Origin of the sequence: Pseudomonas sp. Xaverov 259 (assembly GCF_019352915.1) — a bacterium.
In the GTDB taxonomy this organism is placed as follows: domain Bacteria; phylum Pseudomonadota; class Gammaproteobacteria; order Pseudomonadales; family Pseudomonadaceae; genus Aquipseudomonas.
In genome coordinates, this window is record NZ_JAAAFV010000057.1 from 57,672 (window position 1) to 103,662 (window position 45,991).

Below are 45,991 nucleotides of genomic sequence, written 5' to 3' on the forward strand. Positions count from 1 at the left end.
GTTTTGCAGTTCGTCCAGGGTGTAACCGATCGCCAGCTTGGCAGCGATGCGCGCAATCGGGAAACCGGTCGCTTTCGATGCCAGCGCCGAAGAACGCGATACACGCGGGTTCATCTCGATGACGACCATGCGGCCGGTGTCCGGGCAGATACCGAACTGAACGTTGGAACCGCCGGTTTCAACGCCGATCTCACGCAGTACCGCCAACGAGGCGTTACGCATGATCTGGTATTCCTTGTCCGTCAGGGTCTGCGCCGGAGCAACGGTGATCGAGTCACCGGTGTGCACGCCCATCGGGTCGAAGTTTTCGATGGAGCAGACGATGATGCAGTTGTCCTTTTTGTCGCGGACAACCTCCATCTCGTACTCTTTCCAGCCGATCAGGGATTCGTCGATCAGCAGCTCTTTGGTCGGCGACAGGTCCAGGCCACGGGCGCAGATTTCTTCGAACTCTTCACGGTTGTAAGCGATGCCGCCACCGGTGCCGCCCATGGTGAAGGACGGACGGATAATGCACGGGAAGCCCAGCTTCTCGAGAACCGCGTTGGCCTCTTCCATGCTGTGGGCAATGCCGGAGCGCGGGCAGTCAAGGCCGATGGACTTCATGGCCTTGTCGAAACGCGAACGGTCTTCAGCCTTGTCGATGGTGTCGGCGTTGGCGCCAATCATCTCTACGCCGAACTTTTCCAGAACGCCTTCGCGCTCCAGGTCCAGGGCGCAGTTCAGTGCGGTCTGGCCACCCATGGTCGGCAGCAGGGCGTCCGGACGCTCTTTTTCGATGATCTTGGCAACGGTCTGCCACTTGATCGGTTCGATATAGGTGGCGTCGGCCATGTCCGGGTCGGTCATGATGGTGGCCGGGTTGGAGTTCACCAGGATGACGCGGTAACCCTCTTCGCGCAGGGCTTTACAGGCCTGGGCGCCGGAGTAGTCGAATTCGCAGGCCTGGCCGATCACGATCGGGCCAGCGCCGAGAATCAGGATGCTTTTTATGTCTGTACGTTTTGGCATGGGTTTGTCACTCAAATCCGCAGGTCAGTCGGCAAGCCGTCTTGAACAATCTTCGAAGAGCCTGCGGGGGCCACCGAGGTTCGGGGCCGCCCGCAGGCCGCTCAGTCAGCGTCGCTTGGCCATCTCATTAATGAAACGGTCGAACAGCGGCGCTACGTCGTTCGGGCCCGGACTGGCTTCAGGGTGGCCCTGGAAGCTGAACGCGCTCTTGTCGGTGCGCTCGATGCCTTGCAAGGAGCCGTCGAACAGCGACTTGTGAATGGCGCGAACGTTGTTCGGCAGGGTGGCTTCATCCACCGCAAAACCGTGGTTCTGGCTGGTGATCATCACAACGCCGGTGTCCAGGTCTTGTACCGGGTGGTTGGCACCGTGGTGGCCGTGGCCCATTTTCAGGGTCTTGGCGCCGGACGCCAGGGCCAGCAGCTGGTGACCGAGGCAAATGCCGAATACCGGAATCTCGGTTTCCAGCACGTCCTTGATGGCCTGGATGGCGTAGTCGCAAGGCTCAGGGTCACCCGGACCGTTGGACAGGAACACGCCGTCCGGTTGCAGGGCCAACACGTCGCTCGCTGGGGTTTGCGCCGGCACCACGGTCACGCGGCAGCCGCGCTCAACCAGCATGCGCAGGATGTTGTACTTGACGCCGTAGTCGTAGGCCACAACGTGGTATGGCAGGTCAGCAGCTTCGATGGTCGCGTGGCTGTCGGTCTTCAAGTCCCAGACAGTGGAGCGCCACTCGTACTTCTCTTTCACGCTGACAACTTTTGCCAGGTCCATGCCTTTCAGGCCTGGGAAACCTTGCGCAGCGGCAATCGCCGCCTCTTCGGAGATATTGTCACCGACCATGATGCAGCCGTTCTGCGAGCCTTTTTCACGCAGAATGCGTGTAAGGCGGCGCGTATCGATACCGGCGATCGCCACAACGTTGTTGGCTTTCAGGTAATCGGACAGCGACATCGTGTTACGCCAGTTGCTCGCAACCAGTGGCAGGTCACGAATCACCAGACCGGCCGACCAGACACGATCAGACTCGACGTCTTCCGGTGTAGTACCGGTATTGCCGATGTGCGGATAGGTCAGGGTAACGATCTGCTGGGCGTAGGAAGGATCGGTAAGGATTTCCTGATAGCCGGTCATGGCAGTGTTAAACACTACCTCTCCAACGGTTTGACCGTCGGCTCCAATGGCTTCGCCGCGAAAAATGCTGCCATCAGCAAGGGCGAGTATGGCTGGCTTAGTCAAGAAGACCTCCCGTAAATAAAGCCTGAAAGGGCGATCGCAGGTTGTAAAAAAGCGGAGTGACGTATGGACACGTCACCCCGCTTCTTCACTGAATTATTCTGCGCGCTTTTAGTGGACACACTAAAGCTGTAGCTTACAGAAAAAGGCTTTTTTGGTCCACCGCTATTGAGCCTTAAAGGCAGGGGAATGCGACAGGACGTCGCTTAGCGGGTAAAAACGGGGCCCAAGCATAAGCTTGAGGCCCGGTTTTAGCTACTGATTAGTGCAGATCCAGCACGTCACGCATGTCATACAGACCCGGCTCACGACCTTCCAACCAGAGCGCCGCACGCACCGCACCCTTGGCGAATGTCATGCGGCTGGAGGCCTTGTGCGTGATCTCCAGGCGCTCGCCTTCGCTGGCAAACAACACCGTGTGATCACCCACCACATCACCACCGCGCACGGTGGCAAAGCCGATGGTGTCACGGGCACGCGCACCGGTATGGCCTTCACGCCCGTAAACAGCGACTTTGGACAGGTCACGCCCCAAGGCATCGGCAATCGCCTCGCCCATGCGCAGCGCAGTACCCGACGGCGCATCGATCTTGTGGCGATGATGGGTTTCGATGATCTCGATATCCGCCTCTTCACCCAACACACGCGCCGCCAGGTCCAGCAACTTGAGCGACAGGTTCACGCCGACGCTGAAGTTGGCGGCGAAGACGATCGGAATGTCCTTACCCGCCTCCACCAGCAACTGCTTTTGCTCAGCATTCAAGCCTGTGGTGCCAATCACCATGGCCTTGCCCGCCTTGCGGCAGAACGCCAGGTTTTTCAGCATCACCTCCGGCAGGGTGAAGTCGATCAGCACATCGAATTCGTCAGCCACCTGCTCCAGGTTGCCCGACAGCGAAACGCCGATGCGACCCAACGAGGCCAGCTCACCGGCGTCCGCACCGATCAACGTGCTGCCGGGGCGAACAATCGCCGCCGTCAGCCCGGAGGCCGGCGAGCGCTGCTGCACCGCCTCGACCAACGTCTTGCCCATGCGCCCGGCAGCGCCCATTACGGCTATACGTCGCATATTCACGTCCTTACAAGTCGCCGAAGAAGCGCTTCACGCCATCGAAGAAGCCGGTGGTTTTCGGCGAATGGGAGTCATCGCCCTCCAGCGAGCTGCGGAACTCCTCAAGCAGTTCGCGCTGACGACGACCGAGGTTGACAGGTGTCTCTACCGCCACACGGCACATCAAGTCGCCAGCACCGCCACCGCGCACCGGCGCAACGCCTTTGCCACGAATGCGGAACTGCTTGCCAGTCTGGGTGCCTTCCGGGATCTTGAGCTTGACCCGACCATCGAGGGTCGGAATTTCCAGCTCGCCACCCAATGCCGCATCGACAAAGCTGATCGGCACTTCACAGAACAGGTGCTTGCCATCACGCTGGAAGATCGAGTGCTCGCGCACATTAATCACCACGTACAGGTCGCCCGTCGGGCCGCCCTGGGTGCCCGCCTCGCCTTCGCCCGACAGGCGAATACGGTCGCCAGTATCAACACCCGCCGGCACTTTCACCGAAAGGGTCTTGTACTCTTCGACACGGCCTTCGCCGTGGCAGGAGTCGCACGGATCGGAAATGATCTTGCCCTGGCCATGGCAGCGCGGGCAGGTCTGCTGCACCGAGAAGAAACCCTGCTGCATGCGCACCTGGCCAATACCGCCACAGGTTGGGCAAGTGATCGGCGAGGAACCTTTCTTGGCCCCCGAACCGTCGCACGGTTTGCAATTGACCAACGTCGGCACACGGATATTGACCGTGGTGCCACGCACGGCCTCTTCCAGATTCAGCTCCAGCGTGTAGCGCAAGTCACTGCCACGCTGGGCACCGCCGCGCTGACCGCCACGGCCGCCACCAAAGAAGTCACTGAACACGTCGCCGAAAATATCGGAGAAGTTCTGACCACCAAAACCGGCACCGCCGCCACCCATGCTCGGGTCGACACCGGCATGGCCATACTGGTCGTAGGCCGCACGTTTGTCGGGATCACTCAGGCATTCGTAGGCCTCGTTGGCCTCTTTGAACATCTCTTCGGATTCTTTGCTATCCGGATTACGGTCCGGGTGGTGCTTCATCGCCAGGCGACGGTAAGCCTTTTTCAGGTCCGCCTCGCTGGAGCTGCGCTCCACACCCAACACTTCGTAATAGTCACGCTTTGCCATAAGTCTTTGCACTCTTAAGGACGTTCAGCCGGGCCCTCCTGAGCCTTGCCAAACTCGTTGAGCCCCAATACAGGCCCGGACCCAACTCACGTCAATTCAACGATCCTGGTCATAACTACTTTTTAGCCAGGGACCCGGCCAAAGATGCGGTATTTACTGCTCGGAAAGCAGGAGCATTCCCGATCACACCGCCAGCACCCGAACCTTGTCGCATGCTGTAAAAATTCGTATACCCCAGACACGCCAACGCGGGAGCAAGCTCCCGCGCGGCGACATCCTACCAGTCACCGCTGGATAGCGGTCAACCGGGCGACCAACTTACTTCTGGTCTTTGACTTCTTCGAACTCGGCATCGACAACATCGTCGTGCTTGGCTTCAGGCTCTGCGTGCGGCGCAGCGCCTTCTGCCGGCTGGCCTTGCTCGGCGTACATTTTCTGGGCAACCGGTGCGGAGACTTTCGACAGTTCCTCAACCTTGGCTTCGATGGCAGCCTTGTCGTCGCCTTTAACGGCGGCTTCCAGGGCAACCAAGGCAGCCTCGATCGCGGTTTTCTCTTCGGCGGTCACTTTGTCGCCCGCTTCAGAGATCATTTTGCGTGTCGAGTGAACCAGTGCATCACCCTGGTTACGGGCAGCGGCCAGCTCTTCAAACTTCTTGTCAGCCTCGGCGTTGGTTTCAGCATCACGAATCATCTGTTGAATTTCTTCATCAGACAGACCGGAGTTGGCCTTGATGGTGATCTTCTGCTCTTTGCCGGTCGCCTTGTCTTTGGCACCTACGTGCAGGATACCGTTGGCATCGATGTCGAAGGTCACTTCAATTTGCGGCACGCCACGGGGTGCTGGTGGAATCTCAGCCAGGTCGAACTTGCCCAGGGACTTGTTCTGAGTAGCTTGCTTACGCTCACCTTGCAGCACGTGAATGGTCACAGCGCCCTGGTTGTCGTCGGCAGTCGAGAACACTTGCGATTTTTTGGTAGGAATCGTGGTGTTTTTCTCGATCAGCGCAGTCATCACGCCACCCATGGTTTCGATACCCAGGGTCAGCGGGCTGACGTCCAGCAGCAGTACGTCTTTCACGTCACCGGCCAATACCGCGCCCTGGATAGCAGCACCCATGGCAACCGCTTCGTCCGGGTTCACGTCTTTACGTGCTTCTTTACCGAAGAACTCAGTGACCAGCTTCTGAACCAGTGGCATACGGGTCTGACCGCCAACCAGGATCACGTCGTTGATCGAGCCAACGTCGATACCGGAGTCTTTCAGCGCGATGCGGCAAGGTTCGATGGTGCGTTGAACCAGGTCTTCAACCAGCGCTTCCAGCTTGGAACGCGAGATCTTCACGTTCAAGTGCTTAGGACCGGTGGCGTCTGCAGTGATGTACGGCAGGTTCACGTCGGTCGACTGAGCGGAAGACAGTTCGATCTTGGCTTTTTCAGCGGCTTCTTTCAGGCGCTGCATCGCCAGCGGGTCACCTTTAAGGTTCATGCCGCTTTCTTTCTTGAATTCGTCAACGAGGTAGTCGATCAGACGAATGTCAAAGTCTTCACCACCCAGGAAGGTGTCGCCGTTGGTGGCCAACACTTCGAACTGGTGCTCGCCGTCTACTTCAGCGATCTCGATGACGGAGACGTCGAAAGTACCACCGCCCAGGTCATAAACGATCACGGTGTGGTCGCCCTTGGCCTTGTCCATACCGTAAGCCAGAGCGGCTGCGGTAGGTTCGTTGATGATACGTTTTACGTCCAGGCCCGCGATGCGGCCGGCGTCTTTGGTCGCCTGACGCTGGCTGTCGTTGAAGTAGGCCGGAACGGTGATCACCGCTTCAGTCACGGCTTCACCGAGGTAGTCTTCGGCAGTTTTCTTCATCTTTTTCAAGATTTCAGCCGAGATTTGCGGCGGCGACATTTTCTGGCCGTTTACTTCAACCCAGGCGTCACCGTTGTCAGCCTTGGCGATTTTGTAAGGGACCATCTTGATGTCTTTCTGTACGACTTCTTCGTCGAACTTACGACCGATCAGACGCTTAACCGCGTACAGAGTGTTGTGCGGATTGGTCACAGCCTGACGCTTGGCCGACTGACCTACGAGGATTTCACCGTCGTTGGCGTAAGCAACGATCGACGGCGTGGTACGCGCGCCTTCGGCGTTTTCGATAACTTTAGCAACGCCGTTTTCCAGCACGGAGACGCAGGAGTTGGTAGTCCCCAGGTCGATACCGATAATTTTGCCCATGATTTACTCTCCCGAAACTTTAATTTGGTTGCCGCAGCAGTGGTGGCTAACTGCGGTAGCACTTAAACGCTTGACTTATAGATGGGGCCGTTACGACTGATTTCAAGCCTGCTCATCAATAGAAGGTGCAACGGGTGCAGGAGCCTTGCTCACCACCACCATCGCCGGGCGCAGCAAACGACCGTTGAGCTGATAACCCTTCTGGAACACTTTCAATACGCTGTTCGGCTCCAGGTCATGGCTTTCCTGCATGGCCATGGCTTGGTGATGCTCAGCATTGAACGGCTCACCGCCTTGCGGATCGATGGCTTCCAACTGATAACGCTTCAGGGTGTCCTGGAACATTTTCAGGGTCAGCTCGATCCCTTCACGCATCGGACGGATGTTTTCGTCGTCCGGGTTGGACAACTCAAGGCCACGCTCCAGGCTGTCGATAATCGGCAGCAAGTCGTTGGCGAATTTTTCCAGCGCGAATTTGTGAGCCTTCTCGACATCCTGCTCGGCACGGCGGCGGACGTTCTGCAGATCGGCGGCAACACGCAAAGACTGATCCTGCGCAGCGGCCAATTGCTCTTCGAGCACTTGCACACGAGTCGCCAGTTCATCACCGGCAGCCGAATTGGCGTCTGGAGTTTGCGTATCCTGCGTCTGTTCGTCAGCCATAGATTTCTCCTTTCAAAATCATGCGCGAACTCAACTCGCGCTTCTGTTCCGGTATATGGGGCCACAATTTTCAGGTTCAAGGGCGCAGGCGTTACCAAAAGTCTTTCGCTTGCCCTGAATCAATTCCTGCGCACTCATTCCGCATTGCGCTTAAAAATCCGCTCATTCAAGCAAATTGAGCTAAGCATCAGGATTGTCAGCCCCGAACAAAACACTGTATAAATAACCAGACCTAAAGCCTGGGAGCGGCCGTCATGCTGGTGCACCTGTCCGTACATAACTACGCCATCGTTGAACATCTGGATCTCGAACTGGATCGCGGGATGAGCGTAATCACAGGCGAAACCGGCGCCGGCAAGTCGATCATGCTCGACGCCCTGGGCCTTACGCTGGGCGACCGCGCCGACAGTGGCGTGGTGCGCCCCGGCGCAGACAAGGCCGACATTCTGGCCACTTTCGACCTCGCCGATATTCCCGAAGCCGAGACCTGGCTGGCCGAGCGCGACCTTAATAATGAAGGCCCGTGCATCCTGCGCCGGGTGATCACGGCGGAAGGTCGCTCACGCGGCTACATCAATGGCACACCCTGCCCGCTTGGCGATTTAAAGGCGCTGGGCGAACTGCTGATCGATATCCACAGCCAGCACGAACACCAGTCCCTGCTGAAAACCGACACCCATCGCCGCCTGCTCGACGAATACGCCGGCGCCACCGACCTGGCGCGTCAGGTGCAGCTTGCCGCCCAACGCTGGAGGCAAACCCGCCAGGAACTGGAGCGACTCTCCAATTCCGGCGACGAACAACGCGCTCGCCATCAACTGCTTAGCTATCAGCTTGAAGAACTGGAAAGCCTGGGCCTTGGCGAAACCGAGCTGGAGCAACTGGAACAGGAACACAAGAACCTGACCAACGCCGAAACCCTGCTCGGTATCTGCCGACAGGTGGTAGAGCAATGCAGCGAAAGTGATTCGGGCAATGTACTCAATGCACTGACTGCCAGCCTCAATCGTCTATCGAGCGTGAACAGCGGGTCGGGCTCCTTGAGCGAGGCCACCACCTTGCTGACCAGTGCGCAGATCCAGGTAGAAGAAGCCGTTGGCGAACTGAATCGCTTCCTCGATCACTTCGACGCCGACCCGGCGCGCCTGCAAGAAATCGAAGAGCGCCTGGACACTATCTATACCCTGGCGCGCAAACACCGTATCCAGCCGACCGAAGTGGCGACGATGCAGCAAAAGCTGCTGGATGAGATCGAAACCCTCAACGCCAACGACGAGTCGATTGAACGGCTGGGCGATGAACTCGCCTCCTTCGCCCGCCACTACCAGGAAAAGGCCCGCGAACTCAGCGACCTGCGCCAGCAAGCCGCTACCAGCCTGGCCAGTGCCGTAGAGCAGGAAATTCAACGCCTGGGCATGCCCGGCGGGCGTTTCACCATTGAGCTGCACGCCAACACCAGCAACGAACTGCAACCCCATGGCTTGGAACAAGTGGAGCTGCTGGTCAGCGCCAACCCTGGTCAGCCGCTCAAGGCACTGGCCAAGGTCGCGTCCGGTGGCGAGCTGTCGCGGATCAGCCTGGCGATCCAGGTCATTACCGCCCAGACCTCACGGGTACCCACATTGGTATTCGACGAAGTGGACGTAGGTATTGGTGGGCCAACGGCGGAGATTGTCGGCCAACTGCTGCGCCGCCTCGGGGAGCGTGGCCAGGTGCTCACCGTGACTCACTTGCCGCAAGTGGCCGCCCAAGGGCATCAGCATCTATTTGTGCATAAAGTGCGCGGCAGCGATGCAACACACACCGCCGTGTCCAAACTGAACAAATCGGAACGGGTAGAAGAAGTGGCGCGGATGTTGGGCGGCATCGACCTGACAAAAGAGTCCCTGGCCCACGCGAAAAAGATGGTGGTGGCCGCCAAAGCTTGAATCGAGCATTTTTCGCTCAATTTTCTCTCTTATAGAAAGCACGAAGGCGACCCTGGGGTCGCCTTCTATCGTTTCACAGAGCAAATCTGTGTCGATTTTTACTTTTTCTTACGGATGTACAGGACCAGATTATGGTCCACCAAATCGAATCCATGCTGCTCAGCGATCTGGTGCTGGAGCTTCTCGATTTCCGGGCTGGTGAACTCGATAACCTCATTGGTATCCAGGTCAACCATGTGATCGTGATGACCACCGTCAGCCAATTCGAACACTGCATGACCGCCGTCGAAATTATGACGAACCACCAGCCCTGCGGCTTCAAACTGGGTCAGCACACGGTAAACCGTGGCCAGGCCAACGTCCTCGTTAGACTCCATCAGTGCCTTGTAAACATCCTCGGCACTCATGTGGCGCTGCTCAGCAGAATCGAGCATTTGTAGAATCTTGACTCGTGGCAGAGTCACTTTAAGACCGGCTTTGCGTAGTTCGCTATTTTCAACCATGGTTAGCTTTCTCGCGGATGCTGCTTCGCAGCTTCTCTTAATACGGGTATGATCGGCGTTTACGTTGTCCCAGCCAAGATAGTGGAAGTCGCCCACCGATGCAAAACACCAAGCTCTTGCTAACCAGTTTCACCCTTGTGGGACTGCTCGCACTCGCCGGTTGTTCATTCCCCGGGGTTTACAAAATCGACATCCAGCAGGGCAATGTCGTCACGCAGGACATGATAGACCAGTTACGCCCGGGAATGACCCGACGGCAAGTACGGTTTATTATGGGCAACCCCCTGCTGACCGACACTTTTCATGCCGATCGCTGGGATTATCTCTATAGCATCCAGCCAGGTGGCGGTGAGCGCCAGCAGGAGCGCGTCAGTGTCATCTTCAATGGCAATGACCAGCTCGTGAGCCTGTCCGGTGACTTCATGCCCGGCGTAAGCCGCGATGAAGCCTTGCTCGGCAAGGACAACGGCACCAATGTAACTGCGCCAGCGCAGGAAGCAGAGAAGCCGAAGTCCGAAGTACCGGCCAAGCCAGGCTCCTTGCTGGATCAGATCCAGAAGGACGTCGACGGCGTGCAAACCGTTCCGGTCCCGACGCCACAGCCTCTGGACACCAGCCCGCAGTAATTGTGCGGCGCTCGATAAAAAGCCCGGCATGCCGGGCTTTTTGTTGCCTGCCGATTGGCAGCCTTATGGGTTCTGTTGCCGGGCCAAGGCCGCCTTGGCCGCACGTAGCCTGCGCACTTCCTTGGGGTCTGCCAGCAATGGCCGGTAAATCTCGATTCGATCACCCGGTTGTGCAGCACGCACGTCCGCGTCGGCGACCACTTTGCCAAATATGCCCAGCGGGCAATCCGCCAATACCAAGCCTGGAAATTGCTCAGCAATCCCCGACGCCAGCACCGCAGCCCTAAGGCTCGTGCCCGCAGGCACCGTCACCGCCAGCAAGACCTGGCGATTTTCAGCGGCGCACACCACTTCAATCTCAACCATGCAGTTGTTTGGCCCGCTGGCAAAACGCATCCACCAGGGTATTGGCCGCCTGGTTAAACAAAGGCCCCAAGGTCGCCCGCACAATCGGGCCGGCGTAATCAAAGGACAGGTCGAGGCTGATCTTGCAGGCCTTGTCGGTCAGCGCCTTGAATACCCATACCCCATGCAACTGGGTGAACGGCCCTTCCTGCAGGTTCATCTCAATGGACTTGCCCGGCACCAACACATTGCGCGTTACAAAATGCTGGCTAAGCCCGCCCTTGGCCACCCCGACTCTGGCGACCATATGCTCATCGCTGCTTTCCAGCACGTCGGCGGTTGAGCACCAAGGCAGGAACTCCGGGTAACGCGCTACGTCATTGACCAGGTCGTAGAGCGCCTGCGCCGGATAAGGCAATAAAGCCGAACGTTGAATATGCGTCGTCATGTGAGCGTTACTTCCACTGCTTGAGGCAAACATCGCGAAAGAACAGCCCAATCCGCGAGAGAAAAAAACCAGAGAACTGCCGGTATTGTCCGGGATTCGTCCAACACGCTCAAGCACGCAGGTTGACCGTAGCCGACACGCTCGCAACTCCCTATAATGCCGCCCCTATGGCTAAACAAAAGAAACACCCCACAGGGACCATCGCGCAAAATAAAAAGGCGCGACACGATTACTTCATCGAACATCGGTTCGAGGCTGGTCTGGTCCTGGCCGGCTGGGAAGTAAAAAGTCTTCGCGCCAGCAAGCTGCAACTGGTCGACAGCTACGTATTGCTCAAAGATGGCGAGGCATGGCTGCTGGGCAGTCATATCACCCCGCTGACCACCGCGAGCACCCACGTGATTGCCGACCCGGTGCGCACGCGCAAGCTGTTGCTCAACGCCCGCGAACTGGAAAAGCTCGCGGCTGCCGTACAGCAGAAAGGCTATGCCTGTATCTGCCTGTCCTGGTACTGGAGCAAGCACCTGGTCAAGTGCGAAATCGCGCTGGGCAAGGGCAAGAAGGAATACGACAAGCGCGATACCGAGCGTGAGCGCGACTCCAACCGTGAGTTGCATCGCGCCGTGCGCAACAAGGGCAAGGAAGAGTAATCCTTGTGACGGTGTAGCCCCACGCGGGCTACATCCCTTTACGTCGCTCCGCCCGAGCCACGCGCTGAACTTCCTGACGCACCTCCTCCAACACTTCCTGCACATACAGCAGGTGACGTGTTGAGACCTCCCGTGCCTGCTCGGCCCGCCCTTCGATAATCGCCAAATACAAATCCCGATGCTGACTGATCAACATGTCACGGGTTTCTGTGCGCTGCTGGTACATGCCACCGATATTGGTCACCACGTTACGCTTGAGCAAATCGAACAAGCCACGAATGGTGTGCAGCAACACGGCGTTATGGCTGGCCTCGGCGATGGCCAGGTGAAAGCGTGCATCCGCCGCGCCCTCTTCCAACCGGCTGACTTCATCGGCGCGGGTGTAGCAATCCTGTAGCGCCTCAAACGCTGCGGTCAGTCGCTCACGGTCGACCTCAGTGGCGCGTAACGCAGCGTAGTAAGCGCAGGACGCTTCCAGGGTCTGACGAAACTCAAGCAAATCACGCTGAGCCTCCGGGTTATTTTCCAGCAGGTGCAGCAGCGGATCACTGAAGGTCGAACCCAAAGAATCCGCCACATAGTTACCGCCGCCCTGACGGCTGACCAACAACCCCTTGGCCGCGAGCTTCTGGATCGCCTCCCGCAGCGAAGGGCGCGACACGCCAAACTGTTCAGCCAAAGCGCGCTCGGCTGGCAAGCGTTCGCCCGACTTGAGCGTGCCCTCGAGGATCATGCCCTCAAGCTGCTCGACAATATCGTCAGACAAACGGCGCTGACGCACCTGATCAAACCCCATAACTCACTCTCCACAAACCCGACCACTCGCCAGGCCCTCTATTCTCGCCTATCGCCGCGCTGGCGGCACCTATCAGAACGCCTTCGATTCACCCAACCAGAACACCTCACCCACACCGCTACGACCAAAGTTTCGTGGGCGGCAAATTGACACACCCCTGCCAAGGCTTTTACTCTAGCCAACAGCGACTGTAAATTGGTATTACCAATTAACCAAGCTGACCAAACAACAACAATCAGGGGCCACCCCACTATGCAAACCTGGCAACAGCTCTACAGCCCACTCGGCAGCCTCGGCCTGTCCGCACTGGCCGCCGTTATCCCGATCGTATTTTTCTTCCTCGCTCTGGCCGTGTTCCGCCTCAAAGGCCACGTGGCCGGCAGCATCACCCTGGCGCTGTCGATCCTGGTGGCCATTTTCGCGTTCCAGATGCCGGTAGACATGGCCTTGGCCGCCGCCGGTTACGGGTTTGCCTACGGCCTGTGGCCCATCGCCTGGATCATCGTCGCCGCCGTTTTCCTCTACAAACTGACAGTCAAGAGCGGGCAGTTTGAAATCATCCGCAGCTCGGTCCTGTCGATTACCGATGACCAGCGCTTGCAGGTGCTGTTGATTGGTTTTTGCTTCGGCGCCTTCCTCGAAGGCGCGGCCGGTTTCGGCGCACCCGTGGCGATTACTGCCGCGCTGCTGGTCGGCCTGGGTTTCAACCCGCTGTACGCCGCCGGCCTGTGCCTGATCGCCAACACCGCGCCCGTCGCATTCGGCGCACTGGGCATCCCGATCATCGTTGCCGGGCAAGTCACCGGCATTGACTCGTTCAAGATCGGCGCCATGGCCGGCCGCCAGTTGCCGCTGCTGTCGCTGTTCGTGCCGTTCTGGCTGGTGTTCATGATGGACGGCCTGCGCGGTGTTCGCGAAACCTGGCCAGCCGCACTGGTAGCCGGCCTGAGTTTTGCCGTCACCCAATACTTCACCTCCAACTTCATCGGCCCGGAGCTGCCGGACATCACCTCGGCCCTGGCCAGCCTGGTAGCGCTGACCCTGTTCCTGAAAGTCTGGCAGCCCAAACGCAGCGCCGGCGCACAAATTGCCGGCGCCACCTCCGCCGCAGCGGTTACCGCCAGCGCAGGCGGCTTCGGTCAGCCACGCCAAACCGTCGCCTCGCCTTACAGCCTGGGACAGATCCTCAAAGCCTGGTCGCCGTTCCTGATTCTCACCGTGCTGGTCACTATCTGGACGCTCAAGCCCTTCAAGGCGATGTTCGCCGCCGGCGGTTCGATGTACAGCTGGGTATTCAACTTCGCGATCCCACACCTGGATCAACTGGTGATCAAGGTCGCCCCAATCGTCACCAACCCCACGGCGATTCCGGCCGTGTTCAAGCTGGACCCGATTTCAGCCACCGGCACCGCGATTTTCTTCTCGGCACTGATTTCGATGCTGGTGCTGAAAATCGACCTGAAGACTGGTCTTACCACTTTAAAAGAGACCTTCTACGAACTGCGCTGGCCGATCCTGTCCATCGGCATGGTGTTGGCGTTCGCCTTCGTCACCAACTACTCCGGCATGTCCTCGACCATGGCCCTGGTATTGGCTGGCACCGGCGCTGCGTTCCCGTTCTTCTCGCCGTTCCTCGGCTGGCTGGGGGTTTTCCTGACAGGCTCCGACACCTCGTCCAACGCCCTGTTCAGCTCGCTGCAAGCCACCACGGCGCATCAGATCGGCGTTAACGACACCTTGCTGGTAGCCGCCAATACCAGCGGCGGCGTGACCGGCAAGATGATCTCGCCACAGTCGATTGCCGTCGCCTGCGCCGCCACCGGCCTGGTAGGCAAAGAGTCCGACCTGTTCCGCTTTACCCTCAAGCACAGCCTGTTTTTTGCCACCATCGTCGGGCTGATCACGCTGGCGCAGGCCTACTGGTTCACCGGTATGCTGGTGCACTAAAACCTGCGCGTAACAGGGTAAGAATCGACGCCGGACAACGATGCCGGCGTCAGCTATTTCTGGAGGACCGATGAGCCTGCCTGCTGCTTTCCTGAGCGACGTCGCACAACTGATCCCGAAAGATCGTCGCTTCGACGACCCTCTTTCCACCCTCGCTTTCGGCACTGACGCCAGCTTTTACCGACTGATCCCACAGCTGGTGATTCGCGTGGATTCGGAAGACGAAGTCGTGGCGCTTTTGCACTTGGCCCAACGCGACCGCGTCCCCGTGACCTTCCGCGCAGCCGGCACCAGCTTGTCCGGCCAAGCCATCAGCGACTCGGTGCTGATCGTGTTGGGGGACAATTGGAATGGCCGCGAGATTCGCGGCCAAGGCACGCAGATCCGCCTGCAACCCGGCGTGATCGGCGCCCAGGCCAATGCGTGGCTGGCGCCGTTCGGGCGCAAGATCGGCCCGGACCCGGCCTCGATCAACGCCTGCAAGATCGGCGGCATCGTCGCCAACAATGCCAGCGGCATGTGCTGTGGCACCGCGCAAAACACTTATCACACCCTGGCCGGCATCCGCCTGGTACTGGCTGATGGCAGCCGCCTGGATACCGAGGACGCGGCCAGTGTCAGTGCCTTTCGCCAACAGCATGGCGAGTTGCTGGAGCGCCTGGCCACGTTGGGCCGGGAGACGCGGGCAAACGCCGAACTGGCTGCAAAAATCCGCCACAAATACCGTCTGAAAAACACCACCGGCCTGTCACTCAACGCCCTGGTGGATTTCGATGACCCCTTGGATATCCTCAGCCATCTGCTGGTGGGTTCCGAAGGCACCCTCGGTTTTATCAGCGCAGTGACCTACGACACGGTGATCGACCACCCGAACAAGGCCTCAGCGCTGATTGTGTTTCCGGATGTGGAAACCTGCTGCAATGCCGTGACGGTGCTCAAAACCCAACCCGTCTCCGCCGTTGAGCTGCTGGACCGGCGCAGCATGCGCTCGGTGCAGGACAAACCCGGCATGCCGGCTTTCGTACAACAGTTATCGGAAAATGCCTGCGCACTGCTGATCGAATCGCGGGCCGCGTCGCCGTCATTGCTGCAGGAACAACTGGCGCTGATCATGGCCTCCCTGGCCACCTTCCCAGTAGAAAAGCAGGTCGACTTCACCCAAGACCCGCTGGAAAACGCCCGCCTGTGGGCCATCCGCAAAGACACCTTCCCGGCCGTCGGCGCCGTGCGTAAAACCGGCACCACCGTGATCATCGAAGACGTGACCTTCCCGGTCGAGCAACTGGCCATCGGCGTAAACCGCTTGATCGATCTGTTCGACAAACATCACTACGACGAAGCGATCCTTTTCGGACACGCGCTGGAAGGCAATCTGCACTTCGTGTTCACTCAAGGCTTCAACAGCGCGGAAGAAGTCGCACGCTACCAGGCGTTCATGGACGACGTCGCACAGCTTGTGGCGGTGGAGTTCGGCGGTTCGCTGAAAGCCGAACACGGCACCGGCCGCAACATGGCGCCCTTCGTCGAGCTGGAATGGGGCAGCGATGCCTACCAATTGATGTGGCAGCTTAAACGCCTGCTCGACCCCAACGGCATTCTCAACCCCGACGTGGTGCTGAGCGAAGACCCGCAAATCCACCTCAAGCACCTCAAACCGCTGCCCGCCGCCGACGAGCTTGTGGATAAGTGCATCGAGTGTGGTTTTTGTGAGCCGGTGTGCCCTTCCAAAGGCCTGACGCTCAGCCCGCGCCAGCGCATTGTGATCTGGCGCGATATCCAGGCAAAGAAACGCGCAGGCGTCGACACCACCGAACTGGAAGCGGCCTATCATTACCAAGGCATCGACACCTGTGCCGCCACCGGCTTGTGCGCGCAACGCTGCCCGGTGGGAATCAATACCGGCGACCTGGTGAAAAAGCTGCGCGCACGCGACGCCGACCGTACGAAAACCGCCGATTGGCTGGCCGGCCATTTCGCCACGGCTATGCAAGGTGCGCGCTTTACCCTGCACGTGGCCAATGGCGCGCGCATGCTGCTGGGCGCGCCCCGCCTGGAAAAGCTCTCGGCAAAAATCACACAGCTGTCCAAGGGGCAAATCCCGCAGTGGACCAACGCCATGCCGCAGCCGGAAAAAGCCATCCGCTTCAGCCCGGCGGTGACTGACGAGCGCCCGCGCGTGGTTTACCTGGCCGCCTGCGTCTCACGCGCCATGGGCCCGTCGGCCGACGATAAAGAGCAAATGTCGCTGTACGACAAAACCCGCGGCCTGCTGGAAAAAGCCGGTTACCAAGTCGTGTTCCCCGACAACCAGGACAGCCTGTGCTGCGGCCAGCCATTCGCCTCCAAAGGCTACGCCGAACAAGCCGAGCACAAACGCCAGGAACTGATCGGCGCCCTGCTCCACGCCAGCCGTGGCGGCCTCGACCCGATCTACTGCGACACCAGCCCCTGCACGCTGAGGCTGGTGCAAGACCTCGGCGAAACCCGCCTGGACCTCTACGACCCGGTGCGTTTTATCCGCACCCACCTGATGGACCGCCTCGACTTCACCCCACAAGAAGCGCCCATCGCCGTGCACGTCACCTGCAGCACCCAGCACTTGGGCGAAAGCCAGGCCCTGATCGACCTTGCGCGCCGCTGCGCCACCACCGTGGTGATCCCGGAAGGCATTCACTGCTGCGGTTTTGCCGGCGACAAAGGCTTCACCACCCCGGAACTCAACGCCCACTCACTGCGCTCGCTCAAGGACGCGGTGCAACATTGCAGCGAAGGCATTTCCACCAGCCGCACCTGCGAGATCGGCCTGAGCCAGCATGGCGGTATCGACTACCACGGCCTGGTGTACCTGGTGGACCGCGTCACCCAGGCCCGCGCCCATGAAACCTGCAAATAAAACAGAACCCCTGCGTGCCAGCGCAGTCATTTGAATAGGCCTCGGCGAACGAGGCTCACCCGTGACCTCGCTGGCTGCCCCGCCTTGGCGCAGCATCGAGCCCTATTTGCTCAAGGAGATACCCCATGAAGCGTACTGCTCTTGCTGGCGTGTTCATCACCGCCGCAATGTTGGCCTCGCCTGTTTTTGCTGCCGGCGAGCCGGACCTGTGCAAAATCAACCTGGATAAAATCAACAACGGCCAAGCCCTGCTCGCCACCGACACCAGTGGCAAAAAGGGCGAAATCGACACCGCCGTGTCCCAGGCCAAAGCCGCGCACGCCGCTGGCGATGACAAAAAATGCATCGAGATCACCTCCAAGGCGCTTCAGGACCTGCAGAACAGCGATAAAGGCGGCCAATAAGCCCCTTGCGCGCTCAAGGCCAACCTTCGGGTTGGCCTTCCGTGACGGTTTGGCGTACACTGCACAGGCTTGTCACTCACTAAGAAACAACGAGTTACAAGCACGGGGCCGTTTAGGATTCGACGCCGGTCGCGAAACTTTAGGTGCATGCCGAGTTGGTAACAGAACTCGTAAATCCACTGTTGCAACTTCTTATAGTTGCCAATGACGAAACCTACGGCCAGGAATTCGCTCTCGCTGCGTAAGCAGCCTTAGCCCTGAGCTTCTGGTACCTTCGGGTCCAGCAATCACCAGGGGATGTCTGTAAACCCAAAGTGATTGTCATATAGAACAGAATCGCCGTGCAGTACGTTGTGGACGAAGCGGCTAAAACTTACACAACTCGCCCAAAGCACCCTGCCCTTCGGGTCGCTGAGGGTTAACTTAATAGAAACGGCTACGCATGTAGTACCGACAGCGGAGTACTGGCGGACGGGGGTTCAAATCCCCCCGGCTCCACCAATTCGAAGCATCGACAAAACCCGCCTAGTGCGGGTTTTGTTGTTTCTGAGGGCTGGAAAGCCCAGCCGACGGGCCTTCGGATTTTTCCTTCAAGATATCGCGCCATTGGTGAACTGGCGCAGCCCCCACCACAACGCTAACGTTCGCCGGTCGCTGCTCATCAGCGACCGGCTTTGACAGGCCGAAAAGTGTAACCTTTCACACCCCATGATTTAACGGCATGCTTCACGCATTCCGTCTCGTTCATGGCGGCTGTGCGTGGGGCATCTTCGGGTGCGCCGGGCTCCTACACTTCCGGTCTGTCAACCCGCGTACAGCTGCCACCCAATCCTGTTTGACAGCAGGGGGCGGCAGCTCCTTAAACAGTGTGGGAGCTTCATCATGAAAAAAATTACCCCGAATCCTCCGGCGAGCCTTTTCACGGTCGCTCAAGGCATCCACTCCGAAACCCTGCTGATTCAAGCCAGCGAAACTCTGGCCTCGCTGAACGCTATCACCACCGATCTGGCTTTCGAACTCGAAGGCGAAAACCGTCAGAAGCTGTTGGGTAGCCAACAATTGATCGTGCTGGGTGAGTTATTGATCGAGCGGGTGCTGTCCGTACTGCACCCCACGACCGACACATCACCGTCCCCGCAGTAGCAAAAATCAAAAGGCCGAGTCGCTATGCGGCAACTCGGCCTTAAGAAACTTCAACGCTCAACATATCTTACCGCGCTCAAAGTAAATGTGGTCTGCCCCTGCCGCCCCTCTGCTATCGCATGGATCACGACCTTGATCGATGGGCACGACAATGGATCAGTGCTGAGCTCGGGCATAACCGGATCGGTGTGCTGTCGACCTACATTGGAGGTCGAGCATGACAAAGCCTTTCGATATGGAGCTGTTCCTGAGCGGTGTGCTGACCTGTTCGAAAACCACTCAGCGACGGCACCTACGGCAAGCCAGAATAATGCAAGCCGCCATCAACCAAAGATGGCAGCGAGATAATCCTTGGACATGGCAGAGTAAACATCTGATCTGGTTTCTCACTCAGCATCTGAGAAGCCATTCTGTCACCTCGCGGTATTATTATCAGCTCACAGTCCTTTTAATCCGAAAGCGTTTGAGAAAAATCGCAGAGTACCAACCTAACACTCAGTCAATTTAAATTATGAGAAAACAGGGGATCTAGGGCCAACGCCGCAAGGCAGTTAACTTTAGTGCCATGTTTGAAAACCGCGGAGCTGGCTGTATGCTTTGGATAGCTAGTGAGTGCTAATTTCGTGCTCAGCCAATAACTCACCGAACTCCCTTTGCAGCTCTGCCAGACGAGCCTCCAACTCTCTCTGCTTTTTAGCCAAATCAGGAAGTGCCATTTTTTGCACTTGCTGAGTTAGCACATACCTTGAAATATTTAAAATATAGCTATTGCTCTCCAGCTCTTCCGTCGTTACAAGCTTAGAAACACCCTCAACCTCTTCAAATTTTTTATATATTTCAAGAGCCGAGTCAAATAGAGACTTTAGCGGTGCGGACGGACTAGCATCTACATATTTTTCGGCTTCAGCCGCATCAATCAATAGAACAGGTTTATTTTTAACCCCAGGCTTTTTTAATACCAAGATAGCTGTTGGTATCCCAGTATATTTTATAACTCCACCAGGCAGAAAAATTACAGCCTCGATGATTCCGGCCTGCACAATTTTCGTCCGAATGCCTTCTTCAACCCCACCTCGAAAAAGAACACCATTAGGAACTAGCACGGCAGCGCGCCCATCCGGCTTAAGAGACTTTATAATCATCTGCAAAAAAGCGAAGTCCGCATTGCGTGGAGGAGGCAAGCCGAAATCCAAATATGAGCAGATATTACTTCTCTGATAGCTATCTGTAGCAAGTGAAAACGGAGGATTAGCAAGTACTATATCGTAAGCAGAAACCTCCAGACTCTGGAGGGAGTCTGATACACGAATATCGCCATCAGTAATTCCATGCACAATGCAATTTATTCTTGCAATCCGCGCAGCTGATAAGTTTATTTCTCTACCGTGGATCTGAACGGGAGTGCGACTGTCAGATTTCAACGCTTTGTTATTGGCCGAAATTAAGAAACCACCGGAACCACAGGTAGGGTCGTATACACTTTCCCCTCCTTTTGGCTCGACAAGTTCAACCATAATTTCTACTAACTCACGTGGGGTATACGCCTCGCCAGCCCTCTTTCCCTCTATCTCTGAAAAATCCTGAATTATTTTCTCAAAGCAATCGCCAGCGACAGAGGGAAACTCACTACTTGAAACCACGCTGTAGAGGTTGATACAAGCCTGCCTAAAGTCGGAAGCATTTGCCTTTCCCGCACGTGTTATTAAGTGCTCTATGGTTTCTGTAAGACCCAGCTCGCGTTTATAAAAAACATCAACCCGTTCAGCAGCTAACAGAAGCTCAGAAAAAAAAACCTCTCTACAAGCCGTAGACAGTGGCTGTAAACAGGATGAATCGACATTACTTATGAGATCACGCCGATGAGATGATATAAAAAAAACAAAAAAAACGCTAACAAAAAAATCTTTGTATTCTTGAGTATCGAGATTTGTATTTGAACGCAGCTCCGAAATTATCGCGCTTATGTACGATTGATTAAACTTACTCATGATTGGCCTCTCATAACCTGAACACAGAAAGCATCTAGCACTTCCTCACCGTTTCTAGCAAGTGACTCCAGGACCTGTTTTTGACATATCCAGTTTCTGTAGGCTTTAGCTATCTTTAACTGAGCGCCTAAATTTGGCAACGGCACTGAGAGATCTGATAAATCTTTTAGCCCCACGTTTGAGATGACACTACCTGCTTTAAGACGCGATATTTGGGAGTGCCCCTCGCTAGAGTTAAGATACCAGCATATATAGCCCGAATTAACACCCACCTCTGGCGCACTCAGAATAGCTACTTGATTCGTAGTGATAATAGACTGATCACTAGGTAGCTCAAGCAAGACGGCCTCTATTCGATTCCCACGAAGAGGAATGAGAATATCATCAGAACGCAATGTTTTTTTTGCTTTACCTGGTTCTACGGCCGCAAACGGAAGAATAGAAAAGTCGACGCCTCCTTCGCGAATATCTTTTATCTGGACTACTTTATACCCGTCGCTGCGACTGGCATCTTCTGCCTTACCTCTGAAGGTATGCCCTGCGCGGACTTCCATAATTTCGGATAGTTTTTTAATATTCAATGGTGTCTACCCGTTTTCATTGGTTGTTCTAAGTGAGAGTTTACCTCAATGTACATCGTGGAGCCTGCGCCAGATCCCAACACCGTGTGCTCGTAGGAGACGTTGAAGTTCTGAAGCAGACACAACCAAGGTATGATGACACCCAAGATCTTAGCTTTTTTCATTCTGACCCCCTTATGACACTGAAGCAGTACCCACAGTACTGCTCAATGCGAGGAAATATACTCCACCCCCGCTCACAGGTCAACAGTATCATCGGTACTGCATTGATTTTCAGAGGTTCTACATGAAAGTTAGGGGTCTATTAATTGCATGAGCTGTGTGTTCACGGTGTTTTTTTGGAAAGCCCTTACAACCCAGTGTCCTTAGATAGCTACCATCTCTGAGCATCCCATAGACGAGGAGAGGCTATTCACTCGGTTTGTTTCGTGATCGTAGAGACCTGGGGATGAGGACCTTGCGAATCTAGCTCGCAAAAACTCCTCGTTTTTAACACCTGTTAGAGCCACCCCTCACACAGCTTCGATGCCTGGTCGAGAATCATCTGCGCCGCATCCTCAGCCTTATCCGGTGGATACTTGTATTTACGCAAAATCCGCCGCACCAAGATCCGCAGCTTAGCCCTAACGCTTTCACGGCTACTCCAGTCGACACTGACATTGGCCCGCAGACTAGCAGTGAGCTCATGGGCAATTTTCGCCAGGATTTCATCACCCAACTCCCGCACAGAAGCTTCGTTAGTCGCCAAAGCATCGTAGAACGCCAACTCATCATCGTTCAGCCCAAGTACGTCACCGCGCTTGCTGGCCTGGGCGAATTTTTTGGCCATTTCAATCAGTTCTTCAATGACCTGCGCCGTTTCAATGGAACGGTTCTGGTAGCGCTTGATGACGTTGCCCAACAACTCAGAGAATTTCTTCTCTTGAGTCAGATTAGAGCTGTAACGGCTTTTGATTTCGCCTTCGAGCAATCGCTCCAGAAGCTCCACTGCCAGATTTCTTTCTGGAAGGTTGCGCACCTCTGCGAGAAACGCGTCATCGAGCAAGCCGATGTTGGGTTTCTCCAGGCCCACTGCCTCGAAAATATCTACAACATCACCAGAGACCACTGCATTGCCGATGATCTGTCGAATAGCTAACTCGCGCTCTTCGTCGGTTTTTTTCTGCTGACTGACTTCGCGCTTGATCAGAATGACTTTAATAGCCTGAAAGAATGCCACCTCTTCGCGAACGGCTTTGGCCTCATCCAGCGTGCAGCACAAAGTAAATGCCTTACCCATGGCCAGCGCGTTATCAGCAAACCGCTTTTTGCCATCTTCCATTCCCAGGATATGGTTAGCTGCGCCGGCCAGTAGTTTGTGTCCGCCCGTGAGGAAGTCACCGTAATCGAAGCCATGTAGCAGACTGCGTAGAACGTCGAGTTTCTCCTCTAATACCGAATAAGCCTCGTAGGCATCCACCGTCGGCCGGCCTTTACCTTTGCTGCCGGTGTACTCCTTCAGCGCTGCCTTCAGCTCGTTGGCAATGCCGATGTAGTCCACCACCAGACCACCCTGCTTGTCCTTGAAGACACGGTTAACCCGGGCAATGGCCTGCATCAGGTTGTGGCCCTTCATGGGTTTGTCCACGTACAAGGTATGGACGCACGGTGCGTCAAACCCGGTCAGCCACATATCGCGGACGATCACGAGCTTGAGGGGATCCAATGGATCTTTGAAACGCTTCTCCAAGCGCTTTTTGACCTGGCCAGAATAGATATGCGGTCGCAGCAAAGCCTTATCCGATGCGCTGCCCGTCATCACAATCTTGATGGCACCTTTCTCGGGATCCTCGTCGTGCCACTCCGGACGCCGAGCGATGATCTCGTTGTACAGGTGCACACAGATCTCGCGACTCATGGCGACCACCATGGCCTTGCCGGGCATCTGCTCCATACTGACCAGCCCCAGATTACGCGCCTCAAAGTGCGTGACCAGATCCGACGCAATGCTCCGAATCCGTGGCTCTGCCCCGACGACCTTTTCCAACGCGGCCCAACGGCTTTTCAGTCGCGACTGCTGGTCGTCTTCTTCATCTTCTGCCAACTCATCAACCTGATCGTCGATCGTAGGTAGCTCGCTCTCTTTCAGCGACAGTTTGGCCAAGCGCGACTCATAATAGATGGCGACGGTCGCACCATCTTCAGTGGCCTGCTGCATGTCATAGACGTGAATGTACTCACCAAAAACCGAGCGCGTGTCGCGGTCCTCACCGGATACTGGAGTACCAGTGAAAGCTACAAAAGTGGCGTTCGGCAGCGCGTTGCGCAGGTGATGAGCAAAGCCAACCTGATAACGTGCTTTGCTCTCAGCAACCTGAAGCCCCGTGGGTACTTTCAGCTCAGCATTAAAGCCATATTGAGTGCGATGAGCCTCATCGGCGATCACAACAATGTTTGGCCGCAACGACAATACTGGGAAGCTGTCCTCATCGACTCCAGGCATAAACTTCTGGATGGTCGCGAACACGATACCGCCACTAGGACGGTTGGCCAGTTTGGCACGCAAGTCCCCACGCGACTCCACCTGGACGGGTTGCTCGCGCAGCAAATCCTGGGACAGCGAGAACACCCCGAATAACTGACCATCCAAATCGTTACGGTCAGTGATCACCACAATGGTTGGGTTTTCCATCGCCGCTTCCTGCATCACCCGAGCCGCAAAACACGTCATGGTGATGCTTTTACCCGAACCTTGCGTATGCCAGACCACCCCGCCCTTATGACTACCGCCGGGACGCGAGGCTGCCACTACCTGCTGAATGGCAGCACGAACGGCGTGGAATTGGTGATAACCGGCAATTTTCTTTACCAGACGGCCGTCGTCTTCGAACAACACGAAGTAACGCAAGTAGTCGAGCAACATCTCTGGTACCAGAGCACCGCGTACCAATGTCTCCAGTTCGTTGAATTGCCCCAATGGGTCAAGATCCTGGCCGTCGATGGTCCGCCAGTTCATGAAGCGCTCAAGATCAGCCGACAACGACCCCATACGGGCCTCACTACCGTCGGAGATCACCAGGACTTCGTTGTATTGGAACAGGTCCGGAATCTGCTCTTTATAGGTCTGGATTTGATCAAAGGCTTTACCCAGATCAGCCTTCACATCTGCAGGATTTTTCAGTTCGAGCAATACCAACGGTAGCCCGTTAACAAACAAGATGATGTCCGGACGCCGAGTGTGTTTCGGCCCCTGGATACTGAACTGATTGACCGCCACCCAGTCGTTGGCTTTCACATCAGCCCAATCGATCAGGCGAACGAAGTCTCCTCGGGTTTCACCGTCTTTTTGATACTGCACGGGTACACCGCCGACCAGCAGGCGATGGAACAAGCGGTTAGCCGACAACTGCACCGGCAGCCCCAACTCAAGTACCTGCTTCAATGCATCCTCACGCGCAGCTACTGGGACCTTTGGATTGAGCCTCGCCATAACATTGCGCAAGCGCTCGGCAAGCACCACCTGGCGATAGTTTTCACGCTCAGGTTGCTCGCCATCATGAGCGATATTCGGCCCATACAAATGGGTATAACCCACCTCTGCCAGCCAGCCGAGAGTCTCTTGCTCCAATTGGTCTTCGGTCATTCCAACTCACTTCCTGTGTTCAGATCACCGGCCAATTCGGCCTCAATCTCGGCAATACTCGGCAGATTTCGGCCCAGAGTCTCGGGCAAGTCGCGCAGCAATTGGTATTCGGCAACGCCGATGGGTTTTTCGATGCCCGACAAAGCGTACTCGGCCACCAAGCGGTTTTGCTGTTTGCACAGCAGTAGGCCGATAGTGGGTTTGTCATCCTCAGCTTTAATCTGCGCATCCACGGCCGCCAGATAGAAATTCAACTGGCCAGCGTGTTCGGGTTTGAAAGCCGTTGCTTTGAGCTCTACTACCACATAACACTTGAGGCGGGTGTGGTAGAACAGTAAATCGATGAAGAACTCATCTCCACCCACATCCAGGCGAAACTGGCGGCCGACGAAAGCAAAGCCTGCGCCTAACTCCAGCAAGAAACGAGTGATATGACGGATCAGTCCATCTTCAATATCACGCTCGTGAGCATCGTCGCCCAAACCGAGAAAGTCGAACAGGTAGGGGTCTTTCAGGGTTTCGTGAGCCAACGCCGACTCAGCAGCCGGTAAACGTGCAACAAAGTTAGTGACTGCCGCGCCTTGGCGTTGCTGCAAGCGGTTCTTGATATTCTGCTCCAGCGTGCTACGTGACCAACCGAGCAAGACGGTTTGCTGCGCGTACCACTCACGTTCGGCAGGGCTGGCCAGCTTGGTCAGCAGGGTTACCACATGGAACCAGGGCAATTGGGCAGCAGGCTGCTGCCCAAATAGACCATTGGGGCAATGCTGAGCAAAAAACGCCATGTACTTGAGGTTACGGCTGGAAAAACCACGGATATCGGGAAAGGCATCGGAAAGATCGCGCGCCAGTCGCTCAATGACTTTCGCGCCCCAAGCGTTAACCTGCTGACGTTGCCGGATTTCTGCTCCAATCCGATGATACAACTGCACCAACTCCGCGTTGACGGCCAGTGCAGCACGTTGCCGGGCTTGAGCAATATCGACTTTGAGCTGAGTCAGCCAGTCGGCGTAGCCTTCTGGCAGTGCGGAAATCGTTTCTTTAGTCACTCACTGATCTCCCACTCCTTGGCCGACACCTCACCAGTCTGGTGAAAACGACGTATACGTCCGATGAACTCGGCGAAGTCAGTATTCTCTTCAGTCAATCGATTGCACATATCCCAGTCGACTTCACTGCGTTCGCGAGCAGGAATCAAAATTTGGCTTTCCGCGGGATTCTGTACGTCTAGCTGTATCACACCAATGCCATGGGCTGAAGCGAGCATACGTAATTCTTTGAGCGTGCCGTCACCCTCAACGGTGCCCGCTACCAAGTAGCCGAAATGCGCCCAGGAAGAGTTGGATACTGCCTGGAAAAAGCTCTTACGGGCGTTCGAACGATTGAGTAGCAGTTTGACTTCGAAGGACCATAGCCGGGCACGACGTTCGCCTAGTACACGAACGCAGTCACGCAGGTTTAGCGTCCAGTCAGCTGTCAGATTTTCCAAACCTACCAAATCGGGATGCAGCCATTCGTTGCCACCGCTGCCAGCACGGTTAGACGAACGTTTTTCGTTGATCCGCATGGCGTATACCCGCTGATCGTCCGTCAGCAGGTATTCGGCCAGCAATGGGTAAAGTGCGTGTTCACGCAACGGCGAGGGCTCAGGTAGGTCTGACGTGGCGAGGGCTACCCCTTCAGCCGCCGCCACCTCAGAGTTGGCGTCCATTTCCGACCAGTAATAATGACGAGGCCGGCCTTCGGTTGTTTTTAGTTGAACATGCATCTGCTGCCAGCGCGGGCGTGAACCGGAAATCTCCGCCACCAGTTGCTGTACCAAGTCGCTGTCGGTCTGGATGTAGCTGGCACTGCCTGCTTTTTTGACAGCGCATTCGGCGGGAAATTGCTCGAAGATCCATTGAGCCAGTTCGCGGGCGGTTTGCTGAGTGTCGGGTAGTTCTTGCAGGCGATCGATGACGCGCTGGCGGAGGTTGAGGGCCATATCAAATCGCCTCCGACAAGACGTTTTTAACGTTACCTTCGGCATCTGCTAGACGCAACTGACCAGAAATCAGGCGAGGTAGCAGGGTGTCGCGGATCTGAGTGAGGGTTTGAGCTTGTTGCTCATTACCAAAAATCATCTGATGAATAGGCTCGGCAGAATCATTGAACTTCTCAATCACTGACTCCGGTGGACTAACAACTTTTAATCGTTTTAGATCGGCTACAGTTACATGACCAAGCCCTGTTGTTTGTTTATTACGCGCGAGCTCAGCAAATACTGGATTTAGATACCTTAACGCTTGCAGAATAAATGAGCGCTGACTGGAAGCATGGGGTAAAACACGAAAAATATGCTGATTGAGTAACGCTGTGGCATGCCCCCAAACAAAAGTGCCAATTGAAGTATCCGGATTACCAGACCATGAAAAAAGTATATCCCCAGTCTTAATTAGGTACTTCTCCGGCATAGCTTTATCAGAAAAAGCAGTTTTCGAAGTTACGCCAGCCTTCAGCTCCGCAATTTTTATGATCGGAAGCCCGCGGTAATCCGAGTTTGGCTCAAATGCTTTGTAAGCTGCTCCGTTGATATAAGTCGCCATACCGTAAATAGGTCGTGTAGCCCATCCTTTTGGAATTAACCCCAACTCTGACTCTTCGAAACTATCAGGAAACAGCGCTGCAGTGGCCTGATGCACGCCTGCGGACTCTAACCCTTCCGCGTTGGCCCGCACAGGATCGAAATCGACGAACCAAGATTTGAATAGCGCCTGCGTAATGGCTTCCAAGGTTGTGTTGGTTTCGCGTAACAAGGTAATACGTTCATCAAGAGACTGGAGGAAGTCAGCAATCCTCCGCTGTTCCTCGATTCCCGGAATCAAGACATGGAACGCTTTCGCCTCAGGAAAGTAGATTGTTTGGTGAGTAGTTCCACTCGCAAAACGCAACATGCTCTCGTGTTCAGCAAATAGGATATATTTCAGATATCGATAATCTAATTTAGGCGAGCAAACCCAGTTAACAAAATCTTGACTGGTAGCCATCGGGCACCCCATGACTACAACGTACCCAACAGACGCCGTTCTAGAAAGACACACTGTATGTTTTGGTAATATACGCGCAGATGAGTTGGCAATACCCAACGCATTGGTGTATTGCAGCGTTTTATTTATTGTAAGACCATGATTTCCTGTGGCATCACGAATCCCAAGCCATGGGACATCTCCCCCCCAATATTCAGCGTACTTTCTGCTCGGGGTATGCCCAGACTCAAGACGAGCAATACTTGAAAGAGGTGTCCACTTCCAACCTTCAATAGGTTGCTGCTTGCTGGGCATTCCCACCGACAGTGCGTAGCTGCCTTCAATGATGCCAGTGGATGCAGGTCGTCCCCCAACCCGTTTTTGTTGCTTGACTTCAGACTCAGAACTCATACCCAATCCCTCCAAGCTTCTGGCGAATCAATTGATCGAGCTCTGCTCCTTTGACCATTTGCTTGCCCAGCAACCCTGTGAGATTTTGCATCTTATCGTCGAACATTTCATCGTTGTCCTCAACGACTTCGGCGCCAACATAACGGCCCGGGGTCAGCACATGACTATGCTCTGCGATTTCGACGAGAGTCACGCTGCGGCAGAAACCAGGAATGTCGGCATACTCAGCAATCTCCCCGCCGACATCCAACGGCACTCCGCGCCAATTGGCGACAGTTTGCGCAATGCGTTCGATGTCGCTGTCGAGCAGCTCGATCTGCACCCGACTAACATTCGTACCGAGTTTACGGGCGTCGATAAACAGCACTTCTCCAGGGCGAGCGACTTTCTGTTTGGTCAAAAACCACAGACAGGCCGGAATCTGGGTATTGAAGAACAACTGCCCAGGTAGCGCGACCATCACTTCGACCACGTCGGCCTCGACCATCGCGCGACGAATATCGCCCTCAGTATTCTGGCTAGAGCTCATCGAGCCATTGGCCAGAACGATACCGGCGCGGCCACTCGACTTGAGGTGAAACAGCATATGTTGCAGCCACGCATAGTTGGCATTGCCTTGCGGCGGCGTGCCGTATACCCAACGCGGATCACCTTCGAGACTACCGTGCCACCAGTCACTTATGTTGAACGGAGGGTTAGCCAGTACAAAGTCTGCGCGCAGATCTGAATGTTGGTTACGGATAAAAGTGTCAGCAGGCTCACGACCAAGGTTGAAGTCGATACCACGGATTGCCAAGTTCATAGCGGCCAGACGCCACGTAGTCGGGTTAGACTCCTGACCGTAGATGGAAACATCACCGAGTTTACCGCCATGGGCCTCGATAAAATTCTCCGATTGCACAAACATCCCCCCCGAGCCGCAGCAAGGGTCGTAGACCTTACCGTGATGCGGGTTGAGTACCGCTACCAAGGTTTTTACGATGCTGGCTGGGGTATAGAACTGGCCGCCCTTCTTGCCTTCGGCACTGGCGAATTGGCCGAGGAAGTATTCATAGACCTGGCCGAGCAGATCGCGAGCCTGGTTGGCATCACCACTGAAACCAATAGTCGAAATCAAGTCAACCAACTCACCGAGTTTACCGTCAGGCAACTGGGCACGAGCGTAACGCTTGTCGAGGATGTTTTTCAGGCTGGTATTTTCTACCTCAATTGCAGACAAAGCCTCATCAATCCGTTTGCCAATATCCACCTGCTTCGCGGCAGCACGTATCGACTCCCAACGTGCCACTTCAGGCACCCAGAACACATTCACTTCTTTGTAGTAGTCGCGCTCCTCCAGCTCTTGAGCCAGTAGTTCAGCATCGTCGCTGTCCAGATAGTAATTGTCACTGGCGTCAGCAAAACGTCGCACCAACTCAGCACGGCGGCCAGCAAAACTATCCGAGATGTACTTGAGGAAGATCAGGCCAAGGACGATGTGCTTGTACTCAGCAGCATCCATGTTGGCGCGCATCTTATCCGCAGTAGCCCACAGCGTTTTTTGCAGATCCTGCAGGGTATTACTGGTTTGCGGAGCTGTGGCCTTGCGCCCAGGCTTCCTCTTTACCGACTCGGGCTCTGGGGTGATAGGACTTTCGCTCGACGAAAAACGAGCACGTGCCTGATTGAGCGCTTCTTCAGCAAGACTGCTGGCGGTCTGGTCGGCACCTTTTTGAACCGTCATGGACTACTTCCTACATTCGACGCAGATGAATTGCGTGGTAAAAATTGAAAAACCCGACCATAGAGGTTCAGGCGAAGATTGCCCGCATGATAACGGGTCACCACACCTTTCGTCTGAGTTGTAACGACCAAAAGAACGCGTACAACCTCGCAAGGCAGTGAGTTCCCTGAATCGAGGTCAGTCCAGCGGACTTGCGAGGCATCAAGAAAGCTCGTCGCGATTTAAACGGTATTCCATTTGGTATTCCAACCAAAAAATCAAGCTGAAATTCACTCAACAAATCAACAGCCTACTTAGCCAATTCAACTTACCCCGGCCCACCAATTCAAAGCATCAACAAAACCCGCCCAGTGCAGGTTCGTTGTTTCTGAAGGCTGGAAACCCCAGCCAGCGGACCTTCGGATTTTTCCTTCAAGATGTCGCGCCATTGGTGAACTGTTCCCACCCCACCTACACGGCTAACCTCCTCCCGTCGCTGCAAAATCAGCGACCGGGTTTAGCAGCTCGGTTAATATCAAGGCCTGCAATGCCACCATCCGTTCAGCATCAGCTGGACTGCGTTATGGCGGCTGTGCGTGGGGCACTTTCGGGTGCGCTGGGTTCCTTGATTCCTGGTCTGCTAACCCGCGTACAGTCGCCACCCTCTTCGTTTAGCAGCGATGCCTGGCGACTCCACCAATCAAGGAGTTTGCGCCATGAAAAAAATCACCCCCAATCCTCCAGCGAGCCTTTTCACGGTCGCTCAAAACATCGACCCCGAAACCCTATTGATTCAAGCCAGCGAAACCCTTGCCTCGCTTAACGCTATCACCACTGACCTGGCTTTCGAACTCGAAGGCGACAACCGTCAGAAGCTCTTGGGTAGCCAACAATTAATCGTGCTGGGTGAGTTACTGATCGAGCGGGTGTTGGTCGTACTGCACCCCACAACCGACACATCACCGTCCCCGCAGTAGCAAAAATCAAAAGGCCGAGTCGCTACGCAGCAACTCGGCCTAAAGAATCTTCAGTCCTCGGCGTACCTTCGCGCACTCGAAATAAACCCGGTCTGAACCCAACGCCCACAGATTACCCCAGCCCACCACCTCAACAAAAAAGACGTCCACGGACGTCTTTTTTGTACCTGAAATCCCCCCCAATCACCCTCGCCCCGGATCTCTACGCAACACCAACACCCCCACAAAAACCACCCCCACCACCCCCACCGATATCATCAACCCATGCCCACTCACATAAGAAACCATCGCCCCCGTCGCAATCGGCCCCAACACACTCCCCAACGTATAAAACATCGCAATCACCGTCATCGCCGTAGACACCTGATGCTCCCCCACCCGATCCCCGGCCTCGATCACGGCCAGGGTGTTCATGCCGCCAATCGCGCCGCCCCAGAGGAATACGATGAGCGTCGCCAGCCAGGGAAGCGGCTGGCTGAACGGAATGGCGAATGTGCCTAGCAGCAACACTAACCCGCAAACCAATTGGCCGATTTTGTAGGAGCTGCGGTCGGCCATCCAGCCGATGGGCAGTTGCAGGAGGGTGCCGCCGATGCCGAAGACGGAGATCAGCAGGGTCGCGGCGGTGAGGAGGTAGCCGGCCGAGAGGCTGTAGCCGGCCAGGAATGATACGGATGAGGTTTCGGCGAAGCCGGCGATAAATGCGCCGCAGAGGGCGGTGGGGATGAGGCTGAATAATTTGCCGTGGCGTTTTTCTGCCGGGGTTTGTGGTTGGGTGTCGTAGGGTTTGAGGGTGAGTGCCAGTAGGCCGGAGAGCAGGACGATGACGGCGCAGGCGTAGTAAGGCGCGGGGCTGCCGACGCCGAAGGCCACCAGCAGCAGCGGGCCGACGGCGATGCCCAGGCCCATGAGGGTTTCGTGTACGCCGATCGCGCGGCCGCGTTCGTCTTTGGAGGCGACGGCGACGATCCAGGTATCGCAGGCGATCCAGCGCAGGATCAGGCCGATACCGAGGACAAAATTCAGCGCAAAAATCAGCCCCAGGTGGTGGGTCAAGGTCATGCCGATCAGTGCGCCAACGCTGAGCAGCGCACTGAGGATGTTGGTTTTGACCAGCCCCAGGTGGGCGAGCAAACGCGGCACCCATTTGTACAGCAGCAGGATCGCCAGCCAGGAGGCGCTGACGATCACGCCGATTTTGGCCGGCTCCACGCCTTGCTGTTCCAGCGACAGCGACAGCAGTGGCGTGACGGTGCCGATCTGCACGATCTGCGAGAGTGCCGAGAGGGTGTTGATCTTGGTCAGGGCCAACCAGCGCTGTTTGTCGGTGTATTCGATGCTCGGGCTTTGCATGGGTTACAGGCCTTGGTTAGGCAGCGGTAGAACGCTCGAACTGCCAAGGGGCAACGGGGTGATTAGTACCCTGCCAACCTGGCAAACACCAATATTCTTAATGACTAAGGATATAAAAACCGAGAGTTTCCTTATCCAAAAAGAAGGTGTTTGAATCGCCCCAGGTTTCGTAGACACCTCATTCCCATTACCCTGACAGCCTTTGTCAGACAACCGGAAGTCAGATACCCGTGCTCAAGCCCCTCGCCGTCATCGCCCTCGCCTTCACGTCCTTACTCGCCAACGCTGCCGACCTCACAGGCGTGTGGCAAGGCACGCTGGGTAAATCCGCCATCACCGCCTGTTTCAACGGCGCCGACGGCGAGCAGGGCAGTTACTACTACCAGCGCATTCTCACGCCGATCCAACTGACCCAGGCCCACAACAACGCGTCGTGGGTGGAGGCTGGCGATACCGGGTTGTGGACGCTGGACAAACCCCAAGGCGATACGCTCGCCGGTGCCTGGAGCAAAACCAAGGACGCCAATTCGCTGCCACTGGCCTTGAAACGCATCAGTACCGACGGCTGCGGCAGCGATGCCTACAATGCGCCCATGGAAGCTGCGCCGCTGCCGGTGAAGACCGAGAAGAAAAGCTTCGAAAACCACCCTTACCTGCTCAAGGCCCAAGGCGCACAGGTCACGATCAAGCTCGCGGGCGACAGCCCGGCGATCCGGAAGATCAACCAGCAACTCGCTGCCCTGGCTGTCAGCGATGAGGCTCAGGCGGACTACTTTCAGGAGCGCCGTGAATACCTCGGGCGCAACGGCTCGGGCTACACCAGCGAAATTGACGTCGAGCCAACCTATTGGTCGTCGCAATTCCTCACCGTGAAGTTTTATCGCTGGGCGGCGGGCACTGGTGCGCGGGGCATCAGTTGGGGCCTGCACTCCTGGAACCTGCAAACCGGCGAACGTGTCGACCCGTGGACCTGGCTCGGCGGCCAACAGCAATGGTATGACGTCTACTCCGGGCACGTGAAGTTGCCTGCCACCTTCAGCGCCTGGCTGGCCAAACAAACCACCACCGACGAGGGTTGCCCGGCGATCACCGACTACGACAGCTTCGACCTGAGCTTCAACACCCAAGGCTTGCAACTGTCCACACGCGCCACGGGCGACGGTTGCGACAACGACTTGAGCTTCACTTGGGCGCAATTGCAGCCGGTACTCACCGCGCAAGGCAAAGCGGCATTGCCCAGCTTGAAACTGCCCTGAATACGCGGCTGAACGCGCCTTACAAAAACCCCACACTCGTTCACCAAATGTTAAGAAACGGATACATATACTGACCGATTAACATGGCCGTTCCCCCGAGCGGTCCCCTGCTTCGGTAGCCAGAACCATGACGCGTCCCGCTCCTCTGCTGCTCCTTCTTCTCGCTGGTCTGTTGTTCTTTTTCGCCCTGGGCGGCCATGAGCTGCAAGGCTCCACCGAAGCCCGCGTCGCCGGGATCGCCATGGCCATGCACCTGGACAATGACTGGGTGATCCCGCGCCTGTTTCGCGAACCCTTTCTGGAAAAACCACCCCTGAGCCTATGGCTGGACGCTGGCGCGATTCGCCTGTTTGGTGGCACCACCTGGGCCGTGCGCCTGGCGTCGGCGTTTGCCGGGTTGTTCAGTGTGATGCTGTTTTACGCAATGCTGCGCAAGTTCGGGCGGCCGCAAACCCTGGCGTTCTGCGCCGCGCTGATCCTGGCGACCATGGCCAGTTATTGGGGCAATGTGCGCGGCGTGGGCGAGGACTCGTTGCTCAGCCTCGGCGTGACCACCGCGCTGCTGGGTTTCTACCAGGCCGTGCGCACTGATCGTGAAGGCGCAAGCGGTTGGGCCTGGGCGATGTTTACCGTCGGCATGGTCATCGCCACCTTGAGCAAAGGCGTGCTCGGCCTGGCGATGCCGGGCATTGTGATTTTTGTGTACTTGCTCAGCACCAGCCTGATGGATAAACGCCTGCGCCTTGGCGACTGGCTCAAGCCGGCGCTGTTCACCTTGCTGGCGCTGGTGCCGCTATTGATCTGGCTGGGCTTCCTGTTTCAGCGCGGCGGTATGCAGTCGGTGGCTGAGGTGCTGTGGACCAACAGCGTCGGGCGCTTCAGCGGCTCCTTCGTCGAAGCCGGGCATTACGAACCGTTCTATTACTACATCGCCAAGCTGCCCGAGGCTTTCCTGCCGTGGAACATCCTGGTGTACCTGGGCCTGTGGCACTTTCGCAAAAGCCTGGTGCGTAACCGTTATCGTCTGTTTTTCAGCGTGTGGCTGGTGGCGCAGTTCACGCTGCTGACCCTGGCGTCGAGCAAGCGCGTGGTTTACCTGATGGCTCTCACGCCCGCTGCCGCCGTACTGGCGGCCGAATATGCCGGGGTGTTGCTGGAGTGGCTTAAAGCCAATAAACCGGCGATTTATCGCTACCACCGCAAGGTGATCGGCGGCGTTTTCACCTTGGCGATTGCCTGCTACTTGGCGGCTGCCTTCTGGTTTGCCCCCAAAGCCGACGTGCGCCAGTCGTTTGTGCCGGTGATCAGCCAGGTACAGGCCTACCAGGCACAAGGCAAAGACGTGGTGCTGTTCCAGCCCAACGAGCGCATCGCCGGGGCCAGCGTGTTCTACCTGCAGGCTTACTTGCCGATCCTGCAAACCGAAGCCGAGCTGCGCAGTTACCTCACGGCGAAACCCGGCAACGTGGCGCTGCTGGACCGCACCGAGCAGCTGAGCGAGAAAGTCACGGTGATCAAGGAAATGGCGATCAATCGCCAGCCTTACTACTTCGTCGAGCAGTAAGGCCGGCGCTGCACATCAGTGCTTGGTGAGCTTGTCCAGGTAACCCATGGCAAACGCCGAGATCACGAACGTCATGTGGATGATCACGTACCACATCAAATGCTGCGGATCGATGTTCTTGGCGTCCATGAAGATGCGCAGCAGGTGGATGGACGAAATCGCCACGATGGAGGCCGCCACTTTCATCTTCAGCGACGAAGAGTCCATGGTGCCCAGCCAGTTGAGCTTTTCTTTGTTCTCATCGATATCCAGCTGCGAGACGAAGTTCTCGTAGCCGGAGATCATCACCATCACCAGCAAGCCGCCGACCAGGGCCATGTCGATCAACGACAGCAGCAACAGGATCACTTCCGATTCCAGCATGGTGAAGATGTTGGGCAGAACGTGGATGATTTCCTGGAAGAACTTCAGCGCCAGAATCAGCAGCCCCAGGGAAAGCCCCAGGTAAATCGGCGCCAGCAGCCAGCGCGAGGCGTACATCGTATTTTCGATAAAGCGTTCCATCAGATCTCACACAGCCAGGCTAAAAATGGCCGCGAGTATACCAGCCGCCTCCAAACAGCTGGAACCACGAGAAAACTGATCTGTACGGCATCTGTAAGAGAATTTTTCTGCTAGTGTCGAGCCTCTCACTCGGCTCGATGATGTCGGACAGGAAGATTCAGATGACGGATGTGCGATCCCCTTTGGCCACCCTTGGCCTGTGTGCGGTGTTGCTGATGGCTGGCGGCTGCTCCCCGAAAGAAGAGCAGAAGCAGGCCACCCTCGAAGAGAAAACCGCAACGTTCGAACAATCGCTGGACAGCATTCAAGACCCCAAACTCAGAGACGCCATCGCCGACCTCGGCGGCTCCCTGCTGTTGCTGGAACGGGCGCGGGTCAAGCTCGCCAACAAGCCCATCGAAGCCGAATACGGCGAAGACACCCTGGCCCTGCTCACGCATTACCCCACACCCCAAGCCTTGGTCGACACCTATATCAATGGCCTGTTCGTGCTGCGCAAAGCCTCGCACTCCGACTACCTGACCGATTTGCAGCCGGTGTTCCCGTTCAGCTTCAACAGCCCCGACCAATTTCCCTTTCCCCACGGCCTGGAATGGCAGTCGGTGACCTTGAGCAACAATAAAGTCATCCCCTTCCAGCCGGAATGGTCGGAAACCGACCCGGGTATCCAGTTGAGCCCCAGCAGCTCCAACCTGACCAACCCCGATGACCTGACCGTCACCTACCCGTTTATCGAAGGCGTCGAGACCGACAACAAGAGCCAGCCGCAGCCCGTCAGCCTCAAAGGCTCGGTTGAGGTGGTCGCGCCGGGCAAGGTGCTGACCTTCGACTTGTCGAAAAAAGACGTGGGTCACAAGCGCACCGAAGGCAATATCACCCTCAACCTGCTGTTGCTTGAGAAGAACTACGCCGAGATTGAGCTGACCAACAGCGAACCGCTGGCGCCGGAAGTCGGCGATGAATCGCCCAACCCCTTGCTGGTGCAGGCCCGCGACAGTACAGGGCAGTACCTGACCCGCTCGGGTTCGATCAACGAAAATGCCGCGCAAGTGGCGTTCTACGAGAAACAACTGGCCGAGATGCAAAAGCAGAAGGCCTGGTCGGATACCTTTGAAAAGCAACTCACCGACGAGCAAAAAGCCTTCGAGCACAAACAGAGCAGCCACTATGCCAAGGTGTATTTCAATGGCCTGATCGACACGCTGCAGGTCGATGTCCTGGACTTCTCTACCGCCACCCTCACCCGCAAAGACCTGGACCTGCCGGTGCAGCGCTTCGACAAGAACAGCCTGCAAAGCAGCGTGCAAGCGCTGCCGATGCCGGTCACCGTGTACGACGACAGCGCCGCCAGCTGGCTCAAAGACGCCGGCATGACCGAGGACCAGCTGAAAAAAAGCGTGACCATCACCCAGTCGACCGAAGACGCCAGCGCGGCGAAAATCGTGTTTGACCACCCGTTCACGTTCAATGACGACCTGGTCGGTGCTGATCGCAACAACAGCGACGCGCCCATCACCTTCTTCACGGCGGATGAAAAAGGCGAGCGCGGCGAGCCGATTGAACTGCCCACCGAGGCGTTCGAGCTGAACGCCGGCAGCGGCACACTCACCTACGACCTCAACCTGTTCCCGGAAACCCCGGCCTTCGTGGTGGGCTCGGTGCCGCTGTTTCTGGCCACCATCGAGAAAAAAACCTTGGATGCGAGCAAGCTGCCTAAGGGCCTGTCGCTCAAGGACAACGCGCTGATCGTCGACCAAAAGGAATTCCCGGCCGACAGCTGGCGCTTTTACGCCAAGGACGCCAGCGGCAAGTACCTCAAGGAAATCCTCGGCGTGAGCCACCGCGCCGAGGAATACGGCACGGCGCTGTTTGACGTGCATTATTTCTACGGCCAACCGACCAGCCTGGAAAGCTACCAACGCACCGACCTCGACACCGTGCAATACGGTTTTGAGGTCAAGCTGGATAAGCCCGAGGGCAAGTAACCCTTAGTGGTGGGTAAACGATCGTTCCCACGCTCCGCGTGGGAATGCATCCCGTGACGCTCCGCGTCACCCGTGCACGGCTTGAACATGCGCCGACTGCGGGACGCGGAGCGTCCGGGGCGGCATTCCCACGCAGAGCGTGGGAACGATCATCACAGCGCCAATCGCTCTCGCCCGCCATTGAGTTGTCGCAGATGGGCCTGCAGGTGCAGGCACCAGATCTGCGGGTCATCGGCCAGCGCGTAGCCATGCAACGTCAGGCTATCGACGATGGAGCCCAGAATGGTTTCTGCCACAAAAGGCCCATGAAACGGGCCTTGGGACTTGACGGTGGACGGCTGCTCGCCGGTCATGCCGGCAGCAAACAACAACGTCCACATCCCGTTATCCCCCGCGAGAGGGCGAATGGAGCATTCGATACGGGTGACCAGGCCCAGGCATTGGCGGGTAAGGCAAAGGTTGCGCGGCATGGCGGCGACCCTCGGTAGATCGGTGTTCAGCCTCAATCACGTGGCGAGGCTGTCTCTGTCCTGCGACTCCTGTGGATATCCCTAAACGTCAGAATAGAAGAAAACCAGTACAAACCAAGGTTGTAGGGACCAACGGGCGTTGGTCCCTGAGAATGGAGTCAATTTAGTGGCGAAATTACCGATATTGTAGATACACCGCTGATCCAATGTGGGAGCGGGCTTGCTCGCGAATGCGGTCGGTCAGACACATTGATACTGACTGACACACCGCCTTCGCGAGCAAGCCCGCTCCCACATTGACTGCACTGCGACGAAAAATCAGGTTGGCTTGGCTTCGGCCAACGCCTGCTGCGCCAGCTCCTTCTCTGCCTCTTTCAAATCGTCCTCACTGATCATCTCGGCAATCGCACGCAAGCGCTCAACCACGCGCGCATTCACCGTGCCTTCGGGGAATTGCCCTTCTTCGTCCGGCTCACCGGCAGGCTCGCCCACCAACAGGCTCAGCGCCTCATCGGCCTGGCGCACGGCATAGATATGGAACTGCCCGTCGCGCACGGCTTGCAGCACCTTCTCGTCGAGCATCAGCGTGGCCACGTTGGCCTGCGGAATGATCGCGCCCTGCTCGCCGGTCAAGCCGCGTGCTTCACAGAGGCGGAAGAAGCCTTCGATCTTCTCGTTGACCCCGCCCACCGCCTGCACTTCACCGAACTGGTTGATCGAGCCGGTGATGGCAAAGCACTGCTTCAGCGGCGTCTTTGACAGGGCTGAAATCAAGGTGCACGCCTCGCCGAGCGACGCACTGTCGCCGTCCACGTAACCGTAGGACTGCTCCAGCGCGATACTCGCCGAGATCGCCAGCGGGAATTCCTGGGCATAACGGCTGCCCAGGTAACCGGTGAGGATCATCACGCCCTTGGAGTGGATCGGCTGGCCAAGGTTAACTTCGCGCTCGATGTCGACAATGCCGCTGCCGCCCGGGTACACCGTGGCGGAAATCCGCGCCGGCACGCCGAAGGCCGAATCGCCGACTTCCAGCACTGTTAGCCCGTTGCACTTGCCCACCGCCGCACCGGCGGTGTCGATCAGGATGACCCCGGCGAGCATGTCGTCGAGAATCCGCGCCGATACCCGCCCGGTGCGCGTGGCCTTGGCCTTGAGCGCACGTTCGATATGGCCCGCATCGGTCATCTCGTCGCCCGCCAGGTGGCGGATAAAGTCCGCCTCGCTGACCAATTGGAACAAGTCACCAATGCGCGCCGACAAGCGCCCCTGGTGTTCCGCCAGTCGCGCGCTGTAAGTGGCCAGCCGCGCCACCGCGTCCGAGGTCAGCGGCGCCATGCCTTCTTCCGACGTGCGGGTTTTAAGCAACTGGGCGAACTGTTCCAGGCTTTCGTCGACCATGGGGATGTCTTCGTCGAAGTCCACCAGCACGCGGAACATCTCCTGGAAGTCCGGGTCGGCGTCTTGCAACGCGTAGTACAGCTGACGCGAGCCGATGATGATGACCTTGACCTGCAACGGGATCATCTGCGGGTTGAGGGTCACGGTGGCCAAGCGGCCCAGCTCGCCCAGCGGCGATTCCATCTTCAGCTTGCGCGACTGCAAGGAACGCTTGAGCGCGTCCCACACAAACGGCTCGCCGAGCATTTTTTCGGCTTCCAGGATCAGGAAACCGCCATTGGCACGGTGCAACGCACCCGGGCGCAACTGGCGATAGGTGGTGTAGAGCGCGCCTTGATCGGTGCTGTATTCGATACGGCCAAACAGGTTGTCGTAGGTCGGGTGCGGTTCAAACACCACCGGCGCGCCGCCGTTGACCGGGTGGCCGGCCACCAGGCTTGGGCAGTATTGCTCTTCAAGCAGCTTGCGGGCCTGGGCGTCGGTCTTGGCGTCATCCACCAGTTGCTCGACCACGGTTTTGAGCAGGTACACCTGCATCGCTTGCAGGTAACCGCAAACGCCTGCGTTCTCTGCGTACTTTTCCGACAAAGGCGCCAGCAAAGGTTGCAGGGCCAAGGTGATGGTTTCTTCGTTGAACTGGCGCAGTTGGTTGTTGGACTCACGCTTCCACTGCGGCAGGCTGGCCAGTTCTTCGTTAAGGCGTTCTTCCAACGCGGAAATATCCGTGTGGAAACGCTCACGATCGACTTCCGGCAGCTGCGAGAACTCGGCCTCGTCCAGCGCCTTGCCGTCGAGCATCGGCGTAAAGGCGACGTTGGAGCTGTCGCGGTACAGCGCCACGTCTTTTTCCAGTGCCAGACGCTCGATCACGTCCAAGGCCTTGTCGTAACGCTGGTTGAAGGCGCGGTCGATGGCGCTTTTGCGTAGTTGATAGTTCGGGTGTTCGAACACGGCCGGGAACGTGGCGACAAGGTTGTCGACCAAGCCGCTGATATCGGCGATGAACGCCGCCGCAGCGCCGCCGGGTAATTCCAGGGCACGCGGTTCGCGCGGCTCATCAAAATTGTTGACGTAGACCCAGTCCGACGGGGTCTGCAGGCGTTTGCCTTCGGCCTTAAGGTAGCGTTTGACGAACGAAAAGCGGCCAGTACCGGGCTCACCCATGACAAACACGTTGTAACCGGGGCGTGGCATCGCCACGCCGAACTGCAACGCTTCTACTGCGCGTTCCTGGCCAAGCACACCGCGAAAGGGCTCCAAATCATTGGTGGTCGAGAAGCTGAACTGTTCAGCGGAGAAAGGGCGAGTCAGCGCTTCGGGCGCTAGACGCAAGCTGGCAGCAACAGGATCAGGCATCGGGCTTCCTTACATCAGGCGGGGCAGATGGCAGCATTCTGGCTCTCGCTTGCGCGCTCTGGCAAGGTGAGCCTGTGGGAAAGCATAGACACGGCGTGCGTCCTACAAAAAAATCGCTGCCACGCTCGACAACCACACCGATTGTTTTATAAAAAATAACGGAACCCTGGGAACGTGCCTAAACTCCAAACTGCGCGGGTTGGACTAATAACTGGCCCCTAGGGCGCTGCGATGCGCCTGAACCCTTGTCCATTGGTTTGCACACAAAGAGAACAAAGCTATGAAACGGATCCTTCTTGGTACTCTCTTCACCGTCGTCTCCCTCAATGCAATGGCTGAAGCACCGGGTGGCCCGAACTGCGGTTGGGGCAACATGTTGTTCGAAGGCCAGCGCGGTACTCCAGCTCACTTCCTCGCTTCCACCACCAACGGCACCTCGGGTAACGCCACCTTCGGCATGACCTCGGGCACCAACGGTTGCAGCACCAACAGCGCCCTGACCTATGGCGGCAAGTCCTGGATTGCCATGAATGGCATGATGAACGAGCTGTCCGAAGACATGGCCAAAGGCAACGGCGAAGCGCTGACCACCTACGCGGTGGTACTGGGCGTTGCACCGGAAGATCGCGAGCACTTCGCGGCCGTGACCCACGAGCACTTCCAGCAGATCTTCAGCAAAGCTGACGTGACCGCCGACGACGTGCACAACAACACCCTGGCTGTACTGAAAAGCGATACCCGCCTGGCCAAATACGCAACCCAGGCTTAAGCTCGACCCGCCCGCGCCTTTCGAGGCGCGGGTTTTATTTTTGGTTCTATTTTTTGGGCCCGCCTCCCCTTTGGGTCTCACTACTTCCGACTTAAGTTGCCCTTATGCTCAAACGCTTTGCCTGGCTGGCACTCTTCGCCTGCGCCCCGCTGTACGCGGCGCCGCATATTGATGATCAACGTTTGCAGCAACTGGCCAACGATCCGTTCTGGCTGTCTTTGGGCCATTACGAAGCCGGCAAGCTCAAAGGCTGGCGCAGCTATGTCAGCGACAAAAAGTTCTTCCTCGCCCCCGATGGCGCCCACCACCCGGACCAGGAACTGCAGGCCACCGTGGATGCGCTGTACGCCCCGGCCAGCCTCGGCGAAAAACACGCCCAATGCGTTTACCCCGCACGTACCCGTTGGCTCAAGAGTCAGTTGAACCTGACCGATTTGCCAGCGCTGGAGTGCAAGGAATTTACCCAATGGTTCAAGGACGTCGCGCCCCACAGCGCGGTGATGATCTTCCCGGCGGCCTACCTCAACAGCCCGTCGTCGATGTTTGGCCACACCCTGCTGCGTATCGACCAGGCTGACGTGCAGAGCAACAACACCGCGCTGCTCAGTTATGCGATCAACTTCGGCGCCTATATCGAAGGCTCCGACAACAGCATCCTCTACGCCTGGAAAGGCCTGATGGGCGGCTATCCCGGCCTGTTCGCGCTGGTGCCGTACCAGGAAAAACTCTCGGAGTACCGCAGCCTCGAGAACCGCGACCTGTGGGAATACCGCCTGAACCTCACCGAAGTCGAGACCAAACGCATGGTCGAGCACGTGTGGGAGCTCAAGCAGATCCAGTTCGACTACTTCTTCTTCGATGAAAACTGCTCCTATCGCCTGCTGGAGCTGCTGCAAGTGGCGCGCCCAAGCCTGCGCCTGACCGAGCAATTCCCGCTCACAGCGATCCCCACCGACACCGTCAAAGCCGTAAAAGAAGCGGGTTTGGTGGAGAAGATCGACTACCGCCCGTCCCGCGAGCGCGAGTTACTGGAACGTGCCAAACCGTTGGATAGCGATGAGCAGCAATGGGTGCTGAAAATCAGCGATGACCAGAAGCAATTGCAGGAACCGGCCTTCAAAGCCCTGCCCCGCGAGCGTCAGGCGCTGATTATCGACGCGGCCTATCGCCTGGGCCGCTACCGCGCCAATGGCCTGGAGCGCGACACCGAACGCTCGCAACGCAGCTTCGAACTGCTGCGCGCGATCAACCAGAACCCGGCGCCCGACCTCAAGATCGAACGCCCCGGCCTGCCCGAAGACGGCCACGAATCGCGCACCTGGCAAGCCGGCATCGGCACCCGAGGCAGCAAAACCTTTGGCGAATACGGCCTGCGCATGGCCTACCACGACCTCAACGACAACGCCGAAGGCTTCCCGCTGGGCGCGCAGATTGAAATTTTGCAGATGAAACTGCGCCAGTACGAAGGCAACCACTGGCAACTGCAACAACTCGACCTGGCCACCATCCGCTCCCTGACTCCGCGCAATGCGCTGTTGCAACCGTGGTCCTGGCAAGTGACCGGCGGCCTGGAGCGCGTGCCGGGCAAACACGACGACGAAACCCTGGTCGCCCACGTCAACGGCGGCGCGGGTGGCACCTGGCAACTCACCGACGACATGCTGGGTTTTGCCCTCGGCACCGTGCGTGTGGAGCATAACAACGACTTCAGCGAAGCCATCTCCCCGGCTGCCGGGTTCAACACCGGCGTGCTGTGGAAAAACCCGCTGGGGAATCTGAGCCTTGAGGCCAAGGGTGATTTCTTCACCAATGGCGAAGTACGGCGCAGCATCAGCCTGAACCAGCAGTGGGAGTTGTCGCGCAACCTGGGCCTGCGCTTGAGCGCCCAGCGTGAGTACAGCCACCTTTCCACGCCGGTGAATGAAGTGATGCTTGAAGTGAAGTGGTATCACTATTAACCCCCCCAGCTCGTTCCCACGCTCCGCGTGGGAATGCATCCTGTGACGCTCCGCGTCACGCCTTTAAAGCGGACGCAGAGCGTCCAGGGCGGCATTCCCACGTGGGGCGTGGGAACGATCAATGGCGGAGTGTCAGTTATTGATTTTTAGCTGACCCACCACCATCGCAGGCAAGCCAGCTCCCACATTTTTTGCGCCTGGCTTGAGTACTGCGCCCGCCGCAGATCCAATGTGGGAGCCGGGCTTGCCCGCGATAGCGCTCGTTCAGGCAATGATGTATTGACTGACCCACCGCATTCGCGAGCAAGCTCGCTCCCACATTTTGCCAGTGCATATCCCAAATACATCGAAATCAGGAGCTCCCTCAACATGGCTGTTAACTGCACCTCCCTTGAACAAGTCCGCGAAAACATCGACCGCCTCGACCAACAAATCGTCACCCTGCTGGCCGAGCGCGGCCACTACGTTTCCCAGGCTGCGCGCTTTAAGAAAGACGCCGATGGCGTCAAGGCGCCGCAACGGGTCGAACAGGTGATCGCCAAGGTGCGGGGGTTATCCGAAGCGGTGGGCGCCAACCCTGAGGTCACTGAGCAGGTGTATCGCGCCATGATTGCGGCGTTTATTCAGCAGGAATTGGCTGAACATGCCGCTCTAAAAAGCCCAGGAAAACTATCATCAACACACACAAACTCGTAGTCTGCTTCTAACCTGTTGATAAATAGACAGGAAATTTCAGACAGTTTTTTAGCTTTTTTCAGTCAAGCAAAACTGGCTCTTACTTCATTCTCTTTGTGGGGTTTTGTGACTAGTATCGGATGGCAATCAAATTGCCATCCCATCTATACACGGATCTGAATAGGTAAGAGGCTCACCATGGATTTCTTTGAAAAGCTAACCAGTTTGGCAGCGAAAGTTCGGTTACAAGGCCCTGCCATTCAAACAGAAGAAGCAACAAAAAATGCTTTCGTAATGCCTTTCATCAACACCGTATTGGGCTACGACGTATTTGATCCACAGGAAGTGACGCCAGAATTTGTCTGTGATGTAGGGACGAAGAAAGGTGAAAAAATCGACTACGCAATCATGAAAGAAGGTGAAGTCCAAATACTCATCGAATGCAAAAAAATCGGTGAGTCATTGAGCATCAACCATGCCTCACAGCTTTTTCGGTATTTTCACGTTACGAGTGCAAGAATTTCAATTCTCACCAACGGCCAGGTCTACAGGTTTTTTACTGACTTGGACGCCCCTAATAAAATGGACGAAAAGCCATTTCTAGAGCTCGACCTACTGGACATTGATGAGTACGCCGTACCTGAGTTGATCAAGCTCACCAAATCGGCTTTCGATGTTGACTCGATCATCAATGCAGCCGGGGAGTTGAAATACGTCAGCCAACTCAAAAAACTCATCGGCGCTCAAGTTAGCAAGCCAGAAGATGATTTCGTGAAATTCTTCGCATCCCGTGTCTACGAAGGTGTAATCACACAGAAAGTGCGCGAACAATTTTTCGAATTGACCCGAAAAGCGTTAGCCCAATTTTTGAATGACCAGATCAATGATCGGCTGAAGTCTGCAATGAGTGGCGCGATCCAACCGACAATGGCATCAATCCCCGTCGCAAATAGCGCGAATGCAGATACGCAGGACAGGGACGAGTCAGAAGACAAGATTCTGACGACGCTTGAAGAGCTGGAGGGTTATCACATCGTTCGCGCCCTCGTCCGCTCCGTAGTCGATGCAAAGCGCATTGTTCAACGAGATACCCAAAGCTATTTTGGGATACTGCTGGACGACAACAATCGCAAACCTATTTGCCGCCTTCACTTTAATCGCAGCCAAAAGTACCTCGGGATATTTGACGAAGATAAAAATGAGACCCGACACGCGATTTCATCAATCGACGAGATTTACGAGTATGCAGATCAACTGAAAAAAACAGTGGGCTATTACGATTGAAGGCTGCACAGCTCTAACTGATACCATCGACAACCCTGTGGCGAGCAGGCTTGCCCTGCGTTGGGCTGCGCAGCAGCCCCAAAATAGTCAACCGA

37 protein-coding genes, 1 other RNA gene and 1 pseudogene (1 of these 39 running past the window's edge) are annotated in these 45,991 nt (G+C 56.7%); 18 read left to right on the top strand and 21 right to left on the bottom strand.

From position 1 onward, the window contains the following. The 6 genes from carB to grpE form a co-directional block, all read right to left on the bottom strand. On the bottom strand, positions 1–1,011 hold the beginning of the coding sequence (gene carB, locus K0H48_RS23000; protein ID WP_058419962.1) for a carbamoyl-phosphate synthase large subunit. Its footprint begins 2,211 nt before the window's first position; the window shows 1,011 of its 3,222 coding nt (coding positions 1–1,011); it begins with the start codon at positions 1,009–1,011; the stop codon falls past the left edge of the window. A 105-nt stretch (positions 1,012–1,116) separates the two neighbouring features. Further along, positions 1,117–2,253, bottom strand: coding sequence for a glutamine-hydrolyzing carbamoyl-phosphate synthase small subunit (gene carA, locus K0H48_RS23005; RefSeq protein ID WP_219269322.1), 1,137 nt, complete (start codon positions 2,251–2,253; stop codon positions 1,117–1,119). 259 nt (positions 2,254–2,512) lie between these two features. After that, positions 2,513–3,319, bottom strand: coding sequence for a 4-hydroxy-tetrahydrodipicolinate reductase (gene dapB, locus K0H48_RS23010; protein ID WP_219269323.1), 807 nt, complete (start codon positions 3,317–3,319; stop codon positions 2,513–2,515). 10 nt (positions 3,320–3,329) lie between these two features. Then, a complete protein-coding gene (gene dnaJ, locus K0H48_RS23015) occupies positions 3,330–4,454 on the bottom strand; it encodes a molecular chaperone DnaJ (protein ID WP_219269324.1) in 1,125 nt (374 codons plus the stop codon). Positions 4,455–4,772: 318 nt separating this feature from the next. After that, positions 4,773–6,689 carry a molecular chaperone DnaK gene (gene dnaK / locus K0H48_RS23020; RefSeq protein WP_219269325.1) on the bottom strand — a complete coding sequence of 639 codons (1,917 nt, stop codon included), beginning with the start codon at positions 6,687–6,689 and terminating at the stop codon, positions 4,773–4,775. Between the two features lie 102 nt (positions 6,690–6,791). Beyond that, a complete protein-coding gene (gene grpE, locus K0H48_RS23025; protein ID WP_017139264.1) occupies positions 6,792–7,352 on the bottom strand; it encodes a nucleotide exchange factor GrpE in 561 nt (186 codons plus the stop codon). 254 nt (positions 7,353–7,606) lie between these two features. Between grpE and recN the strand changes: the two genes are divergently transcribed. After that, a complete protein-coding gene (recN, locus tag K0H48_RS23030) occupies positions 7,607–9,280 on the top strand; it encodes a DNA repair protein RecN (RefSeq protein ID WP_138813800.1) in 1,674 nt (557 codons plus the stop codon). Between the two features lie 98 nt (positions 9,281–9,378). On the opposite strand, the gene fur is transcribed toward recN, so the two are convergent. After that, positions 9,379–9,783: a ferric iron uptake transcriptional regulator gene (gene fur / locus K0H48_RS23035; RefSeq protein WP_017139266.1), complete on the bottom strand. Its 405-nt coding sequence runs from the start codon at positions 9,781–9,783 to the stop codon at positions 9,379–9,381. A gap of 98 nt (positions 9,784–9,881) precedes the next feature. Here fur and K0H48_RS23040 point away from each other — a divergent pair, with 98 nt between their 5' ends. Beyond that, the gene (locus K0H48_RS23040) at positions 9,882–10,409 is read left to right on the top strand and encodes an outer membrane protein assembly factor BamE (protein WP_017139267.1); all 528 of its coding nucleotides are present in this window, start codon (positions 9,882–9,884) and stop codon (positions 10,407–10,409) included. A gap of 63 nt (positions 10,410–10,472) precedes the next feature. Here K0H48_RS23040 and K0H48_RS23045 read toward each other — a convergent pair whose 3' ends face one another. After that, positions 10,473–10,775, bottom strand: a complete 303-nt coding sequence (locus K0H48_RS23045) for an RnfH family protein (RefSeq protein ID WP_219269326.1) — start codon at positions 10,773–10,775, stop codon at positions 10,473–10,475. Further along, positions 10,768–11,202: a type II toxin-antitoxin system RatA family toxin gene (locus K0H48_RS23050; RefSeq protein WP_058419957.1), complete on the bottom strand. Its 435-nt coding sequence runs from the start codon at positions 11,200–11,202 to the stop codon at positions 10,768–10,770. The genes K0H48_RS23045 and K0H48_RS23050 overlap by 8 nt, the downstream gene beginning before the upstream one ends. Before the next feature lie 167 nt (positions 11,203–11,369). Between K0H48_RS23050 and smpB the strand changes: the two genes are divergently transcribed. Further along, a complete protein-coding gene (gene smpB / locus K0H48_RS23055) occupies positions 11,370–11,852 on the top strand; it encodes an SsrA-binding protein SmpB (protein ID WP_003176160.1) in 483 nt (160 codons plus the stop codon). 28 nt (positions 11,853–11,880) lie between these two features. Here smpB and K0H48_RS23060 read toward each other — a convergent pair whose 3' ends face one another. After that, complete coding sequence (locus K0H48_RS23060; protein WP_017139269.1) at positions 11,881–12,648, bottom strand: GntR family transcriptional regulator; 768 nt, start codon at positions 12,646–12,648, stop codon at positions 11,881–11,883. A gap of 252 nt (positions 12,649–12,900) precedes the next feature. Between K0H48_RS23060 and K0H48_RS23065 the strand changes: the two genes are divergently transcribed. The 7 genes and pseudogenes from K0H48_RS23065 to K0H48_RS30875 all read left to right on the top strand — a co-directional run bounded on the left by K0H48_RS23065 (position 12,901) and on the right by K0H48_RS30875 (position 19,543). Beyond that, entirely contained in the window at positions 12,901–14,595 is a 1,695-nt protein-coding gene (locus K0H48_RS23065) for a lactate permease LctP family transporter (RefSeq protein WP_219269327.1), read from the top strand. Between the two features lie 70 nt (positions 14,596–14,665). After that, positions 14,666–17,488, top strand: coding sequence for an FAD-binding and (Fe-S)-binding domain-containing protein (locus K0H48_RS23070; protein ID WP_219269328.1), 2,823 nt, complete (start codon positions 14,666–14,668; stop codon positions 17,486–17,488). Between the two features lie 125 nt (positions 17,489–17,613). Further along, positions 17,614–17,892, top strand: coding sequence for a hypothetical protein (locus K0H48_RS23075; protein ID WP_219269329.1), 279 nt, complete (start codon positions 17,614–17,616; stop codon positions 17,890–17,892). 104 nt (positions 17,893–17,996) lie between these two features. Next, positions 17,997–18,393, top strand: a transfer-messenger RNA (tmRNA) gene (gene ssrA, locus K0H48_RS23080). A gap of 381 nt (positions 18,394–18,774) precedes the next feature. Next, positions 18,775–19,035, top strand: coding sequence for a DUF6124 family protein (locus K0H48_RS23085; RefSeq protein WP_219269330.1), 261 nt, complete (start codon positions 18,775–18,777; stop codon positions 19,033–19,035). 110 nt (positions 19,036–19,145) lie between these two features. Continuing rightward, a pseudogene (locus K0H48_RS30870) lies at positions 19,146–19,256 on the top strand (integrase); the annotation flags it as partial. Continuing rightward, positions 19,253–19,543 (top strand): hypothetical protein, encoded by a 291-nt coding sequence (locus K0H48_RS30875; protein ID WP_257627094.1) that lies wholly within the window; start codon positions 19,253–19,255, stop codon positions 19,541–19,543. The pseudogene K0H48_RS30870 and the gene K0H48_RS30875, both read left to right, overlap by 4 nt. 97 nt (positions 19,544–19,640) lie before the next feature. Here K0H48_RS30875 and K0H48_RS23090 read toward each other — a convergent pair whose 3' ends face one another. The 7 genes from K0H48_RS23090 to K0H48_RS23120 form a co-directional block, all read right to left on the bottom strand. After that, positions 19,641–21,023 (bottom strand): class I SAM-dependent DNA methyltransferase, encoded by a 1,383-nt coding sequence (locus tag K0H48_RS23090; protein ID WP_219269331.1) that lies wholly within the window; start codon positions 21,021–21,023, stop codon positions 19,641–19,643. Beyond that, positions 21,020–21,604, bottom strand: a complete 585-nt coding sequence (locus tag K0H48_RS23095; protein ID WP_219269332.1) for a restriction endonuclease subunit S — start codon at positions 21,602–21,604, stop codon at positions 21,020–21,022. The genes K0H48_RS23090 and K0H48_RS23095 overlap by 4 nt, the downstream gene beginning before the upstream one ends. Positions 21,605–22,103: 499 nt before the next feature. Continuing rightward, positions 22,104–25,226, bottom strand: coding sequence for a type I restriction endonuclease subunit R (locus K0H48_RS23100; protein ID WP_219269333.1), 3,123 nt, complete (start codon positions 25,224–25,226; stop codon positions 22,104–22,106). Further along, positions 25,223–26,275 carry a PDDEXK nuclease domain-containing protein gene (locus K0H48_RS23105; RefSeq protein WP_219269334.1) on the bottom strand — a complete coding sequence of 351 codons (1,053 nt, stop codon included), beginning with the start codon at positions 26,273–26,275 and terminating at the stop codon, positions 25,223–25,225. The genes K0H48_RS23100 and K0H48_RS23105 overlap by 4 nt, the downstream gene beginning before the upstream one ends. After that, positions 26,272–27,210, bottom strand: a complete 939-nt coding sequence (locus K0H48_RS23110; protein WP_219269335.1) for a COG2958 family protein — start codon at positions 27,208–27,210, stop codon at positions 26,272–26,274. The genes K0H48_RS23105 and K0H48_RS23110 overlap by 4 nt, the downstream gene beginning before the upstream one ends. Before the next feature lies 1 nt (position 27,211). After that, complete coding sequence (locus K0H48_RS23115; RefSeq protein WP_257627095.1) at positions 27,212–28,642, bottom strand: restriction endonuclease subunit S; 1,431 nt, start codon at positions 28,640–28,642, stop codon at positions 27,212–27,214. Next, entirely contained in the window at positions 28,632–30,365 is a 1,734-nt protein-coding gene (locus tag K0H48_RS23120; protein ID WP_219269336.1) for a class I SAM-dependent DNA methyltransferase, read from the bottom strand. The genes K0H48_RS23115 and K0H48_RS23120 overlap by 11 nt, the downstream gene beginning before the upstream one ends. A gap of 695 nt (positions 30,366–31,060) precedes the next feature. Between K0H48_RS23120 and K0H48_RS23125 the strand changes: the two genes are divergently transcribed. Next, on the top strand, positions 31,061–31,321 hold the full coding sequence (locus tag K0H48_RS23125) for a DUF6124 family protein (RefSeq protein ID WP_219269337.1): 261 nt from the start codon (positions 31,061–31,063) through the stop codon (positions 31,319–31,321). Between the two features lie 183 nt (positions 31,322–31,504). On the opposite strand, the gene K0H48_RS23130 is transcribed toward K0H48_RS23125, so the two are convergent. Further along, a complete protein-coding gene (locus K0H48_RS23130) occupies positions 31,505–32,674 on the bottom strand; it encodes an MFS transporter (RefSeq protein ID WP_219269338.1) in 1,170 nt (389 codons plus the stop codon). Between the two features lie 230 nt (positions 32,675–32,904). On the opposite strand from K0H48_RS23130, the gene K0H48_RS23135 reads away from it, so the two are divergent. Both K0H48_RS23135 and K0H48_RS23140 read left to right on the top strand, forming a co-directional pair. Continuing rightward, complete coding sequence (locus tag K0H48_RS23135; RefSeq protein WP_219269339.1) at positions 32,905–33,930, top strand: hypothetical protein; 1,026 nt, start codon at positions 32,905–32,907, stop codon at positions 33,928–33,930. A 127-nt stretch (positions 33,931–34,057) separates the two neighbouring features. Then, entirely contained in the window at positions 34,058–35,494 is a 1,437-nt protein-coding gene (locus K0H48_RS23140) for a glycosyltransferase family 39 protein (protein WP_219269340.1), read from the top strand. Between the two features lie 15 nt (positions 35,495–35,509). Here the strand turns inward: K0H48_RS23140 and K0H48_RS23145 are convergent, their stop codons facing one another. Continuing rightward, a complete protein-coding gene (locus tag K0H48_RS23145) occupies positions 35,510–35,998 on the bottom strand; it encodes a TIGR00645 family protein (RefSeq protein ID WP_056858242.1) in 489 nt (162 codons plus the stop codon). 161 nt (positions 35,999–36,159) lie between these two features. Between K0H48_RS23145 and K0H48_RS23150 the strand changes: the two genes are divergently transcribed. After that, entirely contained in the window at positions 36,160–37,983 is a 1,824-nt protein-coding gene (locus K0H48_RS23150) for a hypothetical protein (RefSeq protein ID WP_219269341.1), read from the top strand. 152 nt (positions 37,984–38,135) lie between these two features. Here the strand turns inward: K0H48_RS23150 and K0H48_RS23155 are convergent, their stop codons facing one another. Continuing rightward, positions 38,136–38,453 carry a hypothetical protein gene (locus K0H48_RS23155; RefSeq protein WP_219269342.1) on the bottom strand — a complete coding sequence of 106 codons (318 nt, stop codon included), beginning with the start codon at positions 38,451–38,453 and terminating at the stop codon, positions 38,136–38,138. Between the two features lie 318 nt (positions 38,454–38,771). After that, positions 38,772–41,210, bottom strand: a complete 2,439-nt coding sequence (locus K0H48_RS23160) for a Lon protease family protein (protein ID WP_219269343.1) — start codon at positions 41,208–41,210, stop codon at positions 38,772–38,774. A 280-nt stretch (positions 41,211–41,490) separates the two neighbouring features. Between K0H48_RS23160 and K0H48_RS23165 the strand changes: the two genes are divergently transcribed. From K0H48_RS23165 to K0H48_RS23180, 4 genes are all read left to right on the top strand, one after another. Further along, positions 41,491–41,979, top strand: coding sequence for a DUF3015 domain-containing protein (locus K0H48_RS23165; RefSeq protein WP_003215845.1), 489 nt, complete (start codon positions 41,491–41,493; stop codon positions 41,977–41,979). 104 nt (positions 41,980–42,083) lie between these two features. Next, entirely contained in the window at positions 42,084–43,937 is a 1,854-nt protein-coding gene (locus tag K0H48_RS23170; protein WP_219269344.1) for a DUF4105 domain-containing protein, read from the top strand. Positions 43,938–44,306: 369 nt separating this feature from the next. Next, on the top strand, positions 44,307–44,633 hold the full coding sequence (locus K0H48_RS23175; protein WP_219269345.1) for a chorismate mutase: 327 nt from the start codon (positions 44,307–44,309) through the stop codon (positions 44,631–44,633). 177 nt (positions 44,634–44,810) lie between these two features. Then, positions 44,811–45,896: a type I restriction endonuclease gene (locus K0H48_RS23180; RefSeq protein WP_219269346.1), complete on the top strand. Its 1,086-nt coding sequence runs from the start codon at positions 44,811–44,813 to the stop codon at positions 45,894–45,896. Positions 45,897–45,991: the final 95 nt, after the last annotated feature.

Excerpts from the sequence above, each read along its gene's own strand:
- dapB (WP_219269323.1), bottom strand. The coding sequence starts at position 3,319 with ATGCGACGTATAGCCGTAATGGGCGCTGCCGGGCGCATGGGCAAGACG.
- dnaJ (WP_219269324.1), bottom strand. The coding sequence starts at position 4,454 with ATGGCAAAGCGTGACTATTACGAAGTGTTGGGTGTGGAGCGCAGCTCC.
- dnaK (WP_219269325.1), bottom strand. The coding sequence starts at position 6,689 with ATGGGCAAAATTATCGGTATCGACCTGGGGACTACCAACTCCTGCGTC.
- grpE (WP_017139264.1), bottom strand. The coding sequence starts at position 7,352 with ATGGCTGACGAACAGACGCAGGATACGCAAACTCCAGACGCCAATTCG.
- recN (WP_138813800.1), top strand. The coding sequence starts at position 7,607 with ATGCTGGTGCACCTGTCCGTACATAACTACGCCATCGTTGAACATCTG.
- fur (WP_017139266.1), bottom strand. The coding sequence starts at position 9,783 with ATGGTTGAAAATAGCGAACTACGCAAAGCCGGTCTTAAAGTGACTCTG.
- K0H48_RS23040 (WP_017139267.1), top strand. The coding sequence starts at position 9,882 with ATGCAAAACACCAAGCTCTTGCTAACCAGTTTCACCCTTGTGGGACTG.
- K0H48_RS23045 (WP_219269326.1), bottom strand. The coding sequence starts at position 10,775 with ATGGTTGAGATTGAAGTGGTGTGCGCCGCTGAAAATCGCCAGGTCTTG.
- K0H48_RS23050 (WP_058419957.1), bottom strand. The coding sequence starts at position 11,202 with ATGACGACGCATATTCAACGTTCGGCTTTATTGCCTTATCCGGCGCAG.
- smpB (WP_003176160.1), top strand. The coding sequence starts at position 11,370 with ATGGCTAAACAAAAGAAACACCCCACAGGGACCATCGCGCAAAATAAA.
- K0H48_RS23060 (WP_017139269.1), bottom strand. The coding sequence starts at position 12,648 with ATGGGGTTTGATCAGGTGCGTCAGCGCCGTTTGTCTGACGATATTGTC.
- K0H48_RS23065 (WP_219269327.1), top strand. The coding sequence starts at position 12,901 with ATGCAAACCTGGCAACAGCTCTACAGCCCACTCGGCAGCCTCGGCCTG.
- K0H48_RS23070 (WP_219269328.1), top strand. The coding sequence starts at position 14,666 with ATGAGCCTGCCTGCTGCTTTCCTGAGCGACGTCGCACAACTGATCCCG.
- K0H48_RS23075 (WP_219269329.1), top strand. The coding sequence starts at position 17,614 with ATGAAGCGTACTGCTCTTGCTGGCGTGTTCATCACCGCCGCAATGTTG.
- K0H48_RS23085 (WP_219269330.1), top strand. The coding sequence starts at position 18,775 with ATGAAAAAAATTACCCCGAATCCTCCGGCGAGCCTTTTCACGGTCGCT.
- K0H48_RS30875 (WP_257627094.1), top strand. The coding sequence starts at position 19,253 with ATGACAAAGCCTTTCGATATGGAGCTGTTCCTGAGCGGTGTGCTGACC.
- K0H48_RS23090 (WP_219269331.1), bottom strand. The coding sequence starts at position 21,023 with ATGAGTAAGTTTAATCAATCGTACATAAGCGCGATAATTTCGGAGCTG.
- K0H48_RS23100 (WP_219269333.1), bottom strand. The coding sequence starts at position 25,226 with ATGACCGAAGACCAATTGGAGCAAGAGACTCTCGGCTGGCTGGCAGAG.
- K0H48_RS23110 (WP_219269335.1), bottom strand. The coding sequence starts at position 27,210 with ATGGCCCTCAACCTCCGCCAGCGCGTCATCGATCGCCTGCAAGAACTA.
- K0H48_RS23115 (WP_257627095.1), bottom strand. The coding sequence starts at position 28,642 with ATGAGTTCTGAGTCTGAAGTCAAGCAACAAAAACGGGTTGGGGGACGA.
- K0H48_RS23120 (WP_219269336.1), bottom strand. The coding sequence starts at position 30,365 with ATGACGGTTCAAAAAGGTGCCGACCAGACCGCCAGCAGTCTTGCTGAA.
- K0H48_RS23125 (WP_219269337.1), top strand. The coding sequence starts at position 31,061 with ATGAAAAAAATCACCCCCAATCCTCCAGCGAGCCTTTTCACGGTCGCT.
- K0H48_RS23130 (WP_219269338.1), bottom strand. The coding sequence starts at position 32,674 with ATGCAAAGCCCGAGCATCGAATACACCGACAAACAGCGCTGGTTGGCC.
- K0H48_RS23140 (WP_219269340.1), top strand. The coding sequence starts at position 34,058 with ATGACGCGTCCCGCTCCTCTGCTGCTCCTTCTTCTCGCTGGTCTGTTG.
- K0H48_RS23145 (WP_056858242.1), bottom strand. The coding sequence starts at position 35,998 with ATGGAACGCTTTATCGAAAATACGATGTACGCCTCGCGCTGGCTGCTG.
- K0H48_RS23150 (WP_219269341.1), top strand. The coding sequence starts at position 36,160 with ATGACGGATGTGCGATCCCCTTTGGCCACCCTTGGCCTGTGTGCGGTG.
- K0H48_RS23155 (WP_219269342.1), bottom strand. The coding sequence starts at position 38,453 with ATGCCGCGCAACCTTTGCCTTACCCGCCAATGCCTGGGCCTGGTCACC.
- K0H48_RS23160 (WP_219269343.1), bottom strand. The coding sequence starts at position 41,210 with ATGCCTGATCCTGTTGCTGCCAGCTTGCGTCTAGCGCCCGAAGCGCTG.
- K0H48_RS23165 (WP_003215845.1), top strand. The coding sequence starts at position 41,491 with ATGAAACGGATCCTTCTTGGTACTCTCTTCACCGTCGTCTCCCTCAAT.
- K0H48_RS23170 (WP_219269344.1), top strand. The coding sequence starts at position 42,084 with ATGCTCAAACGCTTTGCCTGGCTGGCACTCTTCGCCTGCGCCCCGCTG.
- K0H48_RS23175 (WP_219269345.1), top strand. The coding sequence starts at position 44,307 with ATGGCTGTTAACTGCACCTCCCTTGAACAAGTCCGCGAAAACATCGAC.
- K0H48_RS23180 (WP_219269346.1), top strand. The coding sequence starts at position 44,811 with ATGGATTTCTTTGAAAAGCTAACCAGTTTGGCAGCGAAAGTTCGGTTA.